This is a genomic window from Neisseria sp. HMSC067G12, from assembly GCF_001812725.1.
In the GTDB taxonomy this organism is placed as follows: domain Bacteria; phylum Pseudomonadota; class Gammaproteobacteria; order Burkholderiales; family Neisseriaceae; genus Neisseria; species Neisseria perflava.
Genome location: NZ_KV810226.1, coordinates 162,338 through 220,008, shown reverse-complemented (window position 1 = coordinate 220,008; position 57,671 = coordinate 162,338). Strand labels below are relative to the sequence as shown.

Below are 57,671 nucleotides of genomic sequence, written 5' to 3'. Positions count from 1 at the left end.
AAATTACCCTTATTGACGACCACACCCTATTTCGCAGCGGCATCAAAGCCCTGCTCTCCCGCCAGCCCGATTTTGAAGTCGTCGGCGAAGCTTCAGACGGCCTGGCCGGCGTAAAAATGGTCGAACAGCTTAAGCCTGACGTAGTTTTGTTGGACTTGGATATGCCGGTCATGAACGGCCGCGAAGCACTGGCTCAAATTTTGAGCATCAATCCACAACTGACCGTCATCATGCTGACCGTTTCCGAAGACAGCGACGACTTGACCGAATGTATGCGTATGGGTGCAAAAGGCTTTTTGCTGAAAAACATCAACGCCGACTTCCTCTTGGAAAGCATTCGCAAAGCCGTCGATGGCGACAATGTCTTCTCTCCAGAAATGACCAGCCGCTTGGTGCAATCGCTGATTTCCCCTTCTCCTTCACGCTCCGACCACCTGCTGGCGCAGCTGACCCCGCGCGAAATGGAAATCTTGGGCTACCTTGCCGCCGGACACAGCAATAAAATCATTGCCCGCCATTTAAACTTGGCTGAGTCAACCGTCAAAGTGCATGTGCAGAACCTATTGCGCAAGCTGAATCTAAGCAGCCGCGTCCAAGCTGCGGTTTATGCGGTGCAACACAAAGTACCGCAACCGGTATTGTCTTAAAAAGGCCGTCTGAAACCTTCTTTTTAAAAGGTTTCAGGAAAAGCGTTTATTCGCTATAATCACGCCGATTTATATGCAGGGTTGTCTGATTTTTTCAGACGGCCTTTTTATTTGATTTCTCACTGATTTAAAACAACATGTCCGAAAACATTCCAGAAAATACACCCGAAAATACCGTTCCTGAAGAACACAAACGCAGCATCCGCAGTTTCGTCTTGCGTCAAGGCCATATGACCGCTGCCCAACAGCGCGCCATCGATACAATGTGGCCGCAATTTGGTGTGGACTTCCAAGAAGCTCCTTTGGATTTGAACCGCGCATTCGGCCGGGATAATCCTAAAGTTTTGGAAATCGGTTTCGGTATGGGCGTCGCGACAGTGGAAATCGCCAAACGTCTGCCCGATACCGACTTTTTAGCAATTGATGTTCACGGCCCGGGCGTCGGCAATATCTTGAAGCTGATTGAGGAAGAACACATTTCCAATATCCGCGTAATGCGTCATGATGCGGTGGAAGTAGTGGAAAAGATGCTGGAAGACGGTTCTTTAGACGGCATTCATATTTTCTTCCCTGACCCTTGGCACAAAAAACGTCACAATAAACGCCGCTTGGTACAAGTGCCGTTTGTTGAAAAGCTGCTGCCCAAACTCAAAAGCGGCGGCTATGTCCATATGGCGACCGACTGGGAAGAATACGCCGTGCAAATGCTGGAGGTTTTGAGCAGTTTCGACGCTTTGCAAAACACGGCTGCCGATTACGCCCCTACGCCCGATTATCGTCCTGAAACCAAATTTGAAGCCCGAGGCAAACGATTGGGTCATGGCGTTTGGGACTTGGTGTTCCGTAAAAAATAAAGCCGAACATAAAACACAAGGCCGTCTGAAATTTTTCAGACGGCCTTTTATCTTACTGATTAAGCCAAGAAAAGTTTATAAGCCGGATTATCGGTTTCTTCTTTATAAACATAACCCAAGCTCTCCAAGAAGTCGGCAAAGGCTTCATTGTCGCTTTCAGGTACATCGATACCGACCAAAATACGGCCGTAGTCCGCACCATGATTGCGATAATGGAACAAAGTAATATTCCATTCGGCGCGCATATGGTTCAAGAAGCGGGACAATGCGCCGGGACGCTCCGGAAATTCAAAGCTGACCAAGCGTTCGCTGGATACTTTTTCCGTACGTCCGCCGACCATGTAACGGATATGGATTTTGGCGATTTCGTCATTGGTCAGATCGACATTGGGCAAACCTGCGTCAGCCAGTTGTTTGCTGATGACGGCCAAGTCTTGCGCACCGGCGGTTTGCAAGCCGACAAAAATATGCGCATTTTTATCGCTGCCGTAGCGATAGTTGAACTCAGTAATGTTCCGGCTTCCCAGCAAATTGATAAACTTCAGGAAGCTGCCCTTTTCTTCGGGAATGGTAACGGCGAAAATACCTTCGTTGCCCTCGCCCAGCTCACTGCGCTCCGAAACGTGGCGTAAGCGGTGGAAGTTCATATTGGCGCCACTGGTGACGGCAACCAAATTTTGACCTTGGATATTGTTTTTCGCAACGTAAGCCTTCAGGCCGGCAAGAGCCAATGCGCCCGCAGGCTCAGTAATGCTACGCGTATCGTCAAAAATATCTTTAATCGCGCCGCACAACATATCCGTATTGACCGTAATAATTTCGTCCAACAGCTCTTTACACAGGCGGAAGGTTTCCTCGCCCACCACTTTAACCGCCGTGCCGTCTGAAAACAGGCCGACATCTTTCAAATGTACGATTTTCCCTGCCTCAACCGATTGCTTCATACAGCAAGAATCATCAGTTTGCACGCCAATCACTTTAATTTCAGGACAAACTTGTTTGATAAACGCCGCTACGCCTGCTGCCAAGCCGCCTCCACCAATCGGAACAAAAATCGCATTGATATTGCGGTGTTGACGGAGGATTTCCATGCCGATGGTTCCCTGGCCGGCAATCACATCCGGATCATCAAAAGGCGCAATATAAGTCAGCTTTTCCTTTTCGGCCAACTCCATCGCATAATCATAGGCATCATTGTAAGACACGCCTTTCAATACCACTTCGCCGCCACGGCTCTTTACCGCGTCAATTTTGATTTTAGGCGTTGTTTCCGGCATCACGATGACGGCGCGGCAACCCAAATACTGCGCCGATAAAGCCACACCCTGCGCATGGTTGCCCGCGCTGGCAGCAATCACGCCGCAATCCAAAGCTTCTTTCGGCAGCTTCGCCATTTTGTTGTACGCACCGCGGATTTTGAACGAAAACACCGGCTGCAAATCTTCACGTTTGAGCAAAACCTGATTGTTCAGACGGCCTGACAGACTGCGTGCCAAATCCAAAGGCGTTTCTACGGCTACATCATAAACGGAAGCGGTCAAAATACGGGTCAGATAATCGGAAAGAGGAAGAGGATGGTTCATGGTATTCAGTGTTCGAAAATAAATTGTCATTCGGCCGAATCGGCCTGAGGAAAAAGTTAAAACCATACCCCTGAGGCCGTCTGAAGGCAAGAAAAATCTTAGCAAAGCCTGAATGAAACGGTATAATGTCCGCTTACTATCTATTTAGTATGCCAAACTGTTTACTCGATAACAGTATCCACCCATATTCAAATTTACAAACAATGATGAAAAAAACGCTACTTAGCTTAATTTTTGCTGCCCTCCTGAATACCCACGCCCTTGCCGCCGACCCGGTTGCCTCCGCACCTGCCGTACAAGGCGAGGCACAGCCGCAGCCATTGTTGCACAGCATCAACAGTCCGACAACGCCTCCGGAAATCGCGGCAACCGCCTACATCGTTACCGACCTGCACAGCAAGCAAACCTTGGCATCCAACAATGCCGACGCGCCTATCGAACCTGCCGCGTTGACGCAAATGATGACTGCCTACCTTGCCTTTAAAGCATTAGAAAACGGTACACTTGAAGCAAGCCAAATGCTGACCGTTTCCAATGCCGCATGGAAAGTCGAAGGTTCGCGTATGTTCCTCGACCCAAAAGTGCCTGTCAGCGTCAGCTCCTTAATTAAGGGGACAACCATCCAATCGGCCAACGATGCCGCCATCACCCTTGCAGAAGCCATCGGTAACGGCTCTATCGATGAATTCGTCAAACAAATGAATGAAGAAGCCAAACGCTTGGGCATGAAGCACACCCACTTCAACAACCCGACCGGCATTTCTTCTAACGGCCATGTTTCAACCGTTGGCGACTTGGCCATTTTGGCAGCCGCGCTGATCAACGACTATCCGAAATACTATCCTTTGTTTGCAAATAAATCTTTCAAATACAATAATATCGAGCAGCCCAACCGCAATCTTCTGCTCTATCGCGACAGCAGTATCGACGGTTTGAAAACCGGCTATTCTGAAGGCGCAGGCTATCATCTTGCTGCTTCCAGCAAACGTAACAACCGCCGTATTGTTTCCATCCTTGCCGGTGCCGAATCCACCGAAGCGCGCGCAAGCGAAAGCAGCAAACTGCTCAACTGGTCATTGCAGGCATTTGATACGCCTAAACTTTACAACGGCGGAGAAGTGATTTCCCAAGTCAAAGTTTACAAAGGCAGCACCAAAGCCGTAGACATCGGTTTCTTGGACGATGTTTACATTACCATTCCCCACGATACCGGCAAAAACGTCAAACCAATCTTAGAAACGCTTCAGCCCGTCCTCGCCCCGATTGAAAAAGGTCAAGTATTGGGCAAACTGAAAGTCATGAAAGACGGCAAAATCATTGCCGAAAAAGACGTCGTCGCCCTAACCGGCGTGGAAGAAGGCAGCTGGTTGCGCCGTATGTGGGACGCGATTGTGTTGTGGTTTAAAGGTTTATTCAGTTAAACAATCAACCATAACAAAATAAGCCACAAAAAGGCCGTCTGAAACCTGTTTGCCAGATTTCAGACGGCCTTTATTCAGCCTAAAAGACAGCTAATTAGATAATTCCAGCGTTGGCGGTAGATGCTGTGTCATCGTGAACATCAACCGTATCGACAGACGAGTAGCTCATGCGGTCAGTATGCGTATTGACGTCTGACAAATTACTGATATTGTCATTACCTGACAACCTACCCATCAACTCTTGCAGGCTCAATGTGCCTTCATCGAAACGGAAGGTATCAATCACGGCATTGTTAGTGTTACCGGAAACGAATTGGTCATTGATGGTAATGCTGTCCCCTTCTGATCCCTTAACGGTAATTTTCCAATCGATATTGCCTCGAACATCAGTGATGGCATCAATATGCAGGTCATTAACAGAGATATTTTGGCCAAATTGCAGTGCATTATGTTCGCCCACATTATCGGTAATCGTATCCTTACCTTCTCCAAGGCTGAAAACATAAGTATCGGCACCCTTACCGCCTACCAAGTAATCGGTTCCTTGTCCGCCAAATAAAACATCGTTGCCATCGCCGCCATTCAAACGGTCATTGCCACTTTCACCCCATAAAGTATCGTTGCCGTTACCTCCATGTATAGAATCATTACCCATACCGCCATTGAGACGATCGTTTCCATCATAGCCAAAAATAATGTCATTACCTGAATCACCGTTAATCGTATCATTGCCCAAACCGCCTCTGATACGGTCATTGCCATCGCCGCCGCTGACAAGAGCATGGCTGCTGTCTGTAATTGTGATGATATTATCAGCACCTAAATGATTCGCAGCTTGGGTAAGACTGTGATCATCTATTTCCGCTACATTTTTTGCAGAAGTATTTTCTGCTACCGAAAGGCTATGATTATTTTCGATGGTTAATGTAGTCTCGTTTACAGGCTCCGGAATATTGCCTTCTTTATGATTACGGGTTTTGGTAATCTCTTGGTCGGAAAGATTATTCACAATAGTGTTATTTTCAATTTTGATATTGTTGAGTTCTCCCAAAATATCTTTTTCGGGAGTAGCATAATCCCTGCCTTCTTCCAAATCGATAGAACCTTTAACACGACCATATGTGTCGGCATTAGTCCCGTTGTTTACCAGTAAGTTATCGTGAACGGAAATACCCGTATCATTGAAATCAAAATTATGGCTGTTTTTGAATACAGTGTTTAAGCGTACGCCACCCCAATTGGCATTATCTTTAATAAGGTTATTGGCTACTTCATGACCTTTGCCGCCAAAGATACCAATACCTGCCGCACGCCAGCCTAATTCAACGGTATTGTTTAAAAAGTGGTTATTTTCAGCAACATGGGCATTGGTATTCTCATGATGACTTGACCATGTTGCTAAGCCATCATCACCATTGCCACGGATATTGGAATTGATAACAGTGGAATTGCTGGTACCTTGTGCAAAGTTAACGCCGTCTGCAAAGTTGTTGCGAATAGTGGCATTGGAGATAGTCAAACCATCAGTGTAATTTAAAGGTTTGTTTTTAGAATAATCCCCAATCCATACGCCAGCTTCAAAATGTTCAATTTTGATATCGTGAATAGAAGAGCCAGTACCTAAAGTGCCGGATATCCCTTTATAATTGGCTTTCTCATCATGTCTTGAATTTAGATTTGAATCCATAGAGAGATTGCCCAAATCTATATCTTTACTACCGGGTTCAAAAGAAATACCACCGCCACCGCTCGCATAACCCTTATCATCGTATTTAGCAGCTTCAGTATTCAAAAAATGTAACTTAGTGTGCCATTGCCCTGCACCGGTAATCTTAATACCATCAGGAACATAAAGGGAAATCGGTCGTGAAAAATCAAATTGACCTTCAGGAATGTAAACAGATTTTTTAGACGCTTTTGCAGATTCAATCGCAGCTATGAATGCTTGGTAATCATCCGAGCCGTCATTGGCGACTGCGCCGAAATCAGTAATGCTGACACTGTTTTCAGGCTGTCTAATGGCGTCCGGTGCCTTTTCCAAATCAACCAAGTCAATGCCTACGGGCGTGCTGTCGATATTAGTGATTGTAACCTTATCCCCTACCTTGATATTGGCCTCTTTAAATAATTGGCTGACTTCGTCAAATTGGAAGCGGGCAAGCCTATCTGCCGCAGGCGTATCATGAACTTTAATATCATCATTCGGATGATATGTATAGTTATCCAAATATTGCCAGTTAGATTTGGAAGACAAATCCAAAGTACCGATCACTGTATTATTGACTTTGACTTCTACTTTACCGCTTTCACCGTCAGGAACGGTATAACGGATGGTTACGGCATTGGCATCTGCTTGTGCAATAAATGACACAGATGCATTAGTAGGCAAATCAACATATGCCTGACCGCTTGCTTCACGGGCAGTTGCGCGTTCTGCCTCTGAAGAAGAGGCATTTTTAACAACGCCGTTTTTCAGTTCACTTTGTTCTGCCTCATAAGTCGTATAGCCAAGTTTGGCACCATATTGAGAGGCATTGGGTACTGCTGTTTTAATGTTTACCATTTAATATATTCCTTCAAAAATGTCGTAATATTGAATTATTCTTTTGTAAAATGCTTTTATTAGTCATAATTTTGGCATAAAAGTTCAATATACTATTGTTTAATTTTGAAAAGAAAATGCCGTCTGAAAATATAGAAATTTTCAGACGGCATCTCAATGCCTTATTAGATTGTTGATAAAGATTTAAGCCAAACCTTTTTTCTCCAGATAGCTTTCGTAATCGCCCAAGTAGTGTTCATATCCGCCTTTGCCATCCAATTCGATGATTTGGGTAGCCAATGAAGATACAAACTGACGGTCATGCGATACAAAAATCAGCGTGCCGTTGTATTTTTCTAGTGCCATGTTCAAGGATTCGATGCTTTCCATGTCCATGTGGTTGGTCGGTTCATCCATGACTAAGACATTGGGTTTCAACAGCAACAGTTTGCCGTAAAGCATACGGCCTTTTTCGCCACCGGAGAGAACCTTCACTTTTTTCACAACATCGTTGCTGCCAAAGAGCAAGCGGCCCAAAGTGCCGCGGATGACTTGCTCGTCATCGCCTTCCTGACCCCATTGGCGCATCCATTCGCTCAGGTCCATATCGACGTCGAAGTCGTTTTCATGGTCTTGCGGATAGTAGCCGACACTGGCTTTTTCCGCCCATTTGATGGTGCCTTCGTCCGGCAGCAGGCCGCCTGAATATTCGGGGTTGTACGCACCTGCCAAGAGTTTCAGCAAGGTAGATTTACCCGCGCCGTTCGGGCCGATGATGGCAAGGCGTTGGCCTGCTTCAAGGATGAAGTTCAGGTTTTTAAACAACTGGGTTTCAAAGCGTTTGGCCAGTTTTTCAACTTCCACAGCCTGACGGTGCAATTTGGCTTTTTCGTCGGCTTCAAAACGAATATACGGGTTTTGACGGGTAGAAGGTTTGACTTCGACCATTTCCGATTTGATTTTGTCTGCCTGCTTCAGACGGCTGGTTGCCTGACGGGCTTTGGATTTGTTCGCAGAGAAGCGTGCAACGAACTCTTGCAGCTCTTGCAGTTTCTCTTTGGCTTTGGCGTTGTCTTTCAGGGCGCGCTCACGCGATTGGGCGGAAGCAAGCATATAGTCGTCGTAGTTGCCCGGATAGATGGTGATGGTGTTGTAGTCCAAATCCGCCATATGGGTGCAGACTTCGTTCAAAAAGTGACGGTCGTGCGAGATGATAATCATGGTGGAGTCGTACTGGTTCAACACGCCTTCCAACCAGCGGATGGTATTAATGTCCAAGTTATTGGTCGGTTCGTCCAAAAGCAATACATCTGGCTTGGAGAACAGGGCTTGCGCCAGCAATACGCGCAGCTTGAAGCCCGGGGCGACTTCTGCCATGGTCGCATTGTGCAAATCTTCGGAAATGCCCACGCCGCTCAACAATTCGGCAGCGCGTGCTTCGGCAGTGTAGCCGTCGTATTCGGCAAACTTAGCTTCCAGTTCGGCGGCTTTCATGTAGTCGTCTTCGGTAGCTTCGGGGTTGGCGTAAATCGCATCACGCTCGGTCATCGCCGCCCACATTTCGGTATGGCCCATCATCACTACGTCCAGCACGCGCATGTCTTCGTAGGCAAACTGGTCTTGGCGCAATTTACCCAAACGCACGCCGTTTTCAATCGCTACTTCGCCGGCAGTCTGTTCCAAATCGCCGCCGAGGATTTTCATGAAGGTGGACTTGCCTGAGCCGTTGGCGCCGATCAAGCCGTAACGGTTGCCTTCGCCAAATTTGACGGATACGTTTTCAAACAGCGGCTTTGCGCCGAACTGCATGGTGATGCCGTTGGTAGAAATCATTATTCGTAAAACCTTTATAAATAGAATGTTATAATCGGACGCGATTGTAGCATATTTTTGCAAAGACCTCAGGATTGAGGCCATAGCAAGTGTGCCCAATGCCTATGCAAGATAAAAACAGACAGCGCTTCACGCAAAAATGCGTTGTAGGCAGCATTTCAGGCCGTCTGAAACGGAGAAACAATATGGAAACGCACAAAATCTATTACGCCGTGATTATTTTGGTATGCGCCGCTTCCATGCTGCTCAGCCCGTTTTTCTATATCCGCCGCACACGATCTGGCGCTGAATTACGACGTGCGCCCAGACAGTGGAAGCCCATCCTCTTCGCCAACATCATCATGATTGCGGCTTTGCTTGTTTGGTGGAAATGGTTTTAAGGAAAAATAAAAATGAACAAAATTTGGATCAGTACATTACTACTCACTTTGACAACTGCAATTTCCGCCGCGCCTATTTTTGAATGTACCGATTCTGCCGGCCGCAAAGTCTATACCCAAGCCGGCGGCAAAAACTGCAAAGCCAGCAATATCGGCAAACCGTCCGTCTATACTTCTGCGCCTGTTTCAACACCGGCAACGCCGATTTCCCCAAGCAAAACCGAGCAAGCGGAAGAAGCTGTCGCCCCGGTCAATCCGGCTGACGTCGGCGCAGCCAAGCGTGCTTTGGATACCGCCAAGAAAAACTTGGAAGAAGGCAAAAAAGTGCGTTATGGCAATGAACGCAACTATGCCCGCTATCTCGAACGGATCAAGGGTTTGGAAAAAGCCGTCCGCTCGGCTCAGGAAAACTATGACGCGGCGCAACACCAGCCTGCATCTCAAGATCCTGTTGCCTATTGATCCTTACCACACCAGCAAGGCCGTCTGAAATTTGGTTTTCAGACGGCCTTTTCATGTCTTCAATATAACAAAATCGTCTTTATACCAAACAAAGCATTCTTTCCAGTTTTCAGACTGCCTTGTTAAAGTAAGCGTGTATTAAATTCTGACGGTTGCCATTATGTTGTTACTCAAAACGCCTTCTGTATTGCCGGGTTTCAAGCTCAGTTTGGGTTTGACGGTTTTATGCCTGTCGCTTTTGGTGGTTTTGCCGTTTGCGATGATGGCGGCCAAAGCAGCAGAAATCGGCTGGAGCGGATTTTGGAACACGATTACCGAACCCAATGTCTTGGCGGCCGTCTGGCTGAGCTTGCGGATGTCGTTTTATGCGATGTTAACCAATATCGTGTTCGGCACGTTGGTCGCCTGGGTATTGGTGCGCTATGAATTTCCGGGCAAAGGGTTGGTAAACGCTTTGGTCGATTTGCCGTTTGCGCTGCCGACAGCGGTAACAGGCATTGCGTTGGCAACCCTGTATGCGCCCAATGGCTGGATAGGCCGTTTTTTCGAGCCTTTGGGTATCAAAATCGCCTTTACGCCCATCGGTATTTGGATTGCGCTGATTGTCGTCAGCCTGCCCTTTATCGTCCGCGCCGTACAACCGGTATTGGAAGAATTGTCGGGCGAGTATGAAGAAGCAGCGGCAACTTTGGGCGCAAGCCGTTGGACTACGTTCCGCCGTGTTCTCTTGCCTGAAATCACACCGGCCTTGTTGACCGGTGCAGGCATGATGTTTGCCCGCTCTACCGGCGAATACGGCTCGGTCATTTTCATCGCGGGCAATATTCCGATGGTGTCTGAAATCCTGCCCTTGATTATTACCGGCAAACTGGAGCAATACGATGCTCAGGGCGCGTCTGCCGTTGCTCTGTTTATGCTGATGATTTCGTTTGTCATCCTGCTGATTTTAAACATTATGCAATGGACTTTGAGCCGCCGTGCCGGAGCGAAGGTTTAACAAACAATAGGCCGTCTGAAACATCAAGCAAACATTTTTTAGACGGCCTAAACGGATACAAGAATAAATAGAGACTTCACTAACATGAAAACCCATTCTACCAATCCAAACCTGAGCGAACCGCGTTGGCTGCGCGTATTGCTGACTGCTACCGCCTTGGGCTTTCTGCTGCTGATGCTGGTCGTGCCTTTGGTTGCCGTATTCTACGAGGCCTTAAAAGGCGGTTGGGATTTATACCTGCAATCCTTGACCGATCCCGAAGCATGGTCTGCCATCAAATTAACCCTGATTACCGCTCTGATTGTTGTTCCTATCAATGCCGTATTGGGTGTGGCGATGGCGTGGCTGTTGACCCGTTTCGACTTTCGCGGCAAGCAGTTGCTGACCACCCTGCTCGATTTGCCGTTTTCCGTATCGCCCGTGGTGGCCGGTTTGATGTTCGTCTTATTGTTCGGCACGCATACGGCATTGGGCGGCTGGCTTGAAGCGCAAGGCATACAGATTATCTTCGCCATCCCCGGCATTATTTTGGCGACGCTGTTCGTTACCTTCCCCTTTGTCGCGCGCGAAATCATTCCTTTAATGCAGGCGCAGGGCGACAGCGAAGAACAGGCCGCGCTAATACTCGGCGCAAGCGGCTGGCAGATGTTTTGGCGCGTTACCCTACCCAACATCAAATGGGCGCTGCTCTACGGCATCATCCTCACCAACGCCCGCGCGATGGGCGAATTCGGCGCGGTCAGCGTGGTATCGGGACACATCCGCGGCGAAACCAACACCATCCCGCTTTTGGTTGAAATCTTCTACAACGAATACAACTTCACCGGCGCATTCGCCCTCTCCGGCGTATTGGCACTTTTAGCCTTGGCCACATTGCTGGTGCAAAACATCATCACAAAATTACAAGACAAAAAACTCGCCGCCGCTGAAAGGAACGCAGCATGAGCATTACTATTCAAAATCTAAACAAACACTTCGGAGCGTTCCACGCGCTGAAAAACATCAACCTCAACGTCCCCACCGGCAAACTCGTTTCCCTGCTCGGCCCATCCGGCTGCGGCAAAACCACGCTCCTGCGCATTATCGCCGGACTGGAAAACGCCGATGGCGGCCAAATTCTCTTTGACGGCCAAGACGTAACCGCCAAGCATGTGCGCGAGCGCAAAGTCGGCTTCGTATTCCAACACTACGCCCTCTTCCGCCACATGAACGTGTTTGACAACGTCGCCTTCGGTTTGACCGTATTGCCCAAGTCCGAACGCCCGTCCAAAGAACAAATCCGCGCCAAAGTCGAAGAATTGCTCAAACTCGTGCAGCTTTCCCAACTCGCCAAATCCTATCCGCACCAGCTCTCCGGCGGCCAACGCCAACGCATCGCCCTCGCCCGCGCCCTCGCCGTCGAACCCAAACTTCTGCTCTTGGACGAACCCTTCGGCGCGCTGGATGCCAAAGTGCGCAAAGAATTGCGCACCTGGCTGCGCGACATCCATCACAACCTAGGCGTAACCAGCATTCTGGTGACGCACGACCAAGAAGAAGCCCTTGAAGTTTCCGACGAAATCGTCGTCATGAACCACGGCAAAATCGAGCAAACCGGCAGTGCCGAAGCCATTTACCGCAAACCTGAAAACGCCTTCGTTACCGAATTTCTCGGCGAAACCGACGCCTTCGAAGGCAGAATCGAAAAAGGCATCTGGCATTACAACGGCTTCGCGTGGAAATTGGACACGCACTACAAATGGCAGGAACAAACCGCTATCGGCTACATCCGTCCGCACGAATGGCAGCTTGCCGCCGAAAACGAAACCCCGATGATCCGCGCCAAAATCGAAAAAATCCACGCCGTCGGCGCATTGACGCATATTGTGGTAAAACACGACAAACAAGACGTGCATATCACGCTGGCAGGCAGCGATGCCGCGCGTTACCAAATCGCCGAAGGCAAAGAATTGAGGCTGATTCCGAAACAGGTTTATGTCTTTTCTCAAAACGAGCTGATTGAATATTCGATTTGAGACTAAAGCATAAGGCCGTCTGAAAATCTGCTTTCAGACGGCCTTTCATCTTATTTAAACCTGCCAATCAATCGGCTCTAAACCATGTGCCTGCAAATAAGCGTTTGCCTGCGAAAAATGTTTGCAGCCAAAAAAGCCGCGATATGCCGATAAAGGCGAAGGGTGCGGCGCGGTCAGCACCAAATGGCGATTGCGGTCGATAAACGCGCCTTTCTTCTGCGCATGGCTGCCCCACAGCATAAAGACTAAATGCTCGCGTTCCTTATCCAATTGTCGGATGACTTCATCGGTAAACGCCTCCCAGCCAAAAGTCGCATGGGAATGCGCTGAACCGGCACGGACAGTCAATACCGTGTTCAACAGCAACACGCCCTGTTCCGCCCAATGCTGCAAATAGCCGTGTTGCGGAATCTGAAAACCCTCAATATCCGTCGCCAACTCTTTATAAATATTGACCAGCGACGGCGGCACCGCAATTTCAGGCTGGACGGAAAACGCCAAACCATGCGCCTGACCCGCACCGTGATACGGGTCTTGCCCTAAAATCACTACCTTTACATTTCCGAATTCAGTCGTCCGAAAGGCATTGAATACATCGCGCTCGGGCGGATAAACGGTTATCCCCGCCTGCCTTTCATGGCGCACCTTCTCCAAAATCGTTTGAAAATACGCCTTTTCTTTTTCCGCACCAATTGCCTCGTGCCAAGTCTGCATTATTTGCCGCTCCGTATTTGAATGGGCTTATTATAAAGGATATGCCGCATAACGATATGGTTTGTTGTCGCCGCAGGACTGAAGATTATCGACAGCAACAAACCTAAAGCGTCATAATAGCGTTCTGACTCAGGCCGTCTGAAAACCCAATACGGCTTTTCAGACGGCCTTTTTATATCGTTCGATTTTTATATGAATACACAAACCATCAAAACCTATCTTGTCGGCGGCGCTGTCCGCGACCATCTTTTAGGCCTGCCCGTCAAAGACCGCGACTGGGTAGTCGTCGGTGCAGATGCGCAAACCATGTTGGCTCAAGGCTATCAACCTGTTGGCAAGGATTTTCCCGTCTTTCTCCACCCGGACAGCCACGAAGAATACGCCCTCGCCCGTACCGAGCGTAAAACTGCCAAAGGCTATGCCGGATTCAGTTTTCATGCCGATAAAGACGTTACGCTGGAACAAGACCTAATGCGCCGCGACCTGACCATCAATTCCATGGCTCAGGATTCAGACGGCACGATCATCGATCCTTTTGGCGGACAACAAGATTTGGCGGCCGGCATCCTGCGCCACGTTTCGCCTGCCTTTGCCGAAGACCCTGTGCGGATTTTGCGTATCGCCCGTTTTGCCGCGCGTTATGGTTTTCAAATTGCCGATGAAACCATGTCGCTGATGCGGCAAATGGTAGAAAACGGCGAAGCGGATGCCTTGGTTGCCGAACGTGTCTGGCAGGAATTGGCCAAAGGCTTGATGGAGAAAAATCCGCGCCGAATGATTGAAGTTTTGCGCGAATGCGGCGCACTCAAAGTTTTACTGCCAGAAGTCGATGCCCTTTTCGGCGTACCGCAACGCGCCGACTATCATCCCGAAATCGACAGCGGTATTCATACGCTGATGGTTGTACAACGAGCCGCCGAGATGAACCTGTCCCTCGCTGAACGCTATGCTGCCTTATTGCACGACTTGGGCAAGGCAAAAACACCGGCCGATATACTGCCGAAACACTACGGACACGACCTTAACGGCGTCGAACCCGTCCGCGAAGTCAATCAACGCCTGCGCGCGCCCAAACACTGCGCCGAGCTTGCCGAACTCGTCTGCCGTTGGCACATCATGCTCCATCAAGTCGGGCAGTTCAAAAGTAAAACTATTTTGAATGTTTTGAAAAAAACCGACGCATTCCGCCGCCCCGAACGTTTTCAGACGGCCTTAAACGTCTGCGTGGCCGACAAACAAGGCCGTCTGAATCTTGAAAACACGCCTTATCCGCAACGTGAACACTGGCTGGCCTTACTTGAGGCCGCCAATCAAGTAGATGCAGGCAAAATTGCCGCCGAGTGCCGCGCACAAGGCAAAGCCCATTTAATTGCCGAACAAATCGATCATGCCCGCTTGGCGCAAATTAGGCCGCTGCAAAAAGCGTATCAGGCTGAAAAAATAGGAGGCTATTGATGGCATCTTCGCGTTATAAAATCGAACGCATGCCCGACGGCATTGCCGTATCTGCTCGTGTTGTACATGACTCGCAGGAAATCGGTTTTACCGCGGTATTTCTTATGTTTTCCTTTGTTCTTACATGCATCGCGCCGTTTTACCTTGAAGAGCACTATTTCACTAATTTAGAAGCCATTCTCATCCCTTTACTTTTTACTTTCTACTTAGTCGGTTCACTTGTTTACGGCCTTCTTTGGCAACTTTTCGGACGTGAAAACATCAAGATCCGTAACCATACGCTGTCTCATGGTTATACCTTGTTTTCCATTGGGCGTTGGCGTAGTTTCCCGTTGTCAGAAATCTCCGAATGGCATTCTCGTGACCATATTCCCCAAGCTCCTGTTGCACAAGGAAGGAAACAGAGGTTGCCAAACGAAAACCTCTACCAAAATGGTATGAAACGAAAAATTCACAATGTCCCCAATATTTTACGTATCCAAAAATGTGTACAAGGTGCATGGTCTTTCGATTATCAGGGAAAAACCATACGTATCGGCGATTTTTTTGATAGCCGCGATTTTCAGGCAGTCAATATTGAATTGAACAGATTTATCCCCATATTCGCCAAAGCCCGTCAACTTAAAGACGCCCTTTGAAACAGCCGACACGATATCCGCTATAATCCGCACCTTAACCATCTTATTTCAACAATAAAATCATGACTATCCAGACCAATTTACTTCACGAAAAAATCAGCAATAAAGATTATCAACGCCTCATTGTCAAACACAGCGAATCTTTCAGCGACGGCGAAATCTGCCTATTGAATGAGATTTTGGAAAAATTTGAATTTGATGTCGTACAGGAACAAGCATTGGCGCAAGCTGTGATGCAGCAGGTGCGCTTCGATCCAAACGACTACCATATCGACAGCGACGATGAAGACACAACCGGCATCTGTCCGCACTGCATCAATCCGCCCATGCCACCCCTGCGCGATTATTTGGTTTGGCGCGAAACACGCGGCTGAAAATTTTCCTAATCGATTTTGATAAGTTATTAACAATTCGCTATCGAATAAGGCCGTCTGAACAGGTGTCATCGTTACATATGTTCAGACGGCCTTTTGTAAATAAATGTTCACAATTAGGATAAATCAGTATAATCTGCGCCATTTGAATTTTCTTCGGAGCTTTTATGAATCAGCTTAAAACGGCGGTAGCCGGTGCGCAGATTTTGTTTGTCGCATTCGGTGCCATGGTGCTTGTGCCGCTTCTGACGGGACTGAACCCGGCTTTGGCATTATTGGGCGCAGGCTTGGGCACTTTGTTGTTCCAATTGGTTACCAAACGTAAAGTGCCGATTTTCCTCGGCTCTTCTTTTGCCTTTATTGCACCGATTATCTACTCCATCGGCGAATGGGGCCTGCCTTCTACCATGTTCGGCCTGTTTGCGGCAGGTTTCATGTACTTTGTCTTTGCCGCGCTAATTAGATGGCGCGGTCTAGATGCGGTACACAAGCTGTTGCCGCCCGTGGTTATCGGTCCGGTGATTATGGTAATCGGTTTGTCCGTGGCCGCTGCAGCCAGCAGCATGGCCATGGGTCAGGCGGATGGAAAACAGGTCATCGACTATATCGACTCGCTGATTCTGTCCGGCTTTACCTTTGCGGTAACCGTCATTGTTTCTGTCTTCGGCAGCAAAATGATGAAGCTGATTCCGATTCTGATCGGCGTGGCTTCAGGCTATGTGTTGGCTTTGATCATGGGCTTGGTCGATACCAGCGCCATCATCAACGCTCCTTGGTTTGCCGTCCCTCATTTTGAAACGCCTCAAGTCAACTGGCAGGCTGCCTTGTTTATGTTGCCCGTTGCCATCGCCCCGGCCATCGAACACATCGGCGGCATTATGGCCATCGGTAATGTAACCGGCAAAAACTACACTAAAGACCCGGGCTTGGACAAAACCCTCGCCGGCGACGGCTTGGGCGTGTGCGTGGCCGGTTTGATCGGCGGCCCGCCTGTGACCACTTACGGTGAAGTGACCGGCGCGGTGATGATTACCAAAAACAGCAACCCCGTTATCATGACTTGGGCGGCAATTTTTGCGATTTTCATGGCATTTTTCGGTAAGTTCAACGCGTTTTTGGCTTCGATTCCTATGCCGGTTATGGGCGGCATTATGTTGCTGCTGTTCGGTACAATCGCCTCTTTGGGCATCAAAACATTGATTGATGCGAAAGTCGATTTGATGCAGCCGAAAAATCTGGTTATCGTCAGTTCCGTATTGACGACAGGTATCGGCGGCATGATTATCAAAGTAGGTACTTTGAGCTTCGCCGGTGTAGGTTTATGCGCCGTATTGGCCATTATCCTGAACTGCGTTTTGCCCAATACAAAATCAGAAGAAGCATAAATAGCTGGCTCATAAACTCAAAGGCCGTCTGAAAATGAGATTTCAGACGGCCTTTTTATTACGCTTTATACAATGAAAAATGCCGGAGACTTAACCATCTCCGGCATTTTTGAATAAGGTGGCGAGCCGAACCCCCGGCACTGGCTCATCAGAGTGGGCTGCTGGCTTCCGCCCCTGACCCGGTGTTCCGAATTACCATGCGGGGAGACCCGCCATAGAAGAAACGCATTATAGCGGTTTTACAGAAAAACTCAAGCGATAAAATCTGTCAGGCCGTCTGAAAATCATTTACATGACAAGATTGTAAACAATATTACCTAGTTGAAAATCATTCCCATTGAAATGTTTATTGTCTTTTCCGTTGAAAAATATCGAAAATTACACTACATTAACACTTTACGCCATCAAGAAGAAATTGCATTTTTCAGACGGCCTTTAATATAAAAACATTACATCCATCAACGGAACACGACCATGACCACGACTACTGCCCCTCAGCGTATTCGAGAAATTCCCTATAACTATACTTCTTATACCGACCGCGAAATCGTCATCCGACTGTTGGGCAACGAAGCGTGGCAAATCCTGCAAGACCTGCGCGGTCAACGCAAAACAGGACGTTCGGCACGAATGCTGTTTGAAGTATTGGGCGATATTTGGGTGGTCGTGCGTAATCCGTATCTGGTCGATGATTTGCTGGAGCATCCGAAACGCCGCGCCGCGCTGGTGCGGGAAATGCGCCACCGCTTAAATGAAATCCGCAAACGCCGCGACGATAATCGGCAAGTGGATGTCTTGGTTGCAGCAGCAGAAAAAGCAGTCGAGCGTTTTGATAGCAGTTTTGATGAAACCAGCCAAAAACGCCATCAAATTTTGGATCGCTTAAGCAAAATTACCAAGCCGCACAATATTATGTTTGACGGATTGGCTCGAGTAACGCACGTTACCGATGCGACTGACTGGCGCGTGGAGTATCCGTTTGTTGTCGTTAATCCTGATACCGAGGCAGAGATCGCGCCTTTGGTGCGCGCTTTAATTGAGTTGGACTTGGTCATTATCCCACGCGGTGGCGGTACCGGCTACACTGGTGGCGCAGTACCTTTAGACGCAAACAGCGCAGTCATCAATACCGAAAAACTCGACAAGCATCGCGGCGTCGAATATGTTGAGCTGGCAGGCTTGGACGGCAGACATCCGATTATCCATTGTGGCGCAGGCGTAGTAACCCGCCGGGTGGAAGAAACCGCGCATCAGGCGGGTTTGGTGTTTGCCGTTGATCCGACTTCCGCCGATGCGTCTTGCGTGGGCGGTAATGTGGCGATGAATGCAGGTGGCAAAAAAGCTGTGCTGTGGGGTACTGCCTTGGACAACCTCGCCTACTGGAACATGATCAACCCTCAAGGCGAATGGTTGCGTATCGAACGCGTTCGCCACAATTTTGGCAAAATCCACGATGAAGAAATCGCCTTGTTTGATGTACATACGTTGGATTCAGACGGCCGCAATATCGTCAATACCAAACGCTTGGAAATCCCCGGCCACAAATTCCGCAAAGTCGGTTTGGGCAAAGACGTTACCGACAAATTCTTGAGCGGTCTGCCCGGCGTGCAGAAAGAAGGCACAGACGGCATCATCACCAGCGTCGCCTTCGTATTGCACAAAATGCCGAAATACACGCGTACTGTATGTATGGAATTTTTCGGTACAGTCGCCACCGCAACGCCTTCCATCGTCGAAATCCGCGATTTCCTGCTTACCCATGAAAGCGTTCGGCTGGCGGGTTTGGAGCATTTAGACTGGCGTTACGTCCGCGCCGTCGGTTATGCCACCAAAGCGGCAGGTAAAGGCCGACCTAAAATGGTCTTGCTGGCAGACGTGGTTTCCGATGACGAAGCCGCCGTACAGGCAGCCGCCGAACACATCTGCAAACTTGCCCGCGCCCGCGACGGCGAAGGCTTTATCGCCATATCTCCAGAAGCGCGCAAAACCTTCTGGCTTGACCGCAGCCGCACCGCCGCCATCGCCAAACATACCAACGCCTTTAAAATCAACGAAGACGTAGTGATTCCGCTGGAGCGGCTCGGTGAGTATTCAGACGGCATCGAGCGCATCAACATTGAGCTTTCCATTCAAAACAAACTCAAACTCTGTGCCGCCTTAGAGCAATATCTGTCCGGCAAACTCCCCATCGACAAAATGGGAACAGACCTGCCAACCGCCGAACTATTGGGCGAACGCGGCAAACACGCCCTAGCCCACGTTTCCGCTGTCAAAGCGCGTTGGGAATGGCTGCTTGCTAACTTAGACGCGCCGCTTGCCGACTATAAAGCACGCTATGGCGCAGCCGTCCACGCTGCGCCCGAAGCCAAAAACAATGAAAGCTGCTTTATTGCCTTCCGCGATTTCCGCCTGCGCGTGTCTGTCAAAGCGGACGTAATGAAGCCGCTTTCTGAAATCTTCAGCGGCAAAACAGATACCAAAATTATCCAAGGCTTGGGCAAAATCCACGCCAAAACCGTACGCAGCCGCGTCTTCGTCGCCCTGCATATGCACGCCGGCGACGGTAACGTTCACACCAATATTCCGGTTAACTCAGACGATGCCGAAATGCTTCAGACGGCCTACCGTTCTGTGGAACGCATCATGAAAATCGCCCGTTCGCTCGGCGGCGTAATTTCCGGCGAACACGGCATCGGCATTACCAAGCTCGAATTCCTGACAGATGAAGATTTGCAACCGTTTTGGAATTACAAAAACCAAGTCGATCCCAAACACACCTTCAACCGTCACAAACTGATGAAAGGCTCGGACCTGCGCAACGCCTATACGCCGTCTTTCGAGCTTTTGGGTGCGGAATCGCTGATTATGGAAAAATCAGACCTCGGCACCATCGCCGATTCCGTCAAAGACTGCCTGCGCTGCGGCAAATGCAAACCTGTTTGCTCTACTCATGTTCCGCGTGCCAACCTACTGTATAGCCCCCGCAACAAAATCCTCGGTGTGGGCTTACTGACCGAAGCCTTCTTATACGAAGAACAAACCCGTCGCGGCGTTTCCGTCAAGCATTTTGAAGAACTGATGGACATCGGCGACCACTGCACCGTGTGCCACCGCTGCGTTAAGCCCTGCCCTGTCAACATCGACTTTGGCGACGTTACCGTAGCCGTCCGCAACTACCTTGCCGATTCCGGCCACAAACGCTTTGCGCCTGCAGCTTCAATGGGTATGGCATTTTTGAACGCCACAGGCCCGAAAACCATTAAAGCCCTTCGCGCCGCCATGATACAGACCGGCTTCCCAGCGCAAAACTTTGCCTACAAAATCGGCAAGCTTCTTCCGATTGGCACTAAAAAGCAAAAAGCCGAACCGAAAGCCACCGTCGGTACCGCCTCAATCAAAGAACAGGTTATCCACTTCATCAACCGTCCTTTGCCGAAAAGCGTGCCTGCTAAAACTCCACGCTCCATGCTGGGTATAGAAGACGACAAGAGTATTCCTATCATCCGCAATCCGGCTTCTCCGGAAGATGCCGAAGCCGTGTTCTACTTCCCCGGCTGCGGCTCTGAGCGCCTGTTCAGCCAAATCGGACTAGCCGTTCAAGCCATGCTCTGGCATGTCGGCGTACAAACCGTCCTGCCGCCGGGCTATATGTGTTGCGGCTATCCGCAAGACGCAGGCGGAAATAAGGCTAAAGCCGAAGAAATGAGCACCAACAACCGCGTGGCTTTCCACCGTATGGCGAACACCCTCAACTACCTCGACATTAAAACCGTCGTCGTCAGTTGCGGTACCTGCTACGACCAACTGGAAAAATACCGTTTTGAAGAAATCTTCCCAGGCTGCCGTATCATCGACATCCATGAATATCTGCTTGAAAAAGGTGTGCAGCTAAACGGCGTACAAGGTCAGCAATACCTCTACCACGACCCTTGCCATACCCCGATCAAAACCATGAATGCCACCCAAATGGCCAGCAGCCTGATGGGACAGAAAGTCGTCTTAAGCGACCGCTGCTGCGGCGAGTCCGGTATGTTTGCCGTCAAACGACCCGACATTGCCACTCAGGTCAAGTTCCGCAAACAAGAGGAAATTGAGAAAAACCTCAAAGAGCTGCCTCAGGGCGAACCCGTCAAAATGCTTACCTCCTGCCCAGCCTGCCTGCAAGGCCTGAGCCGCTACGCCGACGACAACAATATGCCTGCCGACTACATTGTCATCGAAATGGCGAAACACATCCTCGGCGAAAACTGGCTGGATGAGTTTGTAAAAAAAGCCAATAACGGCGGTGTAGAAAAAGTATTGCTCTAAGGACTTAGACAAAAACTTTTGGATGTAATAAAGGCCGTCTGAAAATCTTTCAGACGGCCTTTTTATTCAAAAGAATCAAAATACAATAATCAAATCAAATGCCTTTACAAATAGCGATGCTACACCAGCAGTATTCAATAAAAAATAAAACTTGAGGCTTTTATCCCCCAGGTTTTATTTTCAAGTCTTATGCTTTTTCTTGCTGACGTTTTCTTTCTGCCATCATCTCATGCAATGTTTGCTTGGCAGGTTTCATCGGAACATGGTTATTGGTCCAGCTTAACTGCTTGCTTGGCGTCAATGCACGGAATTTGGTAGCAGCCCAGCCGAATGCTCGATAAGCCTTACTGCCGCTGAAAATGCCGTTAAACGTACGCCACGCCATTTGCTCGCCGAAGGTATGCGATGCGCCTTGACCACGGATAGGATGAGGAACGGTTTCTGTTGGCGAACGTTGCGCTTCAACACGCAGACGTTGCATTTGTTCGGTAATCGGAATGCGTACCGGACAAACCTCAACACAGGCGCCACACATGGTACATGCAGTCGGCAGATCGCGTGTCGCATCCAAGCCTAACAAATGCGGAGAGATAATCTCGCCAATCGGGCCGGGATAAGTCGTACCGTAGGCCGCGCCACCGATACGGGTATAAACCGGACAGTGGTTCATACACGCACCGCAACGGATACATTGCAAGGTACGGCGCATTTGATCTTCTGCATACGCTTGACTACGGCCGTTATCAAGCAGTACCAAGTGCATTTCTTGAGGGCCGTCCAGCTCTTCGCTACGGCGAGGACCGGTAATCATATTAAAATAAGTGGTAATGTTCTGACCGATGGCGGAGCGTGGCAGCAGGCTGTACAAAGGCGGAACATCCGACAGCTTCGCAACCACTTTTTCAATACCGGTAATGGCGATGTGCACAGGCGGTACAGTGGTACTCAAGCGGCCGTTGCCTTCATTTTCGACCAGACACAAAGTGCCCGTTTCAGCAACGGCAAAGTTCACACCGCTCAAACCGACATCGGCAGTGCTGTAAATATCGCGCAATGCTTTACGCGCAAATCCAGTCAACTGGTCTACATCATCTGTTAATGGAGTGCCGAGGTTTTGATGGAAAAGCTCGCTAACCTGCTCTTTGGTTTTATGAATGGCAGGCATCACGATATGGGTTGGTTTCTCGCCGGCCATTTGAACGATAAACTCGCCCAAGTCGCTCTCAATCGCTTTGATGCCTTGATCTTGCAGATAATGGTTCAGCTCAATCTCTTCGCTGACCATAGATTTGCCTTTCACCATCAGCTTACCGTTTTTATCGGTAATGATGTTGTGAATGATTTGGCAGGCTTCGGCAGGTGTTTCTGCCCAGTGGACTTTAACGCCCAACTTGGTCAGGTTTTCTTCCAGCTGTTCCAATAATGCAGGCAATTTGGACAACGAACGTTGACGGACATGCTCACACAAGTCACGCAGGCTTTGCAGCTCTTCTTCATCTGTCAAAACGGCTTTGCGCTTGGTCATCAGCATGTCCATCGCTGTGCGCAAGCTTTTACGCAAAGGTTTGTCTTGCAAAGAAATCGCGGCGTTTTGCTTGAACGTTTCCGGCTTCATATGGAATTTAATGGTTTGGGAACTCATGCTTTTTCCTCCAAATCGGCAGGGGAAATGTGATCAGGCAGAACGGCCAAAACCACCAAATCGCGCGGGCCGTGTGCACCATAGGCCAAAGTCAATTGAATATCAGCAGTCTTAGACGGGCCGGAAATCAAAATAACGTTGGTAGGCATGCCTTTTTCTACCAGTTTTTCGCCTTCAACAGCATTATGTAATTCGTTGTACATTTTGCTGGTGTCAAACAAGCAGAAATGCACAGGCGGAACCAAACTCAGGCTGCGTGGCTCGACAGGACTGGACTCCAGCATAATCGTACCGGTACGGGCAATACCGCATTTAGAGCCGCTAAAACCAGCCTCAATATCGGTAAAGAATTCGTTTTTCCAGTCGTCGATTTTTCGCTCAAAACCACGCGGTTCAATATCGGTATCGGCCAAAGCTGCACGGGCCAGCTGACCATGTTCTGTTTCCAATGGAAGCAGAATGTTTTTCAAGCCCTTGCCTTCGGCGGCTTGACGGAATACTTGCGGCCAGTTGGATTTGGTAACCCAATAGATTTCAGTTTTGACGGCACGCATGGCAGCCGCCCAATGTTTCAAGCGTTCGACATCGTTTGCCCAAGAAACACCCATTTCACGGTAATAATCGAAAACCGGCGGTTCTTCCATCGGCAAGGCATCGGCTTTTTTCAATTTCGCTAAAATATTTTCGCGCGCGCTCATGCTTTACCTCCGGTGCGTTCCAACAGGAAAGATGCAATATGTTTCGGACGTGGCATATTGGGTTCGTCTTTAGCGATTTTGCCGCCAATATTCATCATGCAACCGCAGTCCGCGCTGATGATTTCAGTTGCGCCGGTTTCTTTCAGCGCGGCAACTTTGTCGGTTACCATCGCTCCGGAAATATCGGCTTGTTTCACAGAGAATGTACCGCCAAAACCGCAGCACTCGCTTTCATGGTCGTGAACGATACGTTCAACATTTTCCATGCCGTCGATCAACTGCCAGCCTGACAAATGTACATTCATCTCGCGACGCGCCGCGCAGGAAGTATGAACAGCCACTTTAACCGGCTCGCCTTTATCTTCAGGTTTGTAACCAATCGCCAGCAGGAAGTGGGTAAATTCAATGATACGATTGGCGCAATCAATGGCTTTTTGCTCGTACTCGGTACCTTTGAACAAAGTCGGCCAGTGGTGTTTCATCATGCCGCCGCAAGAACCGGAAGGCACGACAATCGGCCAATTTTCAGGGAATAAATCCAGTTGCGCTTTGGCAACATCAAAGGCTTCTTTAGGATGGCCTGACGAATAGGCCGGTTGACCGCAGCAGCTTTGCTCCATTGGATAATGGACACGGATACCCTGTTGTTCGATTAAAGTAATGGCATCCATGCCTGCTTCAGGCATGAAAAGGTCGAGAACGCAAGTACCGAAGAAATAAGCATCGGTTGGCTTGCTGTCGAATACAGTGATTTGTGGTGGTTTGATTGCGCTCATTTTTTAGAACGGGACAACCCGTTTTCTTGTGTAAAAATAAGATGGATACTTTAAGTAATTGCTTGTAATGGGTCAAGTCTAATTTTAAAAAATAATATTAAAAAAGCATGACAAACCAGACAAACACCTTTTCCTTATTAACTTGATAATCTACATAATAACCACTATCAATAAGAAAACTGATGGATTCATTTTTTAATGAATGAAGCTCGTACATTCTCTCTATTTAAAACACAATAACTGCCTCTTTATAGAATCTTGATTTACATCAGAAGTCATGAACTTAATCTCTATGACTCATTTTTAAACAAAATAAGCGACCCATTATGCTGTACATATGTTTCAGACGGCCATATCTGAATAAAAAGATGTCTAAGATAATAAAAATAAAAGTTTTTCTCACAAGACTCAGGTCGTCTGAAAGATAAGTTCGTCAAAAGGCCGCTTTCCATATGCTCAACCTTACTTTTAATCAAAATCAAACACTTGAAAAATCATCCTTCTTAACCTTGAAAACTCTATGCACACTCAAGCACTTCCAGTATCATTGAGACAGTCTCTTGACGCAAAATTACAGTCTTAGCCGCCCACAATCGGCATGGATTTGTAAAAGAAGTGAAACCAAGCTTCAAAACAATTTCACCTTAATTTCGGAGTAGGCATTATGTTGACCCAGACTCAACAGGTTGATTTGACCTTGCATCACCTTAAAGAACGCACCCTATCGATTTATACCCCCGAACAGCGTGCAAGCATCGAGACATCTGAAGACTGGAAACAGTTTGACAGACGACTTGAGGAACACTTCCCAAAACTGATGCACGAGCTGGACAACGTATACAACAACAACGAAGCCGTCCTCCCTATGCTGGAGCAACTGATTGCCCAAGCATGGCAAAGCTATTCCCAACGCAACGCATCTTTAAAAGATATTGATATCGCGCGAGAAAACGATCCTGACTGGATTTTGTCCAACAAACAGGTTGGCGGCGTGTGCTACGTCGATTTGTTCGCAGGCGATCTGCAAGGGTTGAAAGCCAAAATCCCTTATTTCCAAGAATTGGGCCTGACCTATCTACACCTGATGCCCCTGTTTAAATGCCCTGAAGGCAAAAGCGACGGCGGCTATGCGGTCAGCAGCTACCGCGATGTCAATCCAGCACTGGGTACAATAGACGACTTGCGCGATGTCATTGCCGCCTTGCACGAAGCAGGCATTTCCGCCGTTGTCGATTTCATCTTCAACCACACTTCCAACGAACACGAATGGGCAAAACGCTGCGCTGCCGGCGATCCACTCTACGACAACTTCTACTATATTTTCCCTGACCGCTGGATGCCCGACCAATACGACCGCACCCTGCGTGAAATCTTCCCCGACCAACATCCGGGCGGTTTCTCGCAATTGGAAGACGGCCGCTGGGTATGGACAACGTTCAATTCCTTCCAATGGGACTTGAATTACAGTAATCCTTGGGTATTCCGCGCTATGGCAGGCGAAATGATGTTCCTTGCCAATTTGGGCGTTGATATTCTGCGCATGGATGCCGTTGCCTTTATTTGGAAGCAAATGGGCACAAGCTGCGAAAACCTGCCTCAGGCACACGCTCTGATTCGTGCGTTTAACTCCGTAATGCGTATTGCCGCCCCGGCCGTGTTCTTCAAATCCGAAGCCATCGTCCATCCTGACCAAGTTGTCCAATACATCAGCCAAGATGAATGCCAAATCGGCTACAACCCTCTACAAATGGCATTGTTGTGGAACACGCTTGCCACGCGCGAAGTTAACCTACTCCATCAGGCACTGACCTACCGCCACAACCTGCCCGACCACACTGCATGGGTTAACTACGTCCGCAGCCATGACGACATCGGCTGGACATTTGCCGATGAGGACGCATGGCAGTTCGGCATCCACGGCTACGACCACCGACAATTCCTCAACCGTTTCTTCGTCAACCATTTTGATGGCAGCTTCGCGCGCGGCGTCCCCTTCCAATACAACCCCAACACTGGCGACTGCCGTGTCAGCGGTACAGCCGCAGCATTGGTCGGTTTGGCTCAAAATGACCCGTATGCCGTTGACCGCATCAAACTTTTGTACAGCATCGCCCTGAGTACCGGCGGTCTGCCGCTGATTTACTTGGGCGACGAAGTCGGTACGCTCAATGATGACGACTGGTCGCAAGACAGTAATAAGAGCGACGACAGCCGCTGGGCACACCGTCCTCGTTATAATGAGGAGTTGTACAACCAACGCCATGACAGCTCGACCACTGCCGGTCAAATCTTCCAAGGTTTGCGCCATATGATTGCCATCCGCCAAAACAATCCGCGCTTTGACGGCGGCAAGTTGGTTACCTTCAATACCAACAACAAACACATCATCGGCTATATGCGCAACAACGCGCTGTTGGCATTCGGCAACTTCAGCGAACATCCGCAAACCATCAGCGCGCATACGCTGCAAGCCATGCCGTTTAAAGCGCACGATTTGATCAGCGGTCAAACCGTTTCCCTGAATCAGGATTTGGTACTGCAACCCTATCAAGTCATGTGGCTTGAAATTGCATAAGCCGAAATTTTGATACACCACTCAAGGCCGTCTGAACAAATCAGCGTTCAGACGGCCTTTTAAGAAACTAAGATGTATTTTGTATTTTGGGCAGTTTCGCTTAGAATGCATGCTTTAATACCAGATGACACACTAAAAATCAGGAGTAAAAATCCATGTTGAAAAAATTCGTACTCGGCACCATCGCTGCAGTAGTTTTGGCTGCCTGTGGCGGCGAAGGCAGCAACTCAGCTTCTTCTGCACCGGCCCAATCCAGCGCGGCCTCCGGCTCACTGATTGAGCGTATCAACAACAAAGGTACCATCACTGTCGGCACAGAGGGCACTTACGCACCCTTCACCTACCACGACAAAGACGGCAAATTGACCGGCTACGATGTCGAAGTTACCCGCGCCGTTGCCGACAAACTGGGCGTAAAAGTCGAATTTAAAGAAACACAATGGGACTCCATGATGGCAGGTTTGAAAGCCGGCCGTTTCGACGTGGTTGCCAACCAAGTCGGCCTGACCAGCCCTGAACGTCAAGCAACTTTTGACAAATCCGAGCCTTACAGCTGGAGCGGTGCTGTTTTAGTCGCGCGTAAAGACAGCAATATCAAATCCATCGACGACATCAAAGGCGTAAAAACCGCACAATCCCTGACCAGCAACTATGGCGAAAAAGCCAAAGCAGCAGGAGCTGAACTCGTACCGGTGGATGGCTTGGCGCAATCTCTGACCCTGATTGAACAAAAACGTGCCGACGCAACCCTGAACGACGAATTGGCGGTATTGGACTACCTGAAGAAAAACCCAAATGCCGGCGTACAAATCGTTTGGTCTGCCCCTGCTGACGAAAAAGTCGGCTCAGGCCTGATTGTCAATAAAGGCAATGATGAAGCATTGGCTAAATTCAGTACTGCCATGACTGAGCTGAAAGCCGACGGCACGCTGAAAAAACTGGGCGAACAATTCTTCGGAAAAGACATCAGTGTTAAATAATTTCCTTGCTTCTCTGCCGTTTATGACGGAAACACGCGCTGATATGCTCATCAGCGCGTTTTGGCCCATGGTTAAAGCCGGCTTCGCAGTGTCTTTGCCTTTGGCGATCGCTTCTTTCGTTATCGGCATGATTATTGCCGTAGCCGTTGCTTTGGTAAGAATCATGCCCTCCGGTGGCATTTTCCAAAAATGCTTGCTGAAGCTGGTGGAATTTTATATTTCCGTCATTCGCGGTACGCCGCTTTTGGTACAGTTGGTCATCGTATTCTACGGTTTACCTTCCGTCGGCATCTATATCGACCCGATTCCTGCCGCCATCATCGGCTTCTCGCTCAATGTTGGCGCATACGCTTCCGAAACCATACGCGCGGCAATTTTGTCCGTACCTAAAGGCCAATGGGAAGCAGGTTTCTCCATCGGCATGACCTATATGCAGACTTTCCGCCGCATTGTCGCGCCACAGGCATTCCGCGTTGCCGTACCGCCTTTAAGCAACGAGTTTATCGGCTTGTTCAAAAACACCTCGCTTGCCGCAGTGGTAACGGTAACCGAGCTTTTCCGTGTTGCCCAAGAGACAGCAAACCGTACTTATGACTTTTTACCCGTTTATATCGAAGCCGCATTGGTTTATTGGTGTTTCTGCAAAGTGCTGTTTCTGATTCAGGCGCGTTTGGAAAAACGTTTCGACCGCTATGTTGCCAAATAAGGAGTTGTCATGATTAAAATCCGCAATATCCATAAGACCTTTGGCGAAAATACCATTTTGCGCGGCATCGATTTGGATGTCGGCAAAGGACAAGTGGTTGTCATCTTAGGCCCTTCCGGCTCAGGCAAAACCACGTTTTTACGCTGTTTAAATGCTTTGGAAATGCCAGAACAAGGTCAGATCGAGTTTGACAATGCGCAGCCGTTAAGCATCGATTTTTCCAAAAAACCAAGCAAACACGATATTTTGGCACTGCGCCGCAAGTCCGGCATGGTGTTCCAACAATACAACCTCTTTCCGCACAAAACTGCGTTGGAAAACGTTATGGAAGGGCCGGTTGCCGTACAAGGCAAGCCTGTCGCCAAAGCGCGTGAAGAGGCTGTCAAATTGCTTAAAAAAGTCGGTTTGGGCGATAAGATTGACCTCTACCCCTACCAGCTTTCCGGCGGTCAACAGCAGCGCGTCGGCATTGCCCGAGCATTGGCAATTCAGCCTGAATTGATGCTGTTTGACGAACCGACTTCCGCGCTTGACCCTGAATTGGTGCAAGATGTTTTGGATACCATGAAGGAGTTGGCACAAGAAGGCTGGACCATGGTTGTCGTTACGCATGAAATCAAATTTGCCTTGGAAGTGGCAACCACCGTCGTCGTGATGGATGGCGGCGTTATTGTCGAACAAGGCAGCCCGCAAGATTTGTTCAATCATCCCAAACATGAGCGGACACAAAAATTCCTGCGCCAAATCCGTGCGGACAATGCCGATCTTCAAATTTAATTGAAACGACAGACAATTTGAAAGTATTTCTGACTGTCATTTCATAAAGGCCGTCTGAATAAGTGAAATAGAAATCGTTGCTTTCGTCTTCATGCTTGTTCAGACGGCCTTTTATATTTCTTTTCAGGTAAAATAACGCCTTTCGTTTTACTCATCCCCTTGCCTGCCATCATGATAGAAATTCAAAAACTCACCTTACAACGCGGTTTGAAAGTCCTGCTCGATAAAGCCGATGCCATAATCAACCCCGGCCAACGCGTTGGATTAATCGGTAAAAACGGTACGGGAAAATCCAGCCTGTTTGCGCTGATAAAAGGTGAAATCACTCAAGATGGCGGCGAAATCCTTATTCCGAAAACATGGCGTCTGGCTTCCGTCTCTCAAGAAACGCCGGATTTAGATATTTCCGCTTTAGACTACGTTTTGCAAGGCGATGCCGAATTGCAGGCTTTTCAGACGGCCTTGGCACAAGCAGAAACGCAAAACGACGGTATGAAGCAAGCCGAATATCACGCCAAACTTGAAGAAATCGATGCCTATACCGCTCCGGCACGCGCCGCCAAACTGCTTAACGGCTTGGGTTTCTCACAAGAAGAACATACCCGCCCTGTCAAATCCTTCTCCGGCGGCTGGCGTATGCGCCTCAACCTCGCCCAAGCACTGATTTGCCGTGCCGATTTGCTGCTTTTGGACGAACCGACCAACCATTTGGATTTGGAAACCGTATTGTGGCTGGAAAGCCATCTCGCTTCCCTGCCCTGTACGCAAATCATCATCTCCCATGACCGCGACTTCTTGAATGCCACCACAACGCACACCATCGAACTGTCGCAACAAAAACTGACCCAATACGGCGGCAATTACGATTTCTATCAAGCCGAACGCGCCCAACGTCTGGCGCAACAACAAGCCGCCTACGTCAAACAGCAGGCGCAAATCAAACATCTGCAATCCTTTATCGACCGTTTCAAAGCCAAAGCCACAAAAGCCGTGCAAGCCCAAAGCCGCATGAAGGCACTAGCCAAGCTCGAGCGCATCGCTCCTGCGCATTTGGATAGCGAGTTTTCCTTTGAGTTTGCCAATCCGACCCACCTGCCCAATCCATTATTAAAACTCGACCATGCCGACTTGGGTTATGGCGACAATACCGTTTTGCACGATATTACCTTGTCTCTGGAAAGCGGCGCACGTTACGGCCTATTGGGCGTTAACGGCAGCGGTAAATCTACATTTATCAAAGCATTGGCAGGAAAAATCGATTTACTTTCCGGCAGCATCGTCCGATCCGAAAAGCTCAATATCGGCTATTTTGCCCAACACCAACTGGATACCTTACGCGCAGACCAAAGTCCGGTTTGGCATATCCAGCAGCTTTCGCCCGAAGTCCGCGAACAGGAAATCCGCAACTTTTTAGGCGGTTTCAACTTTGTCGGCGATATGGCGGTTCAAAAGACTGAGCCGTTCTCCGGTGGGGAAAAAGCGCGGCTCGCCCTTGCCATGATTATCTGGCAAAAACCTAATCTGCTGCTGCTTGACGAACCGACCAACCACCTAGACTTGGATATGCGCCACGCCCTGACACTTGCCCTGCAAAGTTTCCAAGGCGCATTGATTGTTGTTTCGCACGACCGCAGCCTGCTTGAAGCAACTACTGACAGCTTCCTCCTTATCGACAAAGGCCGTCTGAACAACTTCGACGGCGATTTGAACAACTACCGTCAATGGCGATTGGCACAAGAAAACGCCGCAGCAGCCCCCGCCGCTTCTGCACAAAGCCAAAGCCGTAAGGATACAAAGCGCATAGAAGCACAAATCCGTCAGGAAAAAGCCAAACGCAGCAAACCGATTCAGCAGAAAATCGACAAAGCCGAAAAAGAAATCGCACGATTGACTGATATTCAGACGGCCTGTGAAGCATTTTTGGCACAAGAATCTGCTTATTCAGAAGAAAATAAACCCAAATTGCAAGAGACACTCGCACAATTAACAGAAACTAAAGTAAAATTAACGCAACTGGAAGAAAACTGGCTGCAATGGCAGGAAGAGCTTGAGCAAATCCAAATTGATGTCGAAGCCGAGTTTTCCCAATAAAAATAGAGCCATCAGGCCGTCTGAAATAAAACACAATACGGAAAAACATGACTTCAATCATCAAACAAGCCGGATACTTCCTCGTATCCTCTTTCCTCTTGGGCATTTCTCTTCACGCAGCCGCCGCAGTTTATTCCTGCGGCAACGGCAGCTATACTTCCGAACCCAAATCCTCCTGCGCACAGGCCGAATTGCCTAAAATCAGCGGCCATCAAGGCAGCGGTTACCACCTCAACATCCGCAGCCTCAATGCCTCCGATGACCGTGCAAGTGCAAAGCCTAAGAAAAAGGCACGCGCGGGAAAATCCGATAAACAAGAGAAAAAAGCCGACAAACCGAGCAAAAACAAAAACCGTGCAAAAGCCAAAAAACAGCAGCCCATGCCGTCTGAACAAGAATAAAATGCTCAACTGCAACGCATCAGCCCTACCTGAATCATGAAAAAATACCTGCTTACCCTATCCCTGCTGCCGCTTGCCGTTTTCAACAGCCAAGCCTATGCCGCAAAAATCTACACCTGTGAAGTCAACGGCTCGATCGTCTATACCTCGCGCCCAAGCGGCAACTGCCAAGCCGTCAACGATTTGCCGATTGTCGGCAAATACAGCAGCAGCCGATACGACGCCCCGGTCAGCGATGCACCTACACTCAACGCGCCGACATCACAAACGGCTCCGGCAAAAAGCAAAAATACGGCGGCAAAATCCAATCATAAAGCAACGCCTAAACCTGCCCCCGTCCGCACCGCTTCTGAAACAGCTCCTCCTCCGGTTCCCAAATCCTCCGGCGTCAACAGCCGCCGCTCTATTTTGGAAACCGAGTTATCGAATGAACGCGCGGCTTTGGCCGATGCCAAAAAGCAATTGAGCCAAGCGCGGACAGCCAAAGGCGGCAGCGTCAATCAACAGGCCATCAGTACGCTGCAAGGTGCTGTTTTGGATAGGGAGAAAAACATTCAAGCCCTCCAACGCGAACTGGGCAGAATGTAAGTTCAAATCAATCAAAACATCAGGCCGTCTGAACAGGTGGAAACGAACTCCAAAATTTTCGTCACGCCATACAGACGGCCTGAATCCTATAATGATTACGCCCGTTTCAATTTCTTGTGCCTAGTAAATACGGTATAATTTGCCCTTTACGCACATTACCCCCGGTCTTTTCAGACGGCCTTTATCTCATGACTGCAAAATCTTCTAAAACCCAAACAAAAAAACGCGTCTCTACCAAACCGGCAGCCAAACCGACCACACGCAAATCCACTAAAGCACAAACTCAAGCCGACAATAAAGTCTCCCAACGCCTGAAAGCCGCCAAAGAGCTGCAAAAAAATGAAGAAAAAAAAGCGCGTCCCGAGCATGTCGTTAACTTGATTAATGATGCTTTATGGCTGTTTGGCTTGGTTATCACCATTTATCTGGCCATTTCCCTAGCCAGCTTCAGCATGGAAGACCCTGCATGGTCGCGCAGCGTTCCCAAAAGCAACGATGTCGCCAACCTCGGCGGCCTCTTCGGCGCATATCTTTCCGATGTCGGATATTATCTGTTCGGCTTATCGTTTTGGTGGTGGATAGTCGCCTCTTGCGTTTTCCTCTACAAAAATTTCCGCCCCATGAAAAAGCAGGAAAACCACAAGCCCTACAATCACGGCGTAGCCGCTTTGGCATTGTTCCTCCTGCTGGTGTGCAGCCCGATTATCGAACATTTCCTGTTTGACAATGCATTGAGCGAATCCCTTCCCGTCGGCGCAGGCGGCTTGGTCGGCTTGCTGGCAGGTTCAGGCTTGGCTTGGCTGTTGGGTAAGTCGGGCAGCCTGTTGATTATGCTGGTGATGTTGCTTTTATCCATTTCCCTGTTGGCTCAGGTGTCATGGTTGGAAGTCATGGCCAAATCCGGCAGCCATATGGGCGGCCTGTTTGGCAGCCTGATGAAAAAACTGTCTCAATTCCAAAATAGAAAAGAAGATGTCCGCACCGAAGCTTTGGAAACCCAAAATACGCGCCGCATGGTTAAAGAGGCCAAAACCATTACCGCCACTCCGGTTGCTCCGTTGGCAGGCAGCAGCAGCAACCGTAAAACTGTTGCCGTATCCGTTGCGCCGCCCCCTAAAATCCAAACTTCCCTGTTTGACGATACAGAACCTAAAAACAACGGCGAATACCACAAACCCAACATGAACCTGTTGCGTATGCCGTCTGAAGAACCGGTTGCCGTCAATCCGGATGAATTGCAACAGACCGCAGAATTGATTGAAGCCAAGCTGGCTGAATTCGGCATCGGCGTACAGGTTGTTTCCGCCACTTCCGGCCCCGTGATTACCCGCTACGAAATCGAACCGGCACAAGGTGTCAAAGGCAGTCAAATTGTCGCCCTGTCCAAAGATTTGGCGCGCTCGATGTCTCTGCAAGCGGTACGCATCGTAGAAACTATTGCCGGTAAAAACACCATGGGCATTGAATTGCCCAATGAGAAACGCCAAGACGTGATGTTGAGCGAAATCCTCTCTTCATCCGTGTTTACCGACGCCAAGTCCAAACTGACCGTTGCTTTGGGTAAAGATATTGCAGGGACACCCGTTGTCGGCGACTTGGCAAAAATGCCGCATCTTTTGGTTGCAGGTATGACTGGCTCAGGTAAATCCGTCGGTGTGAACGGCATGATTATGTCCATGCTCTTCAAAGCCACTCCTGACGAAGTCCGCTTCATTATGATTGACCCGAAAATGCTTGAATTGAGCATTTACGACGGCATTCCGCACCTGCTCTGCCCGGTTGTGACCGATATGCGCGAGGCCGGACAAGCATTGAACTGGTGTGTTGCCGAAATGGAAAAACGCTATCGCCTGCTTTCCCATGCCGGCGTGCGCAATCTGGACGGTTTCAACCAAAAAGTCGAACAAGCCAAAGCAGCAGGCAAACCATTACTCAATCCGTTCAGCTTAAATCCTGATGATCCCGAGCCTCTGGAAAAACTGCCGTTGATTGTAGTCGTCATCGACGAGTTGGCAGACTTGATGATGACTGAACGCAAATCCGTCGAGCAGCAAATCGCACGCCTTGCCCAAAAAGCACGTGCTGCAGGCATTCACATGATTGTCGCCACCCAACGCCCAAGCGTTGATGTAGTTACCGGCCTGATTAAAGCCAATATCCCGACACGCATGGCCTTTACCGTACAAAGCAAAATCGACAGCCGCACCATTCTTGACCAAATGGGTGCAGACGAATTGCTCAAATACGGCGACTCGTTATTCCTGCAACCGGGCAGCGCAGAACCGACACGCCTGCAAGGTGCATTTGTTTCCGATGATGAAGTACATCAAGTCGTCAATTTCGTCAAAAAACAGGCTCCGACCAATTATGTGGAAGGCCTGCTCAGTGGCGAAGCAGCCATCGAAACCACCAATATTGTTAATCCGAACGCAAACAGCGATGAGCTATTCGATCAAGCCGTTGCCTTCGTATTAGAAAGCCGCAAGACTTCCATTTCCGCCCTGCAACGCCAATTACGCATCGGCTACAACCGTGCCGCCAATTTAATAGATGCGCTTGAAAATGCCGGTGTTCTCTCTCCGGCAGACATCAACGGCAGCCGACGAATTCTGGCTCAAAAAGACCAGCTGTAAAAAACAACAATATCGAAACACAAAGGCCGTCTGAAAAGAATTTCCTACTTTTCAGACGGCCTTTTTATGTTATTCGTGAAACATTGTGTTATACTAAGCAGCTAAATTTTGACCTTATGCACGCTTCCGAAATTCTTCGGAATACTGAGCAGAAGGATAACCGTTTAAACACAACAAATTTAAGGGCTTACGATGAGCGTAACTGTTGAAACTTTAGAAAATCTGGAACGCAAAGTAGTATTGTCTCTGCCTTGGTCCAAAATCAACGCAGAAACTGAGAAAAAACTGAAACAAACCCAACGCCGTGCAAAAGTTGACGGCTTCCGTCCGGGTAAAGCACCGTTCAAAATGATTGCCCAAATGTACGGCGCAAGCGCACAAAACGACGTTATCAACGAATTGGTACAACGCGAATTCTACGAAGTTGCTGTCGCTCAAGAATTGAAAGTTGCCGGTTACCCACGCTTTGAAGGCGTTGAAGAACAAGACGATCAAGAGTCTTTCAAAGTTGCCGCTATTTTTGAAGTCTTCCCCGAAGTAACCATCGGCGATCTGTCTGCCCAAGAAGTAGAAAAAGTAACTGCAACCGTTGGCGATGCCGAAGTTGACCAAACTGTAGAAATCCTGCGTAAACAACGCACCCGCTTCAACCATGTTGACCGCGAAGCCCAAAACGGCGACCGCGTCATCATCGACTTCGAAGGCAAAATCGACGGCGAACCTTTCGCCGGCGGCGCATCTAAAAACTACGCTTTCGTATTGGGTGCAGGTCAAATGTTGCCTGAATTCGAAGCCGGTGTTGTCGGCATGAAAGCCGGCGAAAGCAAAGATGTTACCGTAAACTTCCCTGAAGACTACCACGGTAAAGATGTTGCCGGTAAATCTGCCGTATTCACCATCACATTGAACAACGTTTCTGAAGCTACTTTGCCTGAAGTTGACGCTGACTTTGCTAAAGCACTGGGTATTGAAGACGGCGACGTTGCCAAAATGCGTGAAGAAGTGAAGAAAAACGTCGGCCGCGAAGTTGAGCGCCGCATCGGTGAACAAACTAAAGAATCTGTAATGAACGCCCTGCTCAAGGCAGCCGATTTGCAAGTTCCTGTTGCTTTAGTCAACGAAGAAGCCGCCCGCTTGGCAAACGAAATGAAACAAAACTTCGTTAACCAAGGTATGGCTGACGCTGCCAACTTAGATCTGCCTTTGGATATGTTCAAAGAACAAGCAGAACGCCGCGTTGCTTTAGGTCTGATTTTGGCTAAATTGGTTGAAGAAAACAAACTTGAGCCAACTGAAGACCAGATCAAAGCCGTTGTTGCCAACTTCGCTGAGAGCTACGAAGACCCTCAAGAAGTTATCGACTGGTACTACGCAGAGCCTTCCCGCCTGCAAGGCCCGACTTCTTTGGCAGTAGAAAGCAACGTTGTTGATTTCGTTCTGAGCAAAGCTAAAGTAACTGAAAAAGCGCTGTCTTTTGACGAAGTAATGGGCGCACAAGCTTAATTGCTCTAAGGCCGTCTGAAACAGACAATCAAAAGCACCGAAGCGCTTTAAATGGCTTTGGTGCTTTTCCATCATTAACAGGAGACAAAAATGTCCTTCGATTTCAATAATTACCTTGTCCCTACCGTTATCGAACAAAGCGGTCGCGGCGAGCGCGCATTCGACATCTACTCACGCCTTTTGAAAGAGCGCATCGTTTTCTTGATTGGCCCGGTGACAGACGAATCTGCCAACTTGGTTGTTGCGCAATTACTGTTCTTGGAAAGTGAAAACCCTGATAAAGATATCTTCTTCTATATCAACTCTCCGGGCGGTTCGGTTACTGCCGGTATGTCGATTTACGACACCATGAACTTCATCAAGCCGCATGTTTCTACTTTATGCTTGGGCCAAGCGGCAAGCATGGGCGCATTCCTGTTGTCCGCAGGCGAAAAAGGCAAACGCTTTGCCCTGCCAAACAGCCGCATCATGATTCACCAACCGCTCATCAGCGGCGGCTTGGCCGGTCAGGCTTCCGATATTGAAATTCACGCTAAAGAGCTGCTGAAAATCAAAGAGAAACTGAACCGCTTACTCGCTAAACATTGTGATCGCGATTTGGCCGACTTGGAACGCGATACCGACCGCGACAATTATATGTCTGCCGATGAAGCTAAAAAATATGGTTTGATTGACCAAGTTTTGGAAAACCGCGCCTCTCTGCAAGCCTAATCTTTATAGTTTTTAAATTAAAAGGCCGTCTGAAAAGTATATATTCAGACGGCCTTTCTTCAATCTTACTTCGTGTTTTCTTTGTTATTCACTTGAACCGGATACAGCAAAATCAAAGGATTGGCTTTAACTTGACTCCAGAAGCTTTTCAGCAGATTACGCATACTGCCCAAACGCGTGCCGCGTGAACGAAGCGCAACAGCCAAAGCCAAAGAAAAGCTGACCACCAGATTCACCATGCCGATTGCCAATACACTTGCCAAGCCAAGCATAAAAGTGAATATATCTACATGATCGCTAATCGCGGCATAACCCAAATTTGCCGAAGAGAACGCTACATGACGAATATCCAGCGGCAAGCCGAAAAGATGGCCGAAATAGCCGGTCATCCCCAAAAGCATACCGAAAATAAAATTGCCCATAAGCGAGCCGTAATGCTTATGAATATAAGCGGCCAAACGGCGGCGTGGCTCCGGACGCATGATTTTTCGTAACAACGGATTAAACGGCAGGCGCTGACGCAGGTTTAGATAATCGGAACGATTGTCAAAAAAGCCGGCAATAATACCCGAACAAAATAACCATACACCGGCAATAGCGGCATACCATAAGGTCGGCTGAGTAAAAATCTCAATAGATTTAAGCTGGTAGGCTGTAACCGCCTCGTTTAATAAAGGCTGACCATGCGTGTAGGCATAACCCCAAGCGATCCCCGCCGCCAACAATATGGCAATCGATACATTGCCAAACACGGCAACACTTTGCGAACGGCACACATCAATCAGCAGTTTTGCCAATTTATTGTCCACCGCTTTGCTACCTTCATTTGAGTCCACCTGCTCGGCAAAGCTCGCCGCCGTCATGGCTGGCTGCTTGGTCGCAACAGTGCAGTGCAGCATATGAATCAGCATAAAGCCTAAGCCGTAGTTAAGTCCGGCAAGGAATGAAGTCGTAAACTCGCCGAACCCCAAAGACGCAATATGGATTTTATTCAATGCCATCAAAGCAATAATTACGCCACCGCCCGCTGCGGAATAAAACATTTTGAAATATTCGCTACGGTTGCGCGTAATGTAATGCTCGCCATGATGACTTTTGTTTTCCGTAATACTGCGTGCCAGCATTCGGATACTGCTTTTACGCAAGTGGCTGGTGCTGTATTGCTCCACCGCCGCATAAATCATCGCATTCATCAGATTGACAGTTAAGCGGGTACGGCTAGTTTCGATTTGAATATTGGTCAACAATTTCAGGCGGTCTATGGTTTGTTGCAGGCGTTCGAGCAAGTGGGCAACTTTTACTGACGAACCAGACCCGGCTCCGGTACCACGACGGCGCAAATAGTCAATTTGCTTTTCACACTGGTCAAACATAACCTCCAAATGCGCCGTGTCATAAGCTTCTTCGCTATGGCGATAGTGTTCCACCATCTTCGCAATTTCGCGCTGTAAAGCGACAAATGCAGAATCCGCTTCCAACAAACGGGGGGCAATCCGTATTAAATCTGGCTCAATCGCTTCGGAAGCAATCCAAATAGACAGCATTTCTACCGCTCGCAAACGGGCATCCGCCAACTGTCGGCTGGCCGTCTGAAGCAAAGCAGGATCCGCCTTACCCTGCAACAATTCATACATGCTCAACCATTGTCGCAAACTCAGTGTTTGCAACCATTTATCATCGTTTTCAGAATGAAAAAGATATAAAAACACTTCGCGCAAGTTGGAAAAATCTTTATAAGACGGACTGAACCGCTCATAAATCCGTATGCCCATTTCCCGGGTAAAACTATGGCGCGAGAAAATACCCAGTTTAATCAGCGCAGGATAAATGTGAACTTTAGACAGCCAAGTATAAAAGCGCAGGCTGAATTGACGGCATAAAGCATCGTCTTGTTTTAAAGTAGATAAAATCAAATCGAAACGTTCGGAAGCCTGTTTTTTACCTCCTCGGCGCAAAAATTTGATTAATGCATTGAGAATAAGAACAAAGTCGGTATCATTTAAGCGTTCCGACAAAATAATGTGAAGATTTTGATTAGTCAGTTTCTGCATTGTAGCATTATTACATAAAATGAGATATTTAGCAAGAACCTCGGCAAACAGGTCGAATTATATCGTATTCTTTATCAACCCATGTCACAAGATTTTCAATTAATATTCTCTAAAATTCAATGAATAATCAAATTACATAATAAATATATGATGTGAATCAATAACTAAGAAAGGCCGTCTGAATTCTTTCAGACGGCCTTTTACAACAACATACTACATTGTTTAAATCCTATGCAAACAAGAGCTTACCACCCTCTTCTTTAACATGGATTGTGCTATCAGGTGCATATTTGCCTTCAAGCAATGCTTTTGCCAGCGCATTTTCGATTTCTGACTGGATGGCGCGTTTGAGCGGACGGGCACCATACACAGGATCAAAACCGGCTTCGGCAATCAGATCCAAGGCAGCATCATCGACTTTCAGATGCAGATGTTGCACTTCCAAACGTTTTTCCAAACCTTTAAGCTGGATTTTCGCAATGCTGCGGATATTGGCCTGATCCAAACCATGGAACACGACTACTTCGTCAATACGGTTGATCATTTCAGGACGGAAATGTTCTTTCACATCCTCCATCACAACTTCTTTCACCGCTTCATAGTCTTGAGTACCCATTTGTTGGATATGTTGGCTACCAATATTAGAAGTCATCACGATAACGGTATTTTTGAAGTCCACAGTGCGGCCTTGTCCATCGGTCAAACGGCCGTCATCCAAAACTTGCAACAGGATGTTGAACACGTCGGGATGGGCTTTTTCCACTTCGTCCAAAAGAATCACGCTGTACGGTTTGCGGCGGACTTGTTCGGTCAGGTAACCGCCCTCTTCGTAGCCAACATAGCCGGGAGGAGCACCGATTAAGCGGGCAACAGCATGTTTTTCCATGTATTCGGACATATCGATACGAATCAGATGATCTTCGCTGTCAAACAGGAAGCCTGCCAATGCCTTACACAATTCGGTCTTACCCACACCGGTCGGGCCTAAGAACAAGAAGCTGCCATAAGGTTTATTCGGATCGGCCAAACCAGAACGGCTACGGCGGATAGCGTCGGACACAGCACGCACGGCTTCGTCTTGACCAACCACGCGGCGGTGTAATACTTCTTCCATCTTCAGCAGCTTATCGCGTTCACCTTCCATCATTTTTGACACAGGAATGCCGGTCATACGGGAAACGATTTCGGCCACTTCGTCCGCACCAACTTCGGTACGGAAGAGTTTGTTTTGTTTTTTGCCGTCGGGGTTACTTTCCGCAGCTTGCAACTGTGCGCCCAATTTCGGCAACTCACCGTATTCGAGTTCGGACGCACGGGCAAAATCGCCTTGGCGTTTGGCCTGCTCGATTTTGACTTTGATGTCGTCCATCTGTTTCTTGATGTCGGCGGTACTGGAAGACGCCGCTTTTTCGGCTTTCCAGATTTCGTCCAAATCGGCGTATTCTTTTTGCAGGCCGTCAATTTCTTCGTCTATCAGTTCCAAACGTTTTTTGCTGGCGTCATCGCTTTCTTTGGCAACGTGCATTTTTTCCATTTTGAGCTGGATAATGCGACGGTCAAGTTTATCCATTTGCTCAGGTTTGCTATCCAGCTCCATTTTGATGCGGCTGGCTGCTTCGTCGATCAAATCAATCGCTTTATCAGGCAGGAAGCGGTCGGTAATATAACGGTCGCTCAACTCCGCTGCGGCAACGATAGCAGGGTCGGTAATATCGATACCGTGGTGGATTTCATAACGCTCTTGCAAACCGCGCAAAATAGCGATGGTGTCTTCCACGCTGGGCTCGCCGACCAATACTTTTTGGAAGCGGCGTTCGAGTGCCGCATCTTTCTCGATGTACTGACGATATTCGTCCAAAGTAGTCGCGCCTATGCAGTGCAGTTCGCCGCGTGCCAAGGCCGGTTTCAACATATTACCTGCGTCCATCGCACCGTCGGTTTTACCTGCACCAACCAAAGTATGGATTTCGTCAATGAAAATCAAAGTGTTACCATCATCTTTAGCCAAGTCGTTCAAAACGCCTTTCAAGCGTTCTTCAAATTCGCCACGGTATTTCGCGCCGGCAATCAAAGCCGCCAAGTCCAGAACCAAAAGGCGTTTGTTACGTAGGGATTCAGGCACTTCGCCGTTAACAATACGTTGCGCCAGGCCTTCAACAATAGCGGTTTTACCCACACCAGGTTCACCAATCAGCACAGGGTTATTTTTGGTACGGCGTTGCAATACCTGAATTGCACGACGGATTTCATCATCGCGGCCGATAACAGGGTCGAGCTTACCGTCTCGGGCGCGTTGAGTCAGGTCAAGTGTGTATTTTTTCAAAGCATCGCGTTGGTCTTCGGCATTCGCATCGTTCACGTTTTGTCCTCCTCGTACCGCATCAATCGCGGCATTGATATTTTGTTCGGTTGCACCGGCTTCTTTCAAAATTTTGCCGGTCGCATCATTCTGCTGAACCAAAGCCAGCAGGAAAAGTTCGCTGGCGATATAGGCATCGCCACGTTTGGTCGCAGCCTTGTCCATCAAGTTCAATACAGCTTGCAGCTCACGGCTAGGCATAATATCGCCACCTTGACCGGATACTTTTGGCAAGCTGCTCAAATGTTGCTGCAAACGTTGTTTTACTTGAGGCACATTCACACCTGCATGAGCCAGTAACGCAGCAGTACCACTGTTTTGATCGTCAAGCAACGCTTTTAAGATAAAGCCTGCCTCTAGGTAGCTGCTGTCCGCAGCCAAAGCCAGACTTTGACCTTCTTGCAGAGCTTGCTGAAATTTGGCAGTCAATTTATCAAATCTCATTTTAAGTTCCTCTTCAAATATATTCTGTTAGAGCCTATATAAGCGCAAATGTGGATAACTCAAGAGCCATTTATCCCATTAATCAACAATTTTTACTATATTATTGTTTTATAACGTTTTATTTCTATGATTTTATGTGCATAACTTTTATTATCCATCTACTCTTTACTCAAAAGGCCGTCTGAAAAATCAAGAATAATCAGGTATAATCGGCACCATATTTATTTTCAGACGGCCTTTGTGCCGAAGGATACTTTCATGAGCAAAAAACGAGTTTTAACAGGCGTTACCACAACAGGTATTCCCCACTTGGGCAACTACGTCGGTGCCATCCGCCCGGCCATCCGCGCGGCGCAAGATTCCAATACCGAATCATTCCTCTTTTTGGCCGACTATCACGGCATCATCAAATGTCATGAGCCGGAAATGATTCATCAATCTACTCAAGCTGTTGCTGCCACATGGCTCGCCTGCGGACTCAATCCGGAACAGACCACTTTCTACCGTCAAAGCGATATTCCCGAAGTAATGGAATTGAACTGGATTCTGACCTGTATCACTGCAAAAGGCTTGATGAACCGTGCCCACGCTTATAAAGCTGCAGTACAGGCAAATACCGAAAACGGTCAGGAAGATCCAGATCACGGCGTGGAAATGGGCCTGTACAGCTACCCTATCCTCATGACTGCCGACATCCTTATGTTCAATGCCCATGAAGTTCCAGTCGGTCGCGACCAAATCCAACACGTTGAAATGGCACGCGATATTGCCGGTCGCTTCAATCACCGCTTCCAAGAACTCTTCACCTTGCCTGAAGTAAAAATTGACGAAAATGTCGAACTCTTGGTCGGCTTGGACGGACGAAAAATGTCCAAATCCTACGGCAATACCATTCCGCTTTGGGAAAACGACAAGAAAACCCAAAAATCGGTCAACAAAATCATCACCAATATGAAAGAACCCGGCGAGCCGAAACAGCCTGATGAAAGTCCTCTGTTTGAAATCTACAAAGCCTTCTCCACGCCGTCTGAAACTGCCGAGTTCACGCAAATGCTGGCCGAAGGCCTTGCTTGGGGTGAGGCTAAGAAACTCTTAGGTGCAAAAATCAATGCCGAACTCGCAGAACCCCGCGAGCGTTACAATGAGTTGACAGCCAAACCCTCTCAAATTGAAGACATTTTGCAGGCCGGCGCACAAAAAGCGCGTAAAGAAGCACGCGAATTGTTGGATAAAGTACGCGATGCGGTAGGTATTCGTCCGTTGAAATAATAATAGTAAGGCCGTCTGAATATTTCAGACGGCCATAATATCGTTTATCATTTGAAATATAATCGTTTTCTAGGGTTTCTCATATGAAAAAAACCTTCCCCCTTATCTTGCTCAGCCTTTCATTGGCTGCCTGTGGCGGTAAATCTGAAGATACTGCAGCCAATGATGCTGCTTCAGGCAAAGCGCCCAAGCCTACCTTCAAAGTCAAATACATCGATGAACAAGCCATAGCCGGTTTGGATTTGGGCACAGCTCAAGAAGGCGAAACCAAAGAAGGTAAGAAACAACGCACCTATCCGATTAACGGCATAGAGGGTGGTGTCATTAATCTGCTTGGCAAGCACCCTACCGACTTAGAAGTCATCAGCGGCCAATGCATGGAAAAAAATGAAAAAGGCGTTTCAGTCGGCTGGTCAGCCAACGGCGTCTGCCACACTGCCTTTGCAAAAATGGTGGACAATATTGCCCAAGACGGCAGCAAACTGACCGACTATCTGATTTCACACGCTGCTTTGCAGCCTTATACCGAAGGAAAAAGCGGCTATGCCGCCGTACAAAACGGCCGCTATATTTTAGAAATTGACAGCGAAGGCATGTTCTATTTCCGTCGCCGTCATTACTAAACTCCTGACCATCCTATTTTCCCCCTGACACAAGGACTGAATCATGGCCCAAGTTACTTTCCAAGGCTCACCTATTTCTACAAACGGCAATTTGCCTGCCATCGGCCAAGTTGCACCTGATTTCACATTGGTAGCGGCGGACCTATCTGAGAAATCATTGGTTGACTTTGCAGGCAAACGCAAAGTGCTGAATATTTTCCCCAGCATTGACACTGGCGTATGCGCCCAATCCGTCCGCACTTTCAACAAACGTGCCTCGTCTTTGGACAATACCGTCGTCTTGTGCATTTCTGCCGATTTACCGTTTGCACAAGCACGTTTCTGCGGCGCAGAAAGTTTGGAAAATGTAGTGACACTTTCTACATTCCGCAGCAGCTTTTCTAACGATTACGGTGTTACACTGACAGAAAGCCCATTACGCGGCCTAACTGCCCGTGCAGTGGTGGTTTTGAATGAGCAAAACCAAGTTCTCCACGCTGAGCTGGTATCTGAAATTGCGAACGAGCCTGACTACGAAGCTGCTTTGGCTGTTTTGTAATTAACCAAATAAAATCAGGCCGTCTGAAGCTTTTCAGACGGCCTTTAGCTTATCTTCAAAATAAAAACGGTAGCTTAAAAGCTACCGTTTTCTGTTTCAAACCTTATACAGATTTATCTGTTTTGTCTGCTTCTACTGACTCAGTATTCTGAACCTCATTTTGCTCAACAGGTTCAACAGCTTCAGCAACAGGAGCTTCAGGCTCTTCTACTTTGTCATCGCGGACATTGTGGCTGTAATCCTTAGGCGGACTAGGCTGTTTACCAGCCATAATTTCCAAAACTTGGTCTCGATCGATGGTTTCCCAATCCATCAGTGCCCTGCACATGGTTTCCATCTTATCACGACTTTCATCCAAGATTTTGTAAGCCACTTGGTATTGCTCTTCTAAAATACGGCGGATTTCCGCATCGATATCTTGTTGGGTTTTCTCGGAAATATTTTGAGAACGGGTTACGCTACGACCCAAGAATACTTCACCTTCGTTCTCAGCATAAACCATCACACCCATTTTGTCGCTCATACCATAACGCGTTACCATCTCGCGTGCCATTTGAGTTGCACGCTCGAAGTCGTTAGATGCACCGGTAGAAATACGGCCAATAAAAATATCTTCAGCAATACGGCCACCAAACAAGATTGAGAGCTGGCTCAGCATTTGGTCTTTGTACATACTGATGCGGTCACGCTCAGGCAGTTGCCAAGTCAAACCCAATGCACGGCCACGAGGCATAATCGTTACTTTGTGAACCGGATCGGTAAACGGCAGGCTTTCCGCTACGATTGCATGACCGGCCTCATGATAGGCTGTTGCACGTTTTTCATCTTCGTGCATCACCATGCTGCGACGTTCCGGACCCATGTAGATTTTGTCTTTCGCATCTTCAAAGTCGCTTTGATCAACTTTAACTTTATTGCGACGGCCGGCAAACAAAGCTGCTTCATTGACCAAGTTTGCCAAATCCGCACCTGAAAAACCAGGTGTACCACGAGCCAAAGAAGTCAAATCTACGGAGGCATCCAAAGGTACTTTTTTAGCGTGTACTTTTAAGATTTGCTCACGGCCACGAATATCAGGCAATGGAACAACGACTTGACGGTCAAAACGGCCCGGACGCTGCAACGCAGGGTCAAGTACATCAGGACGGTTGGTTGCTGCGATCACAATAACAGTTTGGTTGCTTTCAAAACCATCCATTTCAACCAATAATTGGTTTAATGTTTGCTCACGCTCATCATTGCCACCGCCCAAACCGGCACCACGCTGACGGCCGACCGCATCAATTTCATCAATAAAGATGATACATGGAGCGTTTTTCTTGGCCTGCTCGAACATATCGCGGACACGGCTCGCACCGACACCGACAAACATTTCTACGAAGTCAGAACCTGAGATACTGAAGAATGGCACCCCTGCCTCACCAGCAATCGCTTTGGCCAGCAATGTTTTACCCGTACCAGGGCTACCAGCCAACAAAATACCACGCGGCACACGACCGCCTAAGCTTTGGTAACGATTGGGGGCTTTTAAATAATCTACGATTTCTTGTACTTCTTCTTTTGCCTCATCACAACCGGCAACATCGGCAAAAGTCACTTTATTGGAATCTTTATCCAACAAACGCGCACGGCTTTTACCAAAAGAGAAGGCGCCGCCTTTACCGCCACCGCCGCTTTGCATGCGCATGAAGTAGAACCATGCACCGATCAACAACAAAACAGGCAGCAGGCTGTAAAACAGACTGGCCAGCATGCTTGGTTTTTCTTCCGGAGTCACTTTGACGCGTACTTTGTTATCCAACAGTGTTTTAACCAAGTTGTCATCCAAAGGCGCATTGGTATAGAAGGCAGTTTTATCGGTGCGCTCACCTTTAATCAGATAGCCGCTGACAACAGATCCTTCAATATTGACATTGGATACTTCGCCACTATTAACTTGCTGAATAAATTGAGAATATTCGATTTGCTGTTTATCTTCCTGCTTATCGCTGAGTGCATTGAATGCTGCTAAAAGCATAGCACCACCCACTACCCAGACTAATATGTTTTTAATGGTATTCCCCACTGAACAGGCTCCATGGTTACAAAATAAATAAAATCAAGGGAAAGAATTTTAAAGCACCCACCCTACATTGTCAGCGTTTATTTTTGCCTAATAGGTAAATCTCACTGGAACGATTGCGGGAAGCATCCGGCTTTCGAGTTTGTACACTGGCAAAAATTTCGCGCATTGCCGCCGTATATTCCTGATAGCCCGCGCCTTGAAACACCTTCACCAAAAAACTGCCTCCGGGTTTCAAATGCTGCGAGGCAAAATCCAAAGCCAGTTCACACAAATAAAAACTGCGTGCCTGGTCTGTTACGGCATTGCCTGACATATTGGGTGCTATATCGCAGATTACAAGGTCTAACGGACGATTATCCAATAAGGCTTCAAACTGTTCCAAAACAGCATCTTCCCTAAAGTCGCCCTGAATAAACGACACACCATCAATCGCATCCATCGGTAAAATATCCAAAGCAAACACCGCCCCTGTTTTACCGACCAGCTTGGCCGCCACCTGCGACCAACTACCCGGCGCGCTGCCCAAATCCGCCAAAACCGTACCTGGTTTGATTAATTTATCTTTTTGATTGATTTCCAATAATTTATAAGCCGCTCTGGCACGATATCCGTCCTTTTGTGCCATATGGACATAATGATCGTTGACGTGCTCATGCAGCCATGCTTTTGAAGATTTTGAGCGTACAGCCATCTTGATTTGAAATGCTTAAGTTAAAATCAGCATTGTACGTTATTTCCCCCGTAAATGTTCTAAATCGCGTACAATATAGCCATTATTCTTTTGAATTGGATACTTATTAATATGAGCGACAACAAATTAAGCACCAAAGAAATTTTGGCCTTGAAAGCCCAAGCACACCACCTCCACCCTGTCGTTATGGTTGGACAACAAGGCTTGACCGACTCGGTCATCAAAGAAACCGATGCCGCATTGACAGCGCACGAATTGATTAAAGTCCGTGTTTTTGGCGATGATCGTGCTGAACGTATTGAAATTTGTGATGCCCTGTGTGAAACACTGGGTGCTCAACTGGTGCAACATATTGGCAAATTACTTGTTTTGTGGCGTAAAAAACCGGATGATAAATAATTTAAACTGAATAAACAGCAGAAGTATTTTCTCAACCCACTTTATCATATCCTTCTGTTGTATTTATGCAGCATAAAAAAAATTATTCCATTATTCTAAGTATAAAAGTACAAATACGGTTGCCTGTTTTTGTAAATAACCTCAAAATTACAAAATCATAACGACCGCACCCTGTCGGCCGATTATTTTATTCCTAATCCTTCACAAAATATAAAAGCAAACCGATGAATGCTCAACAATATGAAGAATCTTTTCTGCTAGCAGAAAAATTAATCACTCAAGACCCACCTGACTTTGCACGAGCCATCCCATTGCTCTGCGAAGCAGCAGAAGCCGGGCATGTTGAGGCTGCATTTCAGCTGGCAGGATGCCTGTTCGAAAACCAAGAAAACGAACAAGATTTAGCAATTGCAGTTGAATATTTAAAACAAGCGGCAAGAGCCGGTCATCCCTATGCCCGCTACAATCTTCTCCAATTACAAGAAAATAACGGCGCAGAAGTAGAAACGCTTATTTCAGCCTATCAAGAACTTGCCAAAGAAGACTTGGTCCCGGCCCAGCTGCGCCTGATGCGTTTATATGCGGATAGCGGCAATGACCAAGAAGCAGTCAAATGGGCATTGAAAGCTGCCGAGCAACAAAACCCTCAGGCGCAATATTTCTTAGCCCAACACTACCAATACTCAAGCACCCCTGATTTAGAATACTCCCATAAACTCTACCAGCAATCTGCCGCACAGGGGTTTATTGCAGCACACTGGCAACTTGGTCTTCAATATAAATTGGGTCAAGGTGTCGCACAAAATCCTGAAAAAGCAATCGAACATTTACGCATTGCCGCCAATTACGACATTGTTCCGGCGCAAACTTCTCTTGCAGAACTCTTAGTCGCATCAAATCCTGCTGAAGCATTGGAATGGTTTGAAAAAGCTGCCGCACAAGGTGACAGCAATGCGCATGTAGCACTTGCCGAAATCTATCTTTTGGGAAAAAACACCGAGCGAAACCCTCAAAAAGCCTATCAACACGCCAAGTCTGCTGCGGACCAAAATGATCCGGAAGGCTTGCGCCTTTTGGGAGATATCCATCGCTACGGATTGGGACGAGCAGTTGATGCAAACACCGCCCGTCAGTATTATCAACGCGCAGCCGACTTAGGCAATCTTGTCGCTTACCAAAAACTTCTATCTGACAGTGCGTTGAATAACCAGCAAAACTATGAGTTAACCAAAGAAATCGCCCTCCAACGTCAAGAGGCCGAGCGCCTATACAAACTGGCATTTGCAGCGCACTATGGCTTAAAACGTCAACAAAATTACGCTGAAGCACTGGATCTATACCATCAATCCGCAGAACATGGACACAGCAAATCCCAAACCAATCTTGGCATGATGTATTACAGTGGACAAGGTGTACCTGTCGACTATGCCCAAGCTGCAAAATGGTTTGAAGCTGCAGCCAAACAAAGGGATACAATGGCCCAATATAATCTTGCCTGTCTCTATTACCACGGCCTAGGTGTAGAGAAAGACATCAATAACGCATGTTTTTGGCTGCAAGAAGCCATCCAACATGGACATGAGCAGCAAGATGTTCTCAAAGAGCTTTTAGCTCAATGGAAGCAATTTGCCCAAAAATCCTCTGCAGTTTAAAGGCCGTCTGAAATTCTAACTTCCTACATAAATGACATGTTCAGAGCTAAACTAAAAGCCTGTACATGTCATTTTTTCATTTACTCTTCCTAAATAATTATCATCTTCAAATCCCATTTCCTCTTAATCTCTTTAAAGTCTTCAGACGGCCTATTCTCTTTGTAAAGAATCAGATAATCTAAATTTTCTCTTTCAAACCCTAAATCCAATATAAACTTTCAATTTAAAACGAAATTTGAAAAATATTTTTCGTATTCGAATCCATTTACTCAAATATCTGATGCTTTTTTACTGTATCCACTCAATATCCCGATTTAAAAACAAGCTCCATAACTCTTTTAAAAAATCTTATTTTAACCTTTACATCCTATCAATATCTACAGCATGATTTGCCAGTTTGCCCAATTACTGATAGCATTTGCAGGTTGGCCGGTTCGCAAAAAGTTCTATTCTTTCTGATTTTTCATCAACGGTTATAACGTATTGAAAACATTTCAGTAATTAAGACTTTTTCGAATTTGACTCTAGGAATTTTCGTTTTTAACTCATATATGTTCACAAACGAAAATATCGGAGTAATACTCCGTCATTGAAAAACACTCAACACAAGGATAGATATTATGTCCACCCAATTACACGATGTTGACCCAATTGAAACCAAAGAATGGTTAGACGCGTTAAGCTCTGTTTTAGAATATGAAGGCAGCGAACGCGCCCAGTATCTGCTGGAAAGTTTGGTCAAATACAGCCGTGACAAAGGCATCCGTATGCCCCATGGCACCACTACTCCATACTTGAACACCGTTTCCGTTGAAGACGAAAAAGGCATCCCTGGCGACCAAAACATCGAACACCGTATCCGTGCATTCGTTCGTTGGAACGCTGCCGCTATCGTTTTGCGCGCAGGTAAAAAAGATTTGGAATTGGGTGGACACATTGCATCTTTCCAATCAGCCGCCACTATGTACGAAGTCGGCTTCAACCACTTCTGGAAAGCTAAAGGTGAAGGCGAAGAAGGCGATTTGGTATTCTTCCAAGGCCACGTTGCCCCTGGTATCTACGCACGCGCTTTCGTTGAAGGCCGTCTGACTGAAGACCAATTGAACAACTTCCGTCAAGAAGTTGCCGGTCATGGTCTGCCTTCCTATCCTCACCCTCACCTGTTGCCTGACTTCTGGCAATTCCCAACCGTATCTATGGGTCTTGGCCCATTGATGGCGATTTACCAAGCCCGTTTCCTGAAATACTTGGAATCTCGCGGCCTAGCTAAAACCAAAGGCCGTAAAGTATGGGTATTCTGTGGCGACGGCGAAATGGATGAACCTGAAAGCCAAGGTGCTATTGCTCTGGCTTCACGCGAAGGCTTGGATAACCTGGTATTCGTCATCAACTGTAACCTGCAACGTTTGGACGGTCCAGTACGCGGTAACGGCAAAATCATTCAAGAGCTGGAAGGCAACTTTGCCGGCGCCGGCTGGAATGTTGTGAAAGTCATCTGGGGTCGTCGTTGGGACCGCCTCTTGGCAAAAGACAAAGATGGCATCCTGCGCAAACGTATGGAAGAGTGCCTGGACGGTGACTACCAAACTTACAAATCCAAAGACGGTGCATACGTTCGCGAACACTTCTTCAATACGCCTGAACTGAAAGCATTGGTCGCCGATATGACTGATGAACAAATTTGGGCATTGAACCGCGGTGGTCACGACCCTCAAAAAGTGTACAACGCTTACGACCGCGCAGTGAACCACGCCGACGGCAAACCTACTGTCATTTTGGCTAAAACCATTAAAGGTTACGGCATGGGTGCATCCGGCGAAGGTCAAAACGTTGCTCACCAAGCCAAGAAAATGGACAAAGCTTCTCTGAAACAATTCCGTGATCGCTTTGACATTCCTGTTACCGACGAGCAAATCGACAGTGGCAACCTGCCTTACCTGACTTTTGCTCCCGACAGCGAAGAATACAAATACCTGCATGCACGCCGTGAAGCTTTGGGTGGCTACCTGCCTCAACGCAAACCTACCCAAGAAGTTCTGGAAGTGCCTGAACTGTCAGCATTTGAGACTCAACTGAAATCCAGCGGTGACCGTGAATTCTCAACCACCATGGCTTTCGTCCGCATCCTGTCTACTTTGTTGAAAGACAAAAAAATCGGCAAACGCGTGGTGCCTATCGTTCCAGATGAAAGCCGTACGTTCGGTATGGAAGGTATGTTCCGTCAATACGGTATTTGGAACCCTAAAGGCCAACAATACACTCCTCAAGATAAAGACCAACTGATGTTCTATAAAGAATCTGTTGACGGTCAAATCTTGCAAGAAGGTATTAACGAACCAGGTGCTATGGCTGACTGGATTGCTGCTGCGACCAGCTACGCAAACAACGACTTTGCCATGATTCCTTTCTACATCTACTACTCTATGTTCGGTTTCCAACGCGTCGGCGACTTGGCATGGGCAGCAGGCGATATGCATGCACGCGGTTTCCTGCTGGGTGGTACAGCCGGCCGTACAACACTGAATGGCGAAGGTTTGCAACATGAAGACGGCCACAGCCACATTCAAGCAGATTTGATTCCAAACTGTGTAACTTACGATCCGACATTCCAATATGAAGTAGCCGTTATCGTACACGATGGCTTGCGCCGTATGTATGTTAACCACGAAGACGTGTTCTACTACATCACCCTGATGAATGAAAACTATACCCATCCGGACATGCCTGAAGGCGTAGAACAAGACATCCTGAAAGGTATGTACTTGCTGAAAGCCGGCGGCAAAGGCGATAAAAAAGTCCAATTGATGGGTTCCGGTACCATCCTGCAAGAAGTCATTGCCGGTGCCGAATTGTTGAAAGCCGACTTCGGCGTAGAAGCAGACATCTGGTCTTGCCCATCATTCAACCAGCTGCACCGCGATGCCATCGAAGTGGAACGCTTCAATCGTCTGAACCCATTGGAAACTGCAAAAGTACCGTTTGTTACTTCTCAACTGCAAGGTCATGACGGTCCGGTTATTGCCGCTACCGACTACATCCGCAGCTATGCTGACCGTATCCGTGCCTACATCCCTAACGACTACCACGTCTTGGGTACCGATGGCTTCGGTCGTTCCGACAGCCGTGCCAACCTGCGCAGCTTCTTCGAAGTTGACCGCTACAACGTTGCCGTTGCTGCATTGAGCGCTCTGGCCGAACAGGGCAAAGTCAGCAAAGAAACCGTTCAACAAGCCATTGAAAAATATGGTATTAAAGCCGATGCAGCTCCTAGCTGGAAACGCTAATTGATGTTTCAGACGGCCTGTTAACATTAGGCCGTCTGAAAACCAAATGTTTGAATGGTTTGAACAGACAAACTGTACCGATGCCGTGTGAAACAGTTTTCAGACGGCATCAAACTGAAAATATTAAAGGAACTCAAATGAGTATCGTAGAAATCAAAGTCCCTGATATCGGCGGTCATGAAAACGTCGACATCATCGCTGTAGAAGTTAAAGCAGGCGACACCATTGCCGTTGACGACACCCTGATTACTTTAGAAACCGACAAAGCCACTATGGACGTACCTGCCGATGCAGCCGGTGTCGTGAAAGAAGTTAAAGTTAAAGTTGGCGATAAAATCTCTGAAGGCGGCGTTATTCTGACCGTTGAAACCGATGCCGCCGCTGCCGATGCAGCCCCGGCTCCTGCAGCTCCCGCTGCCGCTCCTGCCGCAGCCCCTGCTTGCGGGGCAACTGTAAAAGTTGTTGTCCCGGATATTGGCGGTCATACAGATGTAGACATTATTGCCGTTGAAATTAAAGTTGGCGACACTGTTGCCGTTGACGACACTCTGATTACTCTGGAAACCGACAAAGCCACTATGGACGTACCATGTACAGAAGCCGGTGTTGTTAAAGCCGTATTTGTAAAAGTTGGCGACAAAGTATCTGAAGGTTCTGCCATTATCGAAGTAGAAACCGCCGGTTCCGCCGCAGCTGCTCCTGCTCCTGCCGCTCAAGCTGCCGCACCTGCACCAGCCGCTGCTCCGGCTCCTGCTGCTCCCGCACCAGCCGCTACGCCTGCTCCAGCTGCACCTGCAGCTGCCAAAATTGACGAAGCTGCTTTTGCCAAAGCCCATGCAGGTCCTTCCGCACGTAAACTGGCGCGCGAATTGGGTGTAGATTTGGGTCAAGTTAAAGGTACCGGTCTGAAAGGCCGTATCATGGGCGAAGACGTTAAAGCCTTCGTTAAATCCGTTATGCAAAGCGGTGCAGGCAAACCTGCCGCTGCCTCTTTGGGCGGTGGTCTGGACTTGTTGCCATGGCCTAAAGTTGACTTCTCTAAATTCGGCAGCGTCGAAGTTAAAGAACTGTCTCGCATTAAGAAAATCTCTGGTCAAAACCTGTCTCGCAACTGGGTTGTGATTCCTCACGTTACCGTACACGAGGAAGCGGATATGACCGAATTGGAAGAATTCCGCAAACAGCTGAACAAAGAATGGGAACGCGAAGGCGTGAAACTGTCTCCATTGGCCTTCATCATTAAAGCCTCTGTTGCTGCACTGAAAGCCTTCCCTGAATTCAACGCCTCTTTGGATGGCGACAACTTGGTGCTGAAAAACTACTTCAACATCGGTTTCGCAGCAGACACGCCAAACGGCTTGGTTGTTCCAGTAATCAAAGACGTGGATCAAAAAGGCTTGAAACAAATCAGCCAAGAGCTGACCGAATTGTCTAAAAAAGCCCGCGAAGGCAAGCTCAAACCACAAGAAATGCAAGGCGCATGCTTTACCATTTCCAGCTTGGGCGGTATCGGCGGTACAGGCTTCACGCCAATCGTGAATGCTCCTGAAGTTGCCATCTTGGGCGTGTGCAAATCCCAAATTAAACCGGTTTGGAACGGCAAAGAATTCGCTCCTCGCCTGATGTGCCCATTGAGCCTGTCCTTCGACCACCGCGTCATCGACGGTGCCGCCGGTATGCGCTTTACCGTATTCCTGGCTAACCTGTTGAAAGACTTCCGCCGCATTACTCTGTAATCCGAGCATTTTCAGACGGCCTTTTTACTCAGGCCGTCTGAAAAAAGAAGTCCGAACATCATTCAGAAAGATTAGACATGAGCTTAGTTGAATTAAAAGTGCCCGACATTGGCGGTCACGAAAACGTAGATATTATTGCGGTTGAAGTAAATGTAGGCGACACCATTGCTGTGGACGATACCCTGATTACTTTGGAAACCGATAAAGCCACTATGGACGTACCTGCCGAAGTTGCAGGTGTCGTTAAAGAAGTTAAAGTTAAAGTCGGCGATAAAATCTCCGAAGGCGGCTTGATTGCAGTCGTTGAAGCCGAAGGTGCGGCTGCCGCTCCTAAAGCCGAAGCACCAGCTGCTCCTGCGCAAGAAGCACCTAAAGCAGCCGCTCCTGCTCCTCAAGCTGCTCAATTCGGCGGTTCTGCCGATGCCGAATACGACGTAGTTGTATTGGGTGGCGGCCCTGGCGGTTATTCTGCTGCATTTGCCGCTGCTGACGAAGGCTTGAAAGTTGCCATCGTCGAGCGTTACAAAACTTTGGGCGGCGTTTGCTTGAACGTTGGCTGTATCCCTTCCAAAGCCCTGTTGCACAATGCTGCCGTTATCGATGAAGTGCGTCACTTGGCTGCCAACGGTATCAAATACCCAGAGCCTGAACTCGATATCGACATGCTGCGTGCTTACAAAGACGGCGTGGTTTCCCGTTTGACTACCGGTTTGGCAGGCATGGCCAAAGGCCGTAAAGTAGACGTTATCCAAGGCGACGGCCAATTCTTAGATCCGCACCACTTGGAAGTGTCGCTGACTACCGGCGACGTGTACGAGCAAGCGACTCCTACCGGCGAGAAAAAAATCGTTGCCTTCAAAAACTGTATCATTGCAGCAGGTAGCCGCGTAACCAAACTGCCTTTCATTCCTGAAGATCCACGCATCATCGATTCCAGCGGTGCACTGGCTCTGAAAGAAGTACCAGGCAAACTGTTGATCATCGGCGGTGGTATTATCGGTCTCGAAATGGGTACGGTTTACAGCACTTTGGGGTCTCGCCTGGATGTTGTTGAAATGATGGACGGCCTGATGCAAGGCGCAGACCGCGACTTGGTTAAAGTATGGCAAAAACAAAACGAATACCGTTTTGACAACATCATGATCAACACCAAAACTGTTGCTGTTGAGCCTAAAGAAGACGGCGTTTACGTTACTTTTGAAGGTGCAAATGCGCCTAAAGAGCCACAACGTTACGATGCCGTATTGGTGGCTGCCGGTCGTGCACCTAACGGCAAACTGATCAGCGCTGAAAAAGCAGGTGTTGCCGTAACCGACCGCGGCTTTATCGAAGTGGACAAACAAATGCGCACCAATGTGCCGCACATCTACGCTATCGGCGATATCGTCGGTCAACCGATGTTGGCACACAAAGCCGTTCACGAAGGCCACGTTGCCGCTGAAAACTGTGCCGGCCACAAAGCCTACTTCGACGCGCGCGTTATTCCGGGCGTTGCCTACACTTCTCCTGAGGTGGCATGGGTTGGCGAAACCGAGTTGTCTGCCAAAGCCTCCGGCCGCAAAATCACCAAAGCCAACTTCCCATGGGCTGCTTCCGGCCGTGCGATTGCCAACGGTTGCGACAATGGTTTCACCAAGCTGATTTTTGATGCTGAAACCGGCCGCATCATCGGCGGCGGTATCGTTGGTCCTAACGGTGGCGATATGATCGGCGAAGTCTGCTTGGCGATTGAAATGGGCTGTGATGCAGCCGATATCGGTAAAACCATCCACCCACACCCAACCCTGGGCGAATCCATCGGTATGGCTGCGGAAGTGGCATTGGGCGTATGTACCGACCTGCCTGCTCAGAAAAAGAAATAAGTTCACTCAAATAAAATTTGAACGAACTTGATGGAACAAAGGCCGTCTGAATGTTTCAGACGGCCTTTTCGCAAATAAGGAGACTCAATATGAAAAAAATCGAAGCCATTATCAAACCTTTCAAACTCGACGATGTACGCGAAATCCTGACTGAAATCGGCATTACCGGCATGACTGTCAGCGAAGTCAAAGGTTTCGGCCGCCAAAAAGGCCATACGGAAATTTATCGCGGCGCGGAATACGCAGTCGATTTTCTTCCTAAAGTGAAAATCGAATTGGTATTGGCTGACGATAAAGTCGATCAAGCTGTTGATGCCATCTTGGAAACCGCGCATTCTGGCAAAATCGGTGACGGTAAAATCTTTATTTATCCGGTTGAAGAAGCTATCCGTATCCGTACCGGTGAACGCTCGGAAGCAGCGCTTTAATAGAAATCGCAAAATACAGAATACAAATGCCGTCTGAAAATAAGTCGTAGCGTGGTTTGCTCAGGACTTATTTTTCAAACGGCATTAATTGAATCCCCCCCCATTCTCTAAAGTCTATCCAAGTAAACCTATTATCGAAAACTTCACGCTATCAAGCATGGAGGAGTTCGAGGCAATGCTTCACCTGACCTTCGTGAACGACTTTACCGTATCAAATAACTCTTTCCAAAGCAGGGCTAACCCCAATCCCATACTTGCAAAACCTCAACGCCCTCCTTTTAAAATCAATTCTTCGCATTTTTTCCTATTCTTGTTGTTGCCTAACTTTTCAGACGACCCCTTTCTTTATCCAAACTCCGTTATAATGACGGCTTTAAAATTAATTTATCCAAAGACAGTCTTATCATGAAACACATCCACATTATCGGTATCGGCGGCACATTTATGGGCGGCGTAGCGGCTATTGCCAAAGAAGCAGGTTTTAAAGTCAGCGGTTGCGACGCAAAGATGTATCCGCCGATGAGCACCCAGCTTGAAGCCTTGGGCATAGACGTACATGAAGGTTTTGATGCCGCTCAATT

At 48.1% G+C, this 57,671-nt stretch carries 44 protein-coding genes and 1 other RNA gene (2 of these 45 running past the window's edge); 33 read left to right on the top strand and 12 right to left on the bottom strand.

All coding sequences use genetic code 11. The features are described from left to right. Together HMPREF2871_RS10975 and trmB are read left to right on the top strand one after the other, a co-directional pair. A protein-coding gene (locus tag HMPREF2871_RS10975; RefSeq protein WP_004520571.1) for a response regulator crosses the window boundary here: on the top strand, positions 1-647 show its 3' portion. It extends 10 nt beyond the left edge of the window; 647 of the gene's 657 nt are visible here — the last part of the coding sequence; its start codon lies beyond the left edge, outside the window; its stop codon occupies positions 645-647. A gap of 137 nt (positions 648-784) precedes the next feature. Beyond that, positions 785-1,501 carry a tRNA (guanosine(46)-N7)-methyltransferase TrmB gene (gene trmB, locus HMPREF2871_RS10970; protein ID WP_039862398.1) on the top strand — a complete coding sequence of 239 codons (717 nt, stop codon included), beginning with the start codon at positions 785-787 and terminating at the stop codon, positions 1,499-1,501. Positions 1,502-1,560: 59 nt separating this feature from the next. Here the strand turns inward: trmB and ilvA are convergent, their stop codons facing one another. Further along, positions 1,561-3,084: a threonine ammonia-lyase, biosynthetic gene (gene ilvA / locus HMPREF2871_RS10965; protein ID WP_004520573.1), complete on the bottom strand. Its 1,524-nt coding sequence runs from the start codon at positions 3,082-3,084 to the stop codon at positions 1,561-1,563. A gap of 203 nt (positions 3,085-3,287) precedes the next feature. Between ilvA and HMPREF2871_RS10960 the strand changes: the two genes are divergently transcribed. After that, positions 3,288-4,505, top strand: coding sequence for a D-alanyl-D-alanine carboxypeptidase family protein (locus tag HMPREF2871_RS10960; protein WP_004520574.1), 1,218 nt, complete (start codon positions 3,288-3,290; stop codon positions 4,503-4,505). A 94-nt stretch (positions 4,506-4,599) separates the two neighbouring features. Here the strand turns inward: HMPREF2871_RS10960 and HMPREF2871_RS10955 are convergent, their stop codons facing one another. Both HMPREF2871_RS10955 and HMPREF2871_RS10950 read right to left on the bottom strand, forming a co-directional pair. Next, a complete protein-coding gene (locus HMPREF2871_RS10955) occupies positions 4,600-7,068 on the bottom strand; it encodes a calcium-binding protein (RefSeq protein ID WP_049344818.1) in 2,469 nt (822 codons plus the stop codon). Between the two features lie 183 nt (positions 7,069-7,251). Next, the gene (locus tag HMPREF2871_RS10950) at positions 7,252-8,880 is read right to left on the bottom strand and encodes an ABC-F family ATPase (RefSeq protein ID WP_049336108.1); all 1,629 of its coding nucleotides are present in this window, start codon (positions 8,878-8,880) and stop codon (positions 7,252-7,254) included. A 185-nt stretch (positions 8,881-9,065) separates the two neighbouring features. Here HMPREF2871_RS10950 and HMPREF2871_RS10945 point away from each other — a divergent pair, with 185 nt between their 5' ends. From HMPREF2871_RS10945 to HMPREF2871_RS10925, 5 genes are all read left to right on the top strand, one after another. After that, on the top strand, positions 9,066-9,260 hold the full coding sequence (locus HMPREF2871_RS10945) for a hypothetical protein (RefSeq protein WP_049336152.1): 195 nt from the start codon (positions 9,066-9,068) through the stop codon (positions 9,258-9,260). 12 nt (positions 9,261-9,272) lie between these two features. Then, positions 9,273-9,722 carry a DUF4124 domain-containing protein gene (locus HMPREF2871_RS10940; RefSeq protein WP_049336110.1) on the top strand — a complete coding sequence of 150 codons (450 nt, stop codon included), beginning with the start codon at positions 9,273-9,275 and terminating at the stop codon, positions 9,720-9,722. Positions 9,723-9,882: 160 nt separating this feature from the next. Next, the gene (gene cysT / locus HMPREF2871_RS10935; RefSeq protein WP_003683475.1) at positions 9,883-10,719 is read left to right on the top strand and encodes a sulfate ABC transporter permease subunit CysT; all 837 of its coding nucleotides are present in this window, start codon (positions 9,883-9,885) and stop codon (positions 10,717-10,719) included. 84 nt (positions 10,720-10,803) lie between these two features. Further along, entirely contained in the window at positions 10,804-11,664 is an 861-nt protein-coding gene (cysW, locus tag HMPREF2871_RS10930) for a sulfate ABC transporter permease subunit CysW (protein WP_049336112.1), read from the top strand. Further along, positions 11,661-12,734 carry a sulfate/molybdate ABC transporter ATP-binding protein gene (locus tag HMPREF2871_RS10925; protein WP_049336114.1) on the top strand — a complete coding sequence of 358 codons (1,074 nt, stop codon included), beginning with the start codon at positions 11,661-11,663 and terminating at the stop codon, positions 12,732-12,734. The genes cysW and HMPREF2871_RS10925 overlap by 4 nt, the downstream gene beginning before the upstream one ends. Before the next feature lie 54 nt (positions 12,735-12,788). On the opposite strand, the gene ung is transcribed toward HMPREF2871_RS10925, so the two are convergent. Further along, complete coding sequence (ung, locus tag HMPREF2871_RS10920; protein ID WP_049336116.1) at positions 12,789-13,448, bottom strand: uracil-DNA glycosylase; 660 nt, start codon at positions 13,446-13,448, stop codon at positions 12,789-12,791. A 192-nt stretch (positions 13,449-13,640) separates the two neighbouring features. Between ung and HMPREF2871_RS10915 the strand changes: the two genes are divergently transcribed. The 4 genes from HMPREF2871_RS10915 (at position 13,641) to HMPREF2871_RS10900 (ending at position 17,300) form a co-directional block, all read left to right on the top strand. After that, positions 13,641-14,903 (top strand): multifunctional CCA addition/repair protein, encoded by a 1,263-nt coding sequence (locus HMPREF2871_RS10915; RefSeq protein ID WP_004520587.1) that lies wholly within the window; start codon positions 13,641-13,643, stop codon positions 14,901-14,903. Further along, the gene (locus HMPREF2871_RS10910; protein WP_049344817.1) at positions 14,903-15,541 is read left to right on the top strand and encodes a hypothetical protein; all 639 of its coding nucleotides are present in this window, start codon (positions 14,903-14,905) and stop codon (positions 15,539-15,541) included. The genes HMPREF2871_RS10915 and HMPREF2871_RS10910 overlap by 1 nt, the downstream gene beginning before the upstream one ends. Positions 15,542-15,603: 62 nt before the next feature. Further along, positions 15,604-15,915: a hypothetical protein gene (locus tag HMPREF2871_RS10905; protein ID WP_004520589.1), complete on the top strand. Its 312-nt coding sequence runs from the start codon at positions 15,604-15,606 to the stop codon at positions 15,913-15,915. Positions 15,916-16,082: 167 nt separating this feature from the next. Then, positions 16,083-17,300 (top strand): uracil-xanthine permease family protein, encoded by a 1,218-nt coding sequence (locus HMPREF2871_RS10900; RefSeq protein ID WP_003679234.1) that lies wholly within the window; start codon positions 16,083-16,085, stop codon positions 17,298-17,300. A 117-nt stretch (positions 17,301-17,417) separates the two neighbouring features. Here the strand turns inward: HMPREF2871_RS10900 and ffs are convergent. Next, positions 17,418-17,514: signal recognition particle sRNA small type (ffs, locus tag HMPREF2871_RS10895), an RNA gene on the bottom strand. 260 nt (positions 17,515-17,774) lie between these two features. Between ffs and HMPREF2871_RS10890 the strand changes: the two genes are divergently transcribed. Next, on the top strand, positions 17,775-21,608 hold the full coding sequence (locus HMPREF2871_RS10890) for a DUF3683 domain-containing protein (RefSeq protein ID WP_049336118.1): 3,834 nt from the start codon (positions 17,775-17,777) through the stop codon (positions 21,606-21,608). A gap of 187 nt (positions 21,609-21,795) precedes the next feature. Here HMPREF2871_RS10890 and HMPREF2871_RS10885 read toward each other — a convergent pair whose 3' ends face one another. The 3 genes from HMPREF2871_RS10885 to HMPREF2871_RS10875 are packed head-to-tail and all read right to left on the bottom strand — an operon-like array spanning position 21,796 to position 24,724. Further along, positions 21,796-23,250, bottom strand: a complete 1,455-nt coding sequence (locus tag HMPREF2871_RS10885) for a LutB/LldF family L-lactate oxidation iron-sulfur protein (RefSeq protein WP_049344815.1) — start codon at positions 23,248-23,250, stop codon at positions 21,796-21,798. Further along, positions 23,247-23,948, bottom strand: a complete 702-nt coding sequence (locus tag HMPREF2871_RS10880) for a LutC/YkgG family protein (protein WP_049344814.1) — start codon at positions 23,946-23,948, stop codon at positions 23,247-23,249. The genes HMPREF2871_RS10885 and HMPREF2871_RS10880 overlap by 4 nt, the downstream gene beginning before the upstream one ends. Continuing rightward, positions 23,945-24,724 (bottom strand): (Fe-S)-binding protein, encoded by a 780-nt coding sequence (locus HMPREF2871_RS10875; protein ID WP_049344813.1) that lies wholly within the window; start codon positions 24,722-24,724, stop codon positions 23,945-23,947. Before HMPREF2871_RS10875 ends, HMPREF2871_RS10880 begins: the two co-directional genes overlap by 4 nt. Positions 24,725-25,388: 664 nt before the next feature. Between HMPREF2871_RS10875 and HMPREF2871_RS10870 the strand changes: the two genes are divergently transcribed. From HMPREF2871_RS10870 to clpP, 10 genes are all read left to right on the top strand, one after another. Continuing rightward, a complete protein-coding gene (locus tag HMPREF2871_RS10870; protein WP_049344812.1) occupies positions 25,389-27,299 on the top strand; it encodes an alpha-amylase family protein in 1,911 nt (636 codons plus the stop codon). A 155-nt stretch (positions 27,300-27,454) separates the two neighbouring features. Continuing rightward, positions 27,455-28,279 carry an amino acid ABC transporter substrate-binding protein gene (locus HMPREF2871_RS10865; RefSeq protein ID WP_049344811.1) on the top strand — a complete coding sequence of 275 codons (825 nt, stop codon included), beginning with the start codon at positions 27,455-27,457 and terminating at the stop codon, positions 28,277-28,279. Then, positions 28,269-28,985 (top strand): amino acid ABC transporter permease, encoded by a 717-nt coding sequence (locus HMPREF2871_RS10860; RefSeq protein ID WP_049336124.1) that lies wholly within the window; start codon positions 28,269-28,271, stop codon positions 28,983-28,985. The genes HMPREF2871_RS10865 and HMPREF2871_RS10860 overlap by 11 nt, the downstream gene beginning before the upstream one ends. A gap of 9 nt (positions 28,986-28,994) precedes the next feature. Further along, positions 28,995-29,762: an amino acid ABC transporter ATP-binding protein gene (locus HMPREF2871_RS10855; protein ID WP_004520600.1), complete on the top strand. Its 768-nt coding sequence runs from the start codon at positions 28,995-28,997 to the stop codon at positions 29,760-29,762. Positions 29,763-29,933: 171 nt separating this feature from the next. Continuing rightward, positions 29,934-31,853, top strand: coding sequence for an ATP-binding cassette domain-containing protein (locus HMPREF2871_RS10850; protein WP_049344810.1), 1,920 nt, complete (start codon positions 29,934-29,936; stop codon positions 31,851-31,853). Between the two features lie 47 nt (positions 31,854-31,900). Next, positions 31,901-32,254, top strand: coding sequence for a hypothetical protein (locus tag HMPREF2871_RS10845; RefSeq protein WP_049344809.1), 354 nt, complete (start codon positions 31,901-31,903; stop codon positions 32,252-32,254). Between the two features lie 36 nt (positions 32,255-32,290). Further along, the gene (locus HMPREF2871_RS10840; protein ID WP_049344808.1) at positions 32,291-32,842 is read left to right on the top strand and encodes a hypothetical protein; all 552 of its coding nucleotides are present in this window, start codon (positions 32,291-32,293) and stop codon (positions 32,840-32,842) included. 188 nt (positions 32,843-33,030) lie between these two features. Then, positions 33,031-35,475, top strand: a complete 2,445-nt coding sequence (locus HMPREF2871_RS10835; RefSeq protein ID WP_049344807.1) for a DNA translocase FtsK — start codon at positions 33,031-33,033, stop codon at positions 35,473-35,475. A 192-nt stretch (positions 35,476-35,667) separates the two neighbouring features. After that, positions 35,668-36,978, top strand: a complete 1,311-nt coding sequence (gene tig / locus HMPREF2871_RS10830; RefSeq protein WP_004520605.1) for a trigger factor — start codon at positions 35,668-35,670, stop codon at positions 36,976-36,978. A gap of 90 nt (positions 36,979-37,068) precedes the next feature. Then, positions 37,069-37,689 (top strand): ATP-dependent Clp endopeptidase proteolytic subunit ClpP, encoded by a 621-nt coding sequence (gene clpP / locus HMPREF2871_RS10825; RefSeq protein ID WP_004520606.1) that lies wholly within the window; start codon positions 37,069-37,071, stop codon positions 37,687-37,689. A gap of 65 nt (positions 37,690-37,754) precedes the next feature. Here clpP and HMPREF2871_RS10820 read toward each other — a convergent pair whose 3' ends face one another. Both HMPREF2871_RS10820 and clpB read right to left on the bottom strand, forming a co-directional pair. Continuing rightward, entirely contained in the window at positions 37,755-39,740 is a 1,986-nt protein-coding gene (locus HMPREF2871_RS10820; protein WP_049336132.1) for a site-specific recombinase, read from the bottom strand. A 229-nt stretch (positions 39,741-39,969) separates the two neighbouring features. Further along, positions 39,970-42,543 carry an ATP-dependent chaperone ClpB gene (gene clpB / locus HMPREF2871_RS10815; protein ID WP_049336134.1) on the bottom strand — a complete coding sequence of 858 codons (2,574 nt, stop codon included), beginning with the start codon at positions 42,541-42,543 and terminating at the stop codon, positions 39,970-39,972. Between the two features lie 258 nt (positions 42,544-42,801). Between clpB and trpS the strand changes: the two genes are divergently transcribed. From trpS to tpx, 3 genes are all read left to right on the top strand, one after another. Continuing rightward, positions 42,802-43,812 (top strand): tryptophan--tRNA ligase, encoded by a 1,011-nt coding sequence (trpS, locus tag HMPREF2871_RS10810; RefSeq protein ID WP_004520609.1) that lies wholly within the window; start codon positions 42,802-42,804, stop codon positions 43,810-43,812. A gap of 83 nt (positions 43,813-43,895) precedes the next feature. Then, a complete protein-coding gene (locus tag HMPREF2871_RS10805) occupies positions 43,896-44,435 on the top strand; it encodes a hypothetical protein (RefSeq protein ID WP_049336136.1) in 540 nt (179 codons plus the stop codon). A gap of 43 nt (positions 44,436-44,478) precedes the next feature. Then, on the top strand, positions 44,479-44,973 hold the full coding sequence (gene tpx / locus HMPREF2871_RS10800; protein WP_049336138.1) for a thiol peroxidase: 495 nt from the start codon (positions 44,479-44,481) through the stop codon (positions 44,971-44,973). Between the two features lie 103 nt (positions 44,974-45,076). Here the strand turns inward: tpx and ftsH are convergent, their stop codons facing one another. Then, positions 45,077-47,038: an ATP-dependent zinc metalloprotease FtsH gene (ftsH, locus tag HMPREF2871_RS10795; RefSeq protein ID WP_004520612.1), complete on the bottom strand. Its 1,962-nt coding sequence runs from the start codon at positions 47,036-47,038 to the stop codon at positions 45,077-45,079. A gap of 70 nt (positions 47,039-47,108) precedes the next feature. Then, a complete protein-coding gene (locus HMPREF2871_RS10790) occupies positions 47,109-47,729 on the bottom strand; it encodes an RlmE family RNA methyltransferase (protein WP_049336141.1) in 621 nt (206 codons plus the stop codon). A 111-nt stretch (positions 47,730-47,840) separates the two neighbouring features. Here HMPREF2871_RS10790 and yhbY point away from each other — a divergent pair, with 111 nt between their 5' ends. From yhbY to mpl, 7 genes are all read left to right on the top strand, one after another. After that, positions 47,841-48,128 carry a ribosome assembly RNA-binding protein YhbY gene (gene yhbY / locus HMPREF2871_RS10785; RefSeq protein WP_049333825.1) on the top strand — a complete coding sequence of 96 codons (288 nt, stop codon included), beginning with the start codon at positions 47,841-47,843 and terminating at the stop codon, positions 48,126-48,128. A 224-nt stretch (positions 48,129-48,352) separates the two neighbouring features. Then, a complete protein-coding gene (locus tag HMPREF2871_RS10780; RefSeq protein ID WP_004520615.1) occupies positions 48,353-49,780 on the top strand; it encodes a tetratricopeptide repeat protein in 1,428 nt (475 codons plus the stop codon). A 620-nt stretch (positions 49,781-50,400) separates the two neighbouring features. Then, on the top strand, positions 50,401-53,064 hold the full coding sequence (gene aceE, locus HMPREF2871_RS10775; protein WP_004520617.1) for a pyruvate dehydrogenase (acetyl-transferring), homodimeric type: 2,664 nt from the start codon (positions 50,401-50,403) through the stop codon (positions 53,062-53,064). Between the two features lie 137 nt (positions 53,065-53,201). Continuing rightward, on the top strand, positions 53,202-54,800 hold the full coding sequence (gene aceF, locus HMPREF2871_RS10770) for a dihydrolipoyllysine-residue acetyltransferase (protein ID WP_049344806.1): 1,599 nt from the start codon (positions 53,202-53,204) through the stop codon (positions 54,798-54,800). Positions 54,801-54,877: 77 nt separating this feature from the next. Continuing rightward, positions 54,878-56,662, top strand: coding sequence for a dihydrolipoyl dehydrogenase (gene lpdA, locus HMPREF2871_RS10765; RefSeq protein WP_049344805.1), 1,785 nt, complete (start codon positions 54,878-54,880; stop codon positions 56,660-56,662). Positions 56,663-56,751: 89 nt separating this feature from the next. Then, positions 56,752-57,090: a P-II family nitrogen regulator gene (locus HMPREF2871_RS10760; protein WP_003683576.1), complete on the top strand. Its 339-nt coding sequence runs from the start codon at positions 56,752-56,754 to the stop codon at positions 57,088-57,090. A 405-nt stretch (positions 57,091-57,495) separates the two neighbouring features. Then, on the top strand, positions 57,496-57,671 hold the 5' portion of the coding sequence (mpl, locus tag HMPREF2871_RS10755; protein WP_049344804.1) for a UDP-N-acetylmuramate:L-alanyl-gamma-D-glutamyl-meso-diaminopimelate ligase. The gene runs 1,201 nt beyond the window's last position; 176 of the gene's 1,377 nt are visible here — the first part of the coding sequence; it begins with the start codon at positions 57,496-57,498; its stop codon lies off the right edge, out of view.

What these genes read in the sequence shown, in the direction of transcription:
- trmB (WP_039862398.1), top strand. Translation starts at nt 785, where the DNA reads ATGTCCGAAAACATTCCAGAAAATACACCCGAAAATACCGTTCCTGAA.
- ilvA (WP_004520573.1), bottom strand. Translation starts at nt 3,084, where the DNA reads ATGAACCATCCTCTTCCTCTTTCCGATTATCTGACCCGTATTTTGACC.
- HMPREF2871_RS10960 (WP_004520574.1), top strand. Translation starts at nt 3,288, where the DNA reads ATGATGAAAAAAACGCTACTTAGCTTAATTTTTGCTGCCCTCCTGAAT.
- HMPREF2871_RS10955 (WP_049344818.1), bottom strand. Translation starts at nt 7,068, where the DNA reads ATGGTAAACATTAAAACAGCAGTACCCAATGCCTCTCAATATGGTGCC.
- HMPREF2871_RS10950 (WP_049336108.1), bottom strand. Translation starts at nt 8,880, where the DNA reads ATGATTTCTACCAACGGCATCACCATGCAGTTCGGCGCAAAGCCGCTG.
- HMPREF2871_RS10945 (WP_049336152.1), top strand. Translation starts at nt 9,066, where the DNA reads ATGGAAACGCACAAAATCTATTACGCCGTGATTATTTTGGTATGCGCC.
- HMPREF2871_RS10940 (WP_049336110.1), top strand. Translation starts at nt 9,273, where the DNA reads ATGAACAAAATTTGGATCAGTACATTACTACTCACTTTGACAACTGCA.
- cysT (WP_003683475.1), top strand. Translation starts at nt 9,883, where the DNA reads ATGTTGTTACTCAAAACGCCTTCTGTATTGCCGGGTTTCAAGCTCAGT.
- cysW (WP_049336112.1), top strand. Translation starts at nt 10,804, where the DNA reads ATGAAAACCCATTCTACCAATCCAAACCTGAGCGAACCGCGTTGGCTG.
- HMPREF2871_RS10925 (WP_049336114.1), top strand. Translation starts at nt 11,661, where the DNA reads ATGAGCATTACTATTCAAAATCTAAACAAACACTTCGGAGCGTTCCAC.
- ung (WP_049336116.1), bottom strand. Translation starts at nt 13,448, where the DNA reads ATGCAGACTTGGCACGAGGCAATTGGTGCGGAAAAAGAAAAGGCGTAT.
- HMPREF2871_RS10915 (WP_004520587.1), top strand. Translation starts at nt 13,641, where the DNA reads ATGAATACACAAACCATCAAAACCTATCTTGTCGGCGGCGCTGTCCGC.
- HMPREF2871_RS10910 (WP_049344817.1), top strand. Translation starts at nt 14,903, where the DNA reads ATGGCATCTTCGCGTTATAAAATCGAACGCATGCCCGACGGCATTGCC.
- HMPREF2871_RS10905 (WP_004520589.1), top strand. Translation starts at nt 15,604, where the DNA reads ATGACTATCCAGACCAATTTACTTCACGAAAAAATCAGCAATAAAGAT.
- HMPREF2871_RS10900 (WP_003679234.1), top strand. Translation starts at nt 16,083, where the DNA reads ATGAATCAGCTTAAAACGGCGGTAGCCGGTGCGCAGATTTTGTTTGTC.
- HMPREF2871_RS10890 (WP_049336118.1), top strand. Translation starts at nt 17,775, where the DNA reads ATGACCACGACTACTGCCCCTCAGCGTATTCGAGAAATTCCCTATAAC.
- HMPREF2871_RS10885 (WP_049344815.1), bottom strand. Translation starts at nt 23,250, where the DNA reads ATGAGTTCCCAAACCATTAAATTCCATATGAAGCCGGAAACGTTCAAG.
- HMPREF2871_RS10880 (WP_049344814.1), bottom strand. Translation starts at nt 23,948, where the DNA reads ATGAGCGCGCGCGAAAATATTTTAGCGAAATTGAAAAAAGCCGATGCC.
- HMPREF2871_RS10875 (WP_049344813.1), bottom strand. Translation starts at nt 24,724, where the DNA reads ATGAGCGCAATCAAACCACCACAAATCACTGTATTCGACAGCAAGCCA.
- HMPREF2871_RS10870 (WP_049344812.1), top strand. Translation starts at nt 25,389, where the DNA reads ATGTTGACCCAGACTCAACAGGTTGATTTGACCTTGCATCACCTTAAA.
- HMPREF2871_RS10865 (WP_049344811.1), top strand. Translation starts at nt 27,455, where the DNA reads ATGTTGAAAAAATTCGTACTCGGCACCATCGCTGCAGTAGTTTTGGCT.
- HMPREF2871_RS10855 (WP_004520600.1), top strand. Translation starts at nt 28,995, where the DNA reads ATGATTAAAATCCGCAATATCCATAAGACCTTTGGCGAAAATACCATT.
- HMPREF2871_RS10850 (WP_049344810.1), top strand. Translation starts at nt 29,934, where the DNA reads ATGATAGAAATTCAAAAACTCACCTTACAACGCGGTTTGAAAGTCCTG.
- HMPREF2871_RS10845 (WP_049344809.1), top strand. Translation starts at nt 31,901, where the DNA reads ATGACTTCAATCATCAAACAAGCCGGATACTTCCTCGTATCCTCTTTC.
- HMPREF2871_RS10840 (WP_049344808.1), top strand. Translation starts at nt 32,291, where the DNA reads ATGAAAAAATACCTGCTTACCCTATCCCTGCTGCCGCTTGCCGTTTTC.
- HMPREF2871_RS10835 (WP_049344807.1), top strand. Translation starts at nt 33,031, where the DNA reads ATGACTGCAAAATCTTCTAAAACCCAAACAAAAAAACGCGTCTCTACC.
- tig (WP_004520605.1), top strand. Translation starts at nt 35,668, where the DNA reads ATGAGCGTAACTGTTGAAACTTTAGAAAATCTGGAACGCAAAGTAGTA.
- clpP (WP_004520606.1), top strand. Translation starts at nt 37,069, where the DNA reads ATGTCCTTCGATTTCAATAATTACCTTGTCCCTACCGTTATCGAACAA.
- HMPREF2871_RS10820 (WP_049336132.1), bottom strand. Translation starts at nt 39,740, where the DNA reads ATGCAGAAACTGACTAATCAAAATCTTCACATTATTTTGTCGGAACGC.
- clpB (WP_049336134.1), bottom strand. Translation starts at nt 42,543, where the DNA reads ATGAGATTTGATAAATTGACTGCCAAATTTCAGCAAGCTCTGCAAGAA.
- trpS (WP_004520609.1), top strand. Translation starts at nt 42,802, where the DNA reads ATGAGCAAAAAACGAGTTTTAACAGGCGTTACCACAACAGGTATTCCC.
- HMPREF2871_RS10805 (WP_049336136.1), top strand. Translation starts at nt 43,896, where the DNA reads ATGAAAAAAACCTTCCCCCTTATCTTGCTCAGCCTTTCATTGGCTGCC.
- tpx (WP_049336138.1), top strand. Translation starts at nt 44,479, where the DNA reads ATGGCCCAAGTTACTTTCCAAGGCTCACCTATTTCTACAAACGGCAAT.
- HMPREF2871_RS10790 (WP_049336141.1), bottom strand. Translation starts at nt 47,729, where the DNA reads ATGGCTGTACGCTCAAAATCTTCAAAAGCATGGCTGCATGAGCACGTC.
- yhbY (WP_049333825.1), top strand. Translation starts at nt 47,841, where the DNA reads ATGAGCGACAACAAATTAAGCACCAAAGAAATTTTGGCCTTGAAAGCC.
- HMPREF2871_RS10780 (WP_004520615.1), top strand. Translation starts at nt 48,353, where the DNA reads ATGAATGCTCAACAATATGAAGAATCTTTTCTGCTAGCAGAAAAATTA.
- aceE (WP_004520617.1), top strand. Translation starts at nt 50,401, where the DNA reads ATGTCCACCCAATTACACGATGTTGACCCAATTGAAACCAAAGAATGG.
- aceF (WP_049344806.1), top strand. Translation starts at nt 53,202, where the DNA reads ATGAGTATCGTAGAAATCAAAGTCCCTGATATCGGCGGTCATGAAAAC.
- lpdA (WP_049344805.1), top strand. Translation starts at nt 54,878, where the DNA reads ATGAGCTTAGTTGAATTAAAAGTGCCCGACATTGGCGGTCACGAAAAC.
- HMPREF2871_RS10760 (WP_003683576.1), top strand. Translation starts at nt 56,752, where the DNA reads ATGAAAAAAATCGAAGCCATTATCAAACCTTTCAAACTCGACGATGTA.